Origin of the sequence: Winogradskyella pacifica (assembly GCF_003386275.1) — a bacterium.
GTDB lineage: Bacteria > Bacteroidota > Bacteroidia > Flavobacteriales > Flavobacteriaceae > Winogradskyella > Winogradskyella pacifica.
This window is the reverse complement of the sequence record NZ_QREI01000002.1, coordinates 576,714-634,384: the sequence shown is the minus strand read 5'-3', so window position 1 is coordinate 634,384 and position 57,671 is coordinate 576,714. Positions and strand designations below refer to the sequence as shown.

The following is a 57,671-nucleotide window of genomic DNA, read 5'->3' as shown; positions in this document are numbered from 1 at the left end:
AATAATGGAATTTATACCTCTAAAGAAGTTTATCATACCTTTAAAAAGGCAGGTTATAATGTACAGCATTTAGATAATACGACGACTAAGCAAGATCGTAAAGATATTTTAAAATGGTTTAAGCATACTCCAGATGCGGTATTGTCTTCTGTAAGTATCTTAACTACAGGTTTTGATGAACCGTCAGTAGAATCCATAATTTTGAATAGAGCAACACGTTCTTTAACTTTATACTTTCAAATGATTGGTCGTGGTAGCCGAATTTATAAGGATCGAAAATCGTTTCAAGTCATAGATCTAGGAAATAATGAAGCGCGTTTTGGACCTTGGAATCAACCCGTAGATTGGCAACACATTTTTAAGCATCCTGATTATTATTTAGAAAACATTGTAGATGATGATTTATTAGAGCGCGATTTTGTTTACACTATGCCAGATTCACTAAAAGTGAAATTTAAAAAATCGTACACCTTAAATTTTGATGTGAAGTCAGAGTATAAAGAAGTGATTAGTGAAGGTAAAAAATCTTTTACTGTAATTGAACGTTCTATTGCTCAACACTCGCAAATATGTATTGATAATAGTGAAGATGTTTATGATGCTAGAGAGTTAATTAAAGATCTTCAAGATGAAATTGCTTATCGAATAAAACAGTACTGTTATTGTATTATGAATAGTACACAAAACTATAAAGACTGGTTATTTGAAGAGTATAATAGAAAGTTAAGAATTAGCTTTAACGGGAAGTTTTAACTTTTTTTTGTAAAGATTTCTATTTTTATATCTTTAATTTGAAATAGGTACGGTTTTTGTAACTTACTACTCAAATATTTAAAACAAAAATATAATAGTGAAAACCATTAATATCATAGCATTTATCTTCTGCATTTTCTGCAGCACGACGGTTTTTGCCCAAGTTATTAAGGATAAAGAGAAGAAATCCATTCGTATTCCTGCAGAAGTATCTAAGAAGAAAATCGATTCTGCTTTAGTAAAAGTTAAGGTAGCACCAATTCTAGAAAAGGAAAATGAAAAGTCTAGTGGCAGCTCTAAGGAAGGTGAAGAAAAATTTGTAATTAGAGAAACCGAAAAACCATTTTCAATGACTGATGATGATGATGGTTTAAAAAGCCCGAGTGAAATTTATGAAAAGCGTTGGACAAAAGAAGCCGTTAAAGGTGGTATTATAAGAACAATGTCAGATCAATTTCTTGGGGAACATCGCGTAGATACTAAATTCGTAAATATAGTTTGTAGAGATCATCAATACCCTGATGGTGACCGCGTTCAGATTTTATTAAATGGTGCTGTTGTAAAAAGTAATTTATTACTGACCGGTAGTTATAGAAGGGTAGAAGTAAATTTAGTAGATGGTAAAAACACCGTCGATATTGTGGCTTTAAATCAAGGTGAATCTGGTCCAAATACCGCTGAATTTGTTGTATATGATGATAAAGGTAATATGATTTCTTCTAAAGAATGGAACCTTCTTACGGGTGTAAAAGCAACTATTATTTTCCAGAATGAAAAGGTGACTATTACAGAGAAAACAACAGCTCAAGAAACAGCAGAAGCTTCTAATAATTAATTGGTAAAATCTCTGCAGGTTTCATTACTCCTAATTTATAATCTCCAATCCTAACGCGCACTAAACGCAATGTTGGCAAACCTACTTTCGCTGTCATTTTTCGGACTTGTCTAAATTTACCTTCGGTAATTGTAATGGATAACCATGATGTTATTCCATGACGTTCATCACGTACAAAACGTTCTATAATATGTGATGTATCGGTTAGAATTTCAGCCTTACATGGTTTTGTTTTATACGCTTTTCCTTCAACAGAAATTTCAACACCTTTTCTTAATTCTGAAATTAGTTCTGGAGTAATTATACCATCAACCATAACGTGGTATTCTTTCTCAATAGCCGAACTCGTTATATAATTGCTAAACTTACCATCTGTAGTTAGTAATAGTAAACCTTCAGATTTTTCATCTAGCCTGCCAACAGCCATAATATCATTTGAGAGGTCGAATAATTCTCCTAAAAGTTTTTTAGATTTCCGCTTAGTCTGATGATTTACAAATTGACTTAAATATCCGTAAGGTTTGTATATTTTATAGTAGCTATGCGCTTTCATAATTACCAAAAAGTTATAAAGCATTTTACAAGTTTGGTCTCATTATATTTTAACCAAACCAATGGGGAACGTTTAGCTTCAACGTCCTCTTGAATTTTAATTTTAGCAGTTTCATAATCTTGCCAAGGGACATCATTATGGCAACCGACCAACCAATCTAATTTTTGAGGTATATAAAATTGTAAAGTATTAAAAGTTGAAATTTCTGAAAATGAGATATAAAAACCGCTAACACAAGCTTTGTTAAGCGGTTCTATAGCTATATCAGAATTCTTATAAGGTAAAAACAATTGTGCTTTAAAACATAGTTTTTGAGACACATCTGCGGTATTAATATTAAAGTCCTTAAGTTGAATACTGGTTACATCGTTAAAAAGAAGTGGGAATTGTTTAGACCTCAGCTTTTCTAATTTATAACACAGCGAATCATTTCGGTTAGGACCAATCCAGTAGGCGAGTGGCTCTTGATACTGATTTAAGGTGTCGTACAAATAGAATTTGTAAACCACTTCGAGATGGATGGGTTTATTCTCTTCAAAATAAAGCGCATCCAATTCTCCAATGGTTTTTCGTTCCTTTTGGATCTGTAAATTCTCTACAATCCATCTCACTGTAGTTTGTTGTCGTAGTTGATAAAAAACAAATTCCTCTACAAGCTTACCTAAGCGCTGATTTTTAAACTGAAAATCATCATTTATCAAATCAGATACTGAACTGAGTTCAACTTGATCGATACCAGATAAGCCAAGATCCTTAAAGAGAGCAGGGGTTTCTGTGTAGCCTTTATATCTTAAATGTGTGCTTCTATTCATTAGGGAATAAAAGTATAACTATTTTATACAAAGTTATCCTTGTCGTTCGTTTTATTGCTATCCATAGCATTGTTATGTGCTGTGTGTTTAATATTTGCACTATCTGCTTCAAAATACTTAAGGACTTCAGTTACTGCTGTAATATGTGCCGTTTTTTCACCATTTATAATAATTGCTCCTTGAAATGCTTTAGGGTTATTTTCTAAAATCGTAACATAATCATTGGCATCAAACTTAGAGTTGTTGTCTATGTCTTTAATTTTTGAAAAATCCAGAAAATTATCAATCCCAATATTGAGATCAGTTGCCAACTCTTGCCATTGGGTTGGAGTTGGCATTGTTTCATTAATATTAATCATTAAAATGTCTTTTCCTGAGGCTTTTAAATAGCCCTCAAGCTGTTTTCCAAAATCTGATTCATTGGCATATATACAGTTGATTTGATTTTTGTCTCTGCTAATTACTCCCATTATATCTCCCATTATTTAGTATGTTTTCATTTTATCTTTGCGCTTTTCCAATTGCTTCGATAATTCATTAACTGTTTTAGATACGGCATCATAAAAATTATCATAAGAGGATTCTGAGAATAATCTTGGTCCTGGTGCACTTAATCGTATGCCACATATTTTCCCTGTGTCATCGCTAGTGGTGTTTTCTGTTTTAAAAAATACATCAGCTCTAATAACAAAATCGTATCGTGTTACTAATGCTTCTAATTTCTCCTTTGCATGTGCTTCTAATCGATCGCTTGTTGCAACATCGTGATATTCAAATAATATTTCCATTTTATAGTTTTTAAAAGTTTATTACAAGGTATATATTGTTCTATTATAGATTTAGCTTAAATGGATTATTCATTGACGTAATCCCTCTTAGACTAGAATAACCATTTGCTTTTAATCTTTAAAATAGGCATTCACGCATCTTTAGATTTATAATTCAAAAACATTTTGAACAAAAAAAAACGCAAAATCAATATGAGATTTTGCGTTTTTAAATTTAGATTGAAAATGGGTGTTATCTAATTATTAGTTTCTGTATGCGTATATCTCCTGAAACCGTTTCTAAAGCTACAATATAGACACCTGTGCTAAGATGACTTACAGCTATTGATTGGTGTGTAGACCTTATATCGAGAGCATTCGTTAACATAATTCGTCCATGAATATCATAAAGTATAAATGATGTCTGTTCCTCTAATTGTCCTGTAACTTCAATGGTTCGTTGCGCTTGATTTGTTGAAATTTTTAAAGCCTCAAGCATCGAGTTATTTATACGTAACACGTCTGTTTCGAACCTAAGATAAAAACGGCCCGTACCAGATATGTCATCCGTTGCTGTAAATGTGTAGTTACCAGCGTTAAGCAGCGTAAATGTATTGTTAGAAGTATCCTCTAAATAAACATTAGTGGCTTCTGGAATATCCGTTTCAAAAACAGAAATTGTTATTTCTTGACCTTGATTGGCGTGAACACCTAATGCTATAATGCTATTATTTATTGCAGTGTCACCAAGAGCCTGAATCATAAATGGCACACCTGTATTGTCTTCTACCAAATGCGTATAGATTGAAAATTCGGAGATGTTGCTGTTATACAACGCGGCATCATAACCAGGATCTAAACCTGAGCTCGCATTGGTGTTAAAATAAATATCAGTAAAGTATTCTGAATCTGTAGCACTAGATTTTAGTTTTAAATAACCGACATGTGCAGAAGAAACTCCTCTGCCCAATATAAAGTCATCACTAGAACCACCGACACGCATTTCTGGCGTAAATTCGATAGAGCCGCCGCCAGATTTACTCTTTACGAAGAATCCTTGACCCGGTGCAATTAATTGTTGTGTCGTTAAATTGTTTAAAACGGTCCAACCATTTGATGCGTTTCCATCATAACCATAAATAGCTTGGTATGTGCCATCATTTAATTGGCTTTTATTATGGTTAAAGAACGTATCAAAATCTATATAAGAGGTATATGGATTACCTATTAAATTCCATCCGTTAAATGAAGATCCGGAAGTCGTAATAGTTCTATTTACAGCATCTGTTTCAACACCCCCATAAAAAGCTAGAGTAGTACCATACAATGCATCGTCTAAACTTTCTCTTGCAGCTCTATAACCAATTCCTAATTCTAAAATTGTAGCGACATTTGTATCTGTTTCGTATATACTATAGGTTCCGTTAATTTCATCGAATGGACCAAACAATTTCTGAGTCGTGTCATTTGGGTTTTCATATAAATTTTGGTTGTTATCTATTGCAAAATCACCAAAGGTCTGTCCACTGACAGGTGTAGCTATTAAATCGTTACCAGTAGTACTGTTATTCGCGTTAACATGTCGCTTATATGTAATATTACCTGTACTTGTACCTTCAACAATTAAACTTGAGAATTTATTAGAAATGGAATTTAAAATGACGTCTCCAATAATATTTAAATTACCAGTTATAGTTAAACTACCACCTTCAGATATGTCTATTTTACCAACAGCAGAGACCGTATAATCTGCATCGATAATTACAGTTTCGTCAATACCAATGATTAAGTCTACACAATTTTCGGGCGCTGTAAATACTGTTCCACCGCTTGAATAAACACTTTGATAACCATCCGTAAAATCTGCTTTAATTTCTATATCTTCACCATCAGCTATTAGTCCGGTTAAAGTAATAGTTTGTGGGCTTGTTGTAATAGGAAAACTTTGACCGTTTACTTCTAAAAATCCTGTAGTAGGAGGGTTGGTATAAGTTACAATTAAGTCTTGTGAGTAGGTATTATTAGATACATCACATGTAGTTTGTTGAATTCCTGCAACTACGCTTTCTATAATCGTTTTATTCCGATAAGGCAAAAACTGAAACAATGATGCCTTCGTCTGTGTATTAACATCATTGTAATAAGGGTTTGTAGGGTTGTTATCTCCTACACCTGAATTTCCGCCCCTTCCTCTTAGATGGCTACTATATAGGTCATTAATTCCATCGCTATATAAAACGACTTTAATAGCTTCTGCAAAAATAGGTGTTTGAGTAGGACCTCCCCATTTATAAATTCCAGATTTTATCCAACCTCCTTTACCTTGGTCTAAAGTTATCCAATTCCCTTCTCTTAAGTAACTAACACGCCACATTGTATTTGTTTGTGGTTGACTACTGTAAGAACCTCCAATAGTTATATAATTCACAAATTTTGGATTTGGCCATTCAACATTTAAAAAGAATCCATTCGCTTCATCAACAGTACCAGCATTAAACTGATATGGCCATCCATACTCTGCATATTGCGAATATGTTTTGTAAGCTTTAATCATTGGATCGTATAGGATGTCGTTTGGTGTACCTCTGCCTGCATCTGCGTTAGGACCAACAGATCCAGATACTATCGCTGATGGCAAAAGAGCCAAATTACTCATAGGATTTGGGTTATTGGTAATATCTGTTATATCGGTATCTAATTGATTTATCCATGCTTCAATTAAATCTACACCTGGTTCATCGATCTCGAACTTTGCCAATGGAGGCATCATAATCGATTGGTCTACACTATTAATTTTATGATATAATACCGATTTTGAAGCATCACCTGGGTAAATTATTTTTTCATCAGGATCAACCTCTAATGGAGTTAAGATACCTGTTGATAATATTCCTGTAGCTTCAAGACTATTATAATAACGTAAATCGAAACTAGTTCTTATCGGGTTATCTAGTCTATGACAATAAGCACAATTTAAGTCTAAATATGATCTTGCTCTTTCTTCTAACGAAGCTACCGGATCGTCAATTGATTTATTTGTTATTATATGTTCTGTATCGGTGTCAGTAACGGACTGGTCAATAACACCTAAATGGCTTAAAGTTACCAATTGGTTTCTTTCTAGTCCTGTTTCCTCGTAGGTATAGTCTGTATTTAAATACCTAGTTTTTAGCCCTAGATTACCTTTATTCACCTCATTATGACAGGCTCTACACTCTGTATTTGAAGGGAAATGCCACATTTGCGTTCTCGTTCCTCCTAAATTATCTGTAGATATAGTAACAGGCTCATTTAGACTTGTGGTTTGTAATACAGCATCTGTTTGTGCATCATTCCAATTATAAGTTAAAAAATACCAACCCCCATCTTTATTGACAATAGAAAATCTGGTTTCAATTTTTTTAGTAATTGACGGGTCATTGTCATCTACCTGTAAATCGAATTGTTTAATAATCACTGTTCCTGGTGGGAATTCCCAATCACTATATTCAGAATATTTTATTTGTTCGTCAGGGCCACTATGCACTCCATCATTATTAGGTACAGCAATCCAACGTCTTTTTAAAGCTCCATCAGACCAAAATGATTCGTATAACTCATAAGGAACAATCCCATCTATAACTTCTAAAGTAGATAAGTTAGAAAACACTCCCGTATTAGAAAGCAATTGAGGCATTGGCACATAACCATTATCGATACCTTCTATTAATTTATGAATATTTCTATTATTACCATGTCGAAGTAAATACAATTCGCCATCATTATCCTCACCAAATGAAATCACATTTTGTAAGATTGATACCTGTTCATAATCTCCAGAAATCGTATTTACAGTAAAAATTCCATTTCTAGTATAATCTGCACAGACGTATTTTCCATATATATCAGGAATAGCTGATCCTCTATAGACAAAACCTCCAGCTAAAGCCCTGGCATCATTTCTAGAAAACTCAGTTAAAGGTTTTTCGTGTGGCATACCGTCTAACATCGTAGCACAATTGGTATCACGAAACCCGAATCCTTCATATATTGGCCAACCATAATTAGCACCTTTTTTAAGTACATTAACCTCTTCATGTGAGCTTAATCCAACATCACCAATATAAAATTCTCCAGTAACACGGTCTTTCGTCATTCTAAAGGGATTCCTTAATCCGACACTATAATATTCTTCATAGCGAGAGCCATCTGGACTCAAAAAAGGATTGTCGTTTGGTATCCAATAATTAATCCCTGAGGATTCCCCAGCATAGCCCACATCTTGTTTTTTTCGAATGGGAGCATGACTTTTAGTTGGATCTTTATCTACATCAATTCTTAAAGCACCTCCATTTAAATTATCAGTTATATTTTGTGCTCTTCGCCAAGACGCTTGATCGCCTATAGTTAGATATAAAAAACCGTCATCACCAAAGTCCATACCACCACCATAGTGTGTTGTTCCATACATCCTGATATCAAAAAGATTTGTTCTAGAACCTATTATAAAAGATAAATCTGTAGGATTAACTTCAAAACGTTCTAATATTAATGAGTTCCCTTGGTATTCATTTCTATCTTCACTCCACGTACAACTTTGACCTGTGTGAGACCCCACTGGTGGACTATTTTGACCAGCACTATTTTTAGACGTATAATAAACGTAGATATAGTTTTTAGGATTTATAGCTGCATTAAAATCAGGATGTAAAGCTAATCCGAGAAATCCACCATCATGAACGATTCCCACATCACTTTTTAAATCCACCAAGAGGTTTTTGGTTAAGGTTGCTTCATCGTCATCAAACCAATAAATTTCACCATCTAGCTGCGCCAAAATAATTCGATTTTGGTTGGGTACGGTTTTAAAAACAATAGGAGAGTTAAATATTAAGTTAGGGTAAGCAATTCTATGGGATATGCTTAAATCAATATTAGCTTCGTCAGGAAACGCTAAATTTGCGTATGGCCCAATAGTTCCGTGGTCTTGTAATGTTAAACCAGGACCTTGTCCGCTGAAGTAAGGAAAGGCACCAAATAATAATAAAGATCCAAAAATTACTATAACAGATCTAATCTTAAACGATTTGGACCTGATGAAAAAAAGCACAGATCCAAACGTTTCCTTGTGGGAATAATTTTTCATTGTTAAGATAATATGATTAATAGCGTAATAAACGTACTAATTAATAATCTTAAAAATGAATAATTCCGATGTATGTGTTAGTTAATCGGTTAAAGCATAATTACAACATAATGAGGTGGTTATACTTATTAGGCGTAAATTAGAAAACAGGTGTTCTATAAAAAATAATTGGTAATCAGTTTATATAAAAGAAATTGAATCTATCTGTAATAACTCTGACTCGTTCCTTTTGTACATGCACAATTACTAGCACCTTGTAGAAAATCTAAACCAATAGTTACCATATGTGTTCCTGAATTAAAACCAGACAAATCATTTAACGTTAACTGATATGAATACGCAAAAAAGAATTGATTAAATGTAATACCAGCCATTGGACCTACATTTAAAGGCTTAAAGAATTGATCGTTAAGGAAGCGATATGACCCTCCAACAAAATAATAATCTCCTTTTCTATTGAACTTTCTATATTTAAAATTGATATCAGTACTAGATCGTCTATCGCTATCAAACATTTGATAAAAAACAGAAGGTTCAAATTCTACATCTTTATTGTTTGGACTTTTAATAACGACACCAGAGTATAATTGGTAATTTAGTAATCTACTTGGTTCTAATCCAAGAAATCCATCGGTATCTTTTTTTATAATGTTATTGGCATTAAAACTTAAGTAAAATGCTTTCCATCGGTATAATAAGCCAGCATCAAAATTGTTATTAGATACGCCTCGATCGTCTGTAACAGCCGGATCAACAATAGGTATTTCATAAGTGGTGTTGAAATTTTCTATATCTATTCTAAAATTGTTGATGTTATAAGATAATCCAAAGGATAAAAATTGTTTCGTCTTATAATCTAATGTCAAATGGTGCGCAAAAGAAAACTTAACTCCTTTCTGACGCGTATTTCCATTCTTATCGTTGTAAGCTGAGATACCAACTCCTGTACGGTTAGAAATTCTAAAATCAGCATAAACAGATTGATTATCTGGTGCATTTTTAATACCAACCCATTGCGTTAATCCATTTGCTCTAATTTTTAGATTATCTCCAATTCCGGCATAAGTAGGAGAAATTACAAAATCGTTATCTGCCAAATACTGTGTAAATACTGGTAGATTTAATTCTTGGCCATAACCGTTTGCGAAGACCAAAAAAAGAATATATAGTGCGAATTTTTTCATAATGTTATCTTTCTAATTTTATGTCTTTTATCTATATAATGTAAAATGTCCAACAAATTCTTTATCGTGTGTGGCGTCATTAGTTTGAACTACAAACCAATAATCACCAGAAGGTAATTCTCGACCTTTATATTTTCCATCCCAAACCTCACCAACATGGTATGTTGCTACTTTACGACCATAGCGGTCAAAAATATCGAAGGTTAGATTTGGATAATTCTCAGTACAACCTGGTGCCCAAGTATCAAATTCACCATCTCCATTTGGAGTAAACCAATTAGGAATACAGATTTCTTGAAACTCTAATTCTATTTGTAAGGAGGCATAACAACCACTACTATCCATTACTCTAATAGTATATAAGCCTGATTCAAAAATGAAGAATGAATTTTCATTTCCATAATCCTCATCGTTAATAGTGAATTGATAATCACCAGCACCTCCAGCAGCATTAATGATATATTCATTTAGTCCGCCCTCAGTAAGAGTTAAGGTTACGGGATCTGCCATTTCAATATCGAAGAATTCAGTTGTCTGAATACATCCATTTGTATGTCTAACATCTATAAAATGATCGATTCCTACTGGTACATTTATAAACGTATTACTCGATTGGTAAGGACCACCGTTTAATGAATAATCTAGTTGCGTAAGATCTTCAATAGAGGCATCCACTATTACTGTTACACGATTACCTTGTATATTGTTTTCACAAATACTTTCGATTATTATTTCTGGTAAAATGGTTACAGATTCTGGGAATGTAATATTCCATTCAGACTCACAACCAGCAGCATCTCTAACAAATACAATATGATCACCACCTTCTAAATTTGTGAAATCAAATTCAGTTTGGGCAGCACTTCCTGTTGTATAAACACCATCATAATCATCTAAACTCACGCTATAAGGAAGTGTTCCTCCTGAGATAGCAATACTAAATTCTCCATCTAAATTTCCTGAACATACTTCTGGGAAGAATGAACCTGGAACTATACTCAATACAACTTGCTCAGGCTCTGTGATGGTAACATCAAATCTTAAGTAACACCCTGACTCATCCATTACAATGATATCATAATCCCCAGGTGCTAAATTCTCAAAAGTATTAGTTTCAAAAAATTGGTTTGACTGTGGTGAGATAGCATACTTAATAACTCCTGTACCACCTGATGCAGTTACTTCAACCGAACCATTATTATTGCCGGCACAGCTTACATTATTTACAACCAGAGTCGCTTCAATTGGTGTCGCAGGCTCTGTAATACTTATTGGAGTAGACGTCACATCACAATCACCGCTTTCAACAAGAACAACATAATCACCAGCAAAAAGTTCTGTAAAAAAGCCAGGACTTGTTTGCGGAGCCGTAACAGTGTTTCCTAAATTATCTTGCAAAGTATAGGTGTAGTTTCCTAAGCCACCTGTTGCTGACGCTAAAATAGAACCGTTATTATCACCAAAACAATTAATAACTAAATTGGATGCTTCTAAAGTCACCTCTAAATCTGGTAAAGGATCAACTGTAATTTCATTAGACACGTTGGTCACACAACCGTTAGCATCTCTTACAAAATACGAGTACGTACCATCGGGAACCGAGAATGTTGTAGATGTTGTAAATGTTCCTATAATAGGTGCAAACGAAGCATTCTCACTATATGAATATAAGCCTGTTCCACCAGTTGCGCTTAATGTTAATGTAGATTCTGTTAAACAAGTTTGAGTTGTTGTTCTTACTAAACTAGCTTCGACTGGTGTAGGCTCAGTAATAACGATATTTGCAGATGAAAATTCACAATGGAAACCATCTGTAATTCTTACAAAGTAAGTTCCAGGACCTAAGTTTTCAAATATATTAGACGTTTGTGGACCAGAAACACTCGGTGTTGGTAAAACAGTGTTTAAGGTATACGTATAATTTGCGCCTTGTCCACCAGTTACATTGGTAATCGTTATGCTCGCATCTTGATCTCCAAAACAAGATAAAACTGTAGTGTTTGGAGTAAATGTTGCTGCGATTGGATCTGGTGTTTCTAATGTAATTGTTTCAGAAACAATACAACCACTTGCATCTCTAACGTTTACTGTATAAGTTCCGGCAGATAAACCTGTAAATGAACCATTGCTAGAATAAGCCACTGTCGCAGCGCCTGTTAATTCATATTCCAAATCTCCCCAACCACCAGTTGCGATTGCAGTTATCGTTCCTTCATTATCATTACAAGTTACATTTGAAGTTTCTGAGATATTTAATGAGATACCATTAGTTGGAGATGCAATAGTTACACTTGCTGTTGCAGAACATAGAGGAATATCTGTTTCAGTAATCTCTACTGTAAATGTTCCTGCACTCATACCTGTTACTATTTCTGGATTAGTAGAGGTGTTTGCATTTATAATTCCTGTTAATGATGTACCTAAGCTATCAAAGACTTCATAGGTATAAGTTCCGGTATAATTTGCGATGTTAATTTCGAATGATCCTGAATTATCTCCAAAACATGTAATGTCCGTTGGAGTTAATGTTACTATAGGAAGTATCGCTTCTGCAACAGAAACAGACACCTCTTCAGTACAAGACGTTACTGTGTCTGTAATTGTAATAGTATACATTCCTGAAGGTACTCCCGAAAACACATCTCCTGCAAAACTAATCGAAGCAGGATTAGGTAAAATACTATAAGTATAAGATCCAGATCCTCCAATAGTAGTCATTGTAATTTCACCATCATCATCATTACAAGTTGGTAAAGCTGTTACCTCTGGTATGATAGCTATTGGTGCAACAACATCTACTGAAACGGTGTTACCACAACCATTAACATCATTAATTCTTATAGTGTGTGTACCTGAATATAAATTTGAAAGTGTGAATGGAAATGTTTGTGTTTGAAACGCTCCGCCATTAATACTAATACTGTAAGGTGGTACACCAACAGTATCTAATGTTACATCGATTTCATAAGCACCTTCCGCTACTGTACATTGATTATTTAAACTTGCAGAAATAGCAGGAGTAGGATCTGTGTCTATCACTAAAACAGGACTTGTAACAATACAGTTATAAGCATCCTTCACATGAACATAATAGCTTCCGGCAGCGTTATTAAATGTACTTGAACTATTCCAAGCTGCATCTGTAACAAGTGGGGTAGTAGCAGTTGTTGTGATTTGATATTGATAAGGAGGTGTTCCGTTTGAAGCAATAGCGCTAATCACACCAGAATTAGGTTCACAATTTGCATTCTGATCCACTGAAGCTGCTAATTCTAATAGAAATGCAGATTCCGTAATATTAAATGGAACTGTTACAATACCACAACCTGCATTAGGTCCTGATGTTTCACGAATTGAAACAAAGTAATTACCAAATGGAAGTGGGCCAAATTCTAATATATTTAAAGAACCATTAGCAGGTAAAGCAGCAGAACCACTAATTCCTGTTGATGTTAAACTTAAAGTATTAAAGATTTCATAGGTGATAGAAACAGGACTTGCGTAAGAACTGTTTACGGTAAATGAAACATTACCATCTGCACTTCCTGTACAGGTAATATTGTTAGAACTAACCGCTGTTGCAGTTAATGTTGAGTTAGTAGGAATTGGAATTGTTGCTGGCTCATAATAACTACAGAATGTAGAGGCATCATAGACAATAAATGTATATACTACACCAGGTATTAAATTTGTAAATGTTGCAGACTCACTACCAGGAGCATCTTCACTTAACCACGTTCCAGCCGGATATACAGTACCAGCTCCTTCATAAATACTGAAGAAAAATGGTCCGGCACTAGTTAGAGTAGAGCCAATACTTACTTCTGCTTCACCACCTGTAGCACAATCGAATGATGGTAAAATATCAATATCTAAATCTGTTGGAGGTGATGCTACTAATACATCTTGAACTAAAATAGAACAACCATTAGCATCAACCACATTAATTTGGTAAAGTCCAAAATCAACCACATCAAAACTAACAGATGTTGAGCCCATATTATTAAATTCAGAATTAGAATACCCATTGGTACCTGTAACAAAATAGTTATAAGGAGGTGTTCCACCTGTTACAGAGTTTACAATTACTGATCCTTGAGAAACTCCGCCTGCACCACAAGTGATATCAATAGCATTATAATCTACAACTATAGGATCTGGTTGGTCTATAGTTACAGTTTCAGTTGCTGTACACAATTTTGCATCTGTAACAGTAACGGTATATATCCCTGCAGGTAAACTAGATGTTTGTGTACCGTAATCGTTTCCTGTACTATCAGTTACATTAATTACAAAAGGAGGTGTTCCTACAGACGTATCAATAGTAACATCAATAGCACCATTGGTATCTCCATTACATAAAATCTCTTGTGTTTGTACAACCAAACTTAAAGCAGGTAATGATATTGGAGTTACAGTAATTACTGAAGATTCAGCTGAACAACCATTTGCATCTGTAATTTGAAGTTGGTACGTTCCGGCAGTTGCTGCACTATAAGTAAACGGTGTTCCTGTTGTACCTAAATCGGTATAAGCTGCTCCATCTATAGATACTGAATAGGTATAAGGTGCGGCACCAGTAACAGTTCCTGTAAGTACCGCATCTGGTGATGCAGCACAATCTAAATCCTTTGTTAACACCACAGATAATGTTGGAGATGGAGTAGGAACAATAGTATGTGATTCACTATATACACAATCGTTTTCATCTTTTACTTGAAAAGTATAAGTTCCAGGTTCTAAACCTGAAAAATCAGTAGATGTTTGATAAGCAGTTACTGCAGAAGCAGGTGCTGTAATTTGATATTCTAATATGCCGACACCGCCAGTTGTTCCTGTAATAGAAATGGTAGCTGTATTAGAAGGACAAGCTACTGGGGAGTTACTAAACGTTAAATCGGTTGGTGGGTTTAATTCGTTAATTGTAATATCAGCCATTGCAGATGCACAACCCGTTACATCCATTACAATAACGGTATATGTTCCTGCTGATAAATTACTGAAATTAGCATTATTTTGAAATGTTACACCATCAATACTATAGGTGTATGGTGCTTGTCCGCCAGTAACTGCTGTAACCGTAATTGCACCGGTTGAAAGACAGGTGTAAGGTGCAGCTAATTCAACTGTACCAGTAATTGCTGCTGCTGAACCAATTGAAACTGTTTGTGGACTTGATTCACAAACATCGGTACCAGAAGTGTATTCTACTACGACTTCGTAATCTCCGATTGATAATCCTGTAAATACATTTGAATTCACAAATGTAACTCCGCCATCAATACTATAATTAATACTACTACCATTAGCATTGCTAACATTGATTGTTAATGCACCAGTGCCATCAGAACCAGCACACGCTATATCAGTTGTATTCACATTAAAATCTGGTCCGGAAATAGCATCAACATTTATAGTAACATCTGTACTACAGTTATTAGAATCTGTAACGACTACATTATAAACTCCTGTTGAACTCACTACAATTTGAGGTGTAGATTGAAAATCTGTAGCACCATTTACAAAGTAATAATAAGGAGGTGTTCCACCTACAGGATACACTGTAATCTCACCGTCAGAACAATTTAAAGGACTTGTTAAAGCTATAGTTGCTGTTAATATAGGTGGTTCTATAATGGTAATATCTTCAGTAAATATACAGCCATTCTCAGATTCAATAGTCGCTGTATACGTTCCAGGATTTAAATTTTGGAATGTATAATTATTATCAATAATAGGACCAACAGTATTTACTACAGTTGCACCTTGAGAAAGGGTAAATACATATTGCGGATCAGCATCATTAGCGGATAAATGTATACTTCCTTTATCTCCATAACAAAGAGGTTGGGTAATAGTTGTAGAACCAGTAAATTCTCTATCTCTAATTTGCACACTAGGAACAGTAAATACACAAGGGTTTGTTGTTAAGTCTATTTGTCTTACATAAACGGTATATGTTCCTGCCGTATCAATTGAGAATACATTACTGCTTTGGAAATTGGTTCCATCTATACTGTATTCATATCCAGAAGGCACATTATTTACGGTAATACTTCCGTTAGTTTCACATATAATGTCTGTTGAATTAACTGTTGGGTTTAATTCATTCTGATACACATTGAAATAAAACTGAACATTACATCCTCCAGGATAGTTTATTGTAATTCTATATTGTCCGGCTGTATCAACTAAAAATCCAGATTCACTAGGAACTGCATTCCATGTACAAGATGTATTTTCATTAGCACAATCTGAATTTGAAACGGCATCACAACTCGTTTCATCAAGCACTTCCCAAATAATCGAGGTAGAATCGGAAACGTTTGTTTGAATGATTCTTATATCATCAGCACCACATAAAAAGATATTAGGTAATAATTTTCCATCATTAGGACAAGTCACAACTTCATCGGCATAAGGAATTACAGGGTTGGTTGTATTAGAACCAAAAAGCTGTACATTAAATTGCTGAACAATAGATTGACATGGAGCCACTGCAGTATTATAAGAATAATAAGTACCCGTTTCTGTAACAGTGATAGACTGCGAATTTCCTATCACAGGAACTCCTGTAGGACTTGTAGACCACGCATAAGAATCGTAGCCATTAGCTGCTGTTAATTCTACACTATCTCCACAAAGAATTTCATCATACTCAAAAGTACAGTTAAGATCCGCTAAAAAGTTAGTAGCCTGAGGTGAAATTAAACACCCTGTATTGCTACTTAAACTTGGATCATCTGTAATAGTGAAATCAGGGTTTATAGTTCCTTGATACGTGGCATAAGCTTGATTATTAACAATATTTGAACAAGCATCTTCTAATTGTCCACAATCGTCTACAACTTGTACTTCAATTCTTATTTCATAAACAGGATCATTCTCCTCAACAAGTGAATTATCGATATCTAAAATAAGTTCTCTTGTTGCCGCATTATAGCTTTGAACTGTAACACCAGCTGGTAGAATTAAATCTGTTGGATGGTTATAAATAATGTTTACAGGTAGAATATCTCTTATTGAAAAGTTTGTAGCATCATCATTACCCGTATTCTGAAACCCAATAACATAATTTAAAGAGGATCCTAAACCTACTAATTGTCCACCAATATCATTTCCTAAGTCGTCTTCAACAATTTTTGTTAATACGATATTAGGAGCAATGATCTCAATCGCAAAGGCACTAAAATAATAATAGTAGATATCTAAATTACTACCTAAACTAATGTTTGCTGTGGTTGCATTGTTGGCAATTAGAGAGTTTCCTGGATTGGGGATATTTATAATACCAGCATCAAATCCTAAGGTGTTAGAACTATTTGGCGTTCTTGTGGTAAATAATTCGGAAGTATTTGTAAGTGGGTTAATATCGGATACAGAACTATTAAAAAAGTTGTTTCCAGGTCGAATTGTTGTACCAGCATTGTTAGTCGCACTGATAGTAGTTCCGTTTAATCTTAAATAATCTCCAGTATAACCTCTATCTCCTTCAATAGTACTAAATGCGAACTTTGCACGAACAGGACCGGTTGGTATGGTTGTAAAACCACTTACAGGAAAGGTTTCATTGATAGAACTTGTAATTTTAGTAAAACCATCAAAAGACGTAATATACTTACTAGGTAGAAGCGGATCTTCATAAACCACGAATAAAGACCACCCTGCAGATAGACCTTCAGAATTTGGTTTCGGACCGACTAAAGTTGAAATATTAGCAACAGCATATGTCCCTTCAGGATCTGGTAAAGCTGTAAGCTTATCTGTTACATCATGGTAATATGCATAAGTGTTAGATCGGTTATTATTAGAAGCGTTTTGATAGTAAATTTCAGTTCCCGTAATGTCTTCATAAGACCCTCCAGGGACTTTAAACTTAATATCGGACTTTGGTTCATCTCCATCAACAACCGCACTCCAATATAAACCCGCATAAACAATAACATAACAGCTATCATCGCCTGGCACATCTAAATCGGCACTACTAGAGTTAAATGTACTAGCATCACCATCGATATCTACATATACCGCAGCATTTACGCCGTCGTTTGTAGAGTTTCCATTGTAAGGATTAGAAACATGTAATCCCACATTACTATTTCCTATTAAAAGTATATCTCCTTTTATGGCTTGATCGTACCGTGGAGAAAATGGCACGAGGTTTTGTGCAGATATGTACTGTCCCAATATTAGAAACAAAACAATTACGACTATTCTAGAAAAAGTAGGTTTTTTCATGATAACTTATTTTAATTAATCACTTTATTTCTTGGGGCAAAGACGTAAGTGATAGTTGGCTTAACTATTATTAATTTTCTATTTTAACTATTGACATTTTTCCATTATATGGTCTATTTCCTTTAGCTTCTAAAGCTTTATTGGCACTTCCTATATCGTTAACTTTATCATAGTATATGTAATATTTACTAGTGTTAACATCATGGAAGAAATCAACATTGGTTTTTCCAGAAGCAATAACTTTGGTTATAAATTCATCTCTACTTTTCGTATCACTATGAACTGCTATTATAAGGTAGTAACCACTTTCAATATGTTTTATATTCTTTAATATCTTGATATTATTTCCTTGTGATTCTCCAAAATCAAAATCTTCAGCTTTTAAAGGAGTTTCAGCTAATGGTGTTGTTTCTCTTATGTTTTTCAACTTAGCTCTATCTTGAGTATATCTATCATCCTCACTATTAAAAGCAGCGCGCTTGATTCGTCTTCTTTTTTCAAATTCAGTAGCTACTTTAATAGCCTCTAATTTTGTTTCTAATTGTGTGTTGACTTCATTCGCTTTTAACTGCTCTGACTGTAATCTTTTAATTTCCTTTTTATAGAATAAGGTAACTTCATCTAGGGCAAATGAACCATTAGCAACACGTTCTTCATATAGTTTAGTTAATTCATCTATTTTTTCGCTACGAGATTCTATAACATTATCTAAATCTGTTTTAATTGCTCTAAGCGCATTGTTTTCTGCAGTTACACTTTTAAACGGTTTTGGTTGTACTGTAATTCCCTGATCGCTTAAATCATTTTCTTCTTTTAAGTCTTTAAGATCTTGGTCTTTGATCGCAATGATATCGTTAAATTGTTGTAATAAATCAGTTTGAATTGCCTTAGAGTCTTCAGTTGATTTTGCTAAAGTTTGCATTGATTTAGCAAGCGCATCTGTTGGATTAGAAATAGCATCTTCCTCAGCTTCTTGCTCTGCTAATAATGCAGCTTGTGCATCAGCTTCTTCTTTAGCCTTTTGCTCTGCTAATAATGCAGCTTGTGCATCAGCTTCTTCTTTAGCCTTTTGCTCCGCTAGTAATGCAGCTTGTGCTTCAGCTTCTTCTTTAGCCTTTTGTTCTGCTAATAGTGCAGCTTGTGCATCAGCTTCTTCTTTAGCCTTTTGCTCCGCTAGTAATGCAGCTTGTGCTTCAGCTTCTTCTTTAGCCTTTTGTTCTGCTAATAGTGCAGCTTGTGCATCAGCTTCTTCTTTAGCTTTCTGCTCTGCTAATAATGCAGCTTGTGCATCAGCTTCTTCTTTTGCTTTCTGCTCTGCTAATAATGCAGCTTGTGCATCAGCTTCTTCTTTGGCTTTCTGTTCTGCTAATGATGCAGCTTGTGCATCAGCTTCTTCTTTAGCTTTTTGTTCTGCCTGTAATCGTGCTCTAGTTTCTGCTCTTTCTGCCGCTTTTTTGTCTGCTTCAATTTTATCAGATTTAGCCTTTGCTTCAGCTAATTCTTTAGCTTTTTGTTCTTCTATTAATTTTGCTTCAGCTTCAGCTTCATTCTGTGCTGCTAATATTTCTGCTTGTTTGTCTGCTTCAATCTTAGCTTGCGCTTTTTTCTCTGCAGCCAATTTTGCTTGCGCATCTGCCTCGGCTTTTGCTTTAGCATCAGTAGTCTTTTTAGTACTAGCTATGCTTGGCTTGGTCTTTTTAACTACACGACGTTTCTTAGTTCCACCTGAAGATAAAATACTACTTACTTCATCCTCTCGACTGTAATCGTAATAATTGTTGTTTTTAAATCGGTAAGCTAATGTGATTTCGTGCGAAGGTCCATAATTACTTAAATCTCCAAATGCCGTTTCAAAATTATATTCTATCGCTATTTGTGTTGTAATATTAAGACCAAGTCCACCAGAAGCTCCATAAAGTGTATTATAACCAGCTTGTGCCCAAATCCCTTTAGGAACTGTTACCATCGCGACTGCAGAAATTATAGTTTCTTCTTTTTGAAAATCTGATCGTAATAAACCTGTAAACTTACTTTCATCAAAAAAGCCTCTACTATCCATATAACCAGTATACATGACATGTGCTTGAATACTTTGTTGCGGATTATCCTCAATAAGTGCTGAGGTCTGAAAATTATATAAAGCTAAGTTGTTAATCGCTAAACCAAAATCTAAAAATTCAGTTCCATAATTAATTCCTGGGTTAACTGTTAATAGAAAGTTTTCTGGTACGTTTTGTAACGATGGATCATCAAAATTAGTGATTACGTTTGCTGTGTTAACTCCACTTTTATAGGCTCCGATGTTAAGTCCAAAAGTTAAGTTGCTATCGTAACCTAATTGTGCATTATATGCAAAATTCAAAATACCACCAAAGGTGGTTAATACTCCATAATTTTGTTGAAACAAACCTAAACCAGCTCCAATATTTTCTCCAAAACGACCAGAATAACTAGCTAAATAGGTGAGTGGTGCGTTTTCAAATTGAACCCATTCTCTTTTATTGTAAATGCTGATATATTTAGTTTGTTCTCTAACAAAGCTAAATGTTGGGTTTATAGTATAACGATTAAAGGTTAATGAGTTTCGTGTTGGTATGGCAAGTGAAACCACTCCGTCATCTTCTTGAGCGTAGAAAGTCTGTATAGAACATATACATAATATAAGAAGTAAGAAATAGGCTTTCATATTATTTCACTACGGTTATTGAACCTTTTTTTGTTTTATTATCAGATGTTGTAATAATGTAATAATACACTTGGTTGATACTGGTTAATTTTAAATCGTTTTCAGGCCAATTGTTTTGATAGTCATTTGTTCTTAAAACAACTTTACCTTGATTAGACATAATAATGACTTCCGTATCTGTACCGCTAACATAAATTGCAGGTATGATCCAGGTATCATTAATACTATCTCCATTTGGGCTGATAAGATTTGGAATGTCTTCGACTTCAGGAAAAAGGTCAAGCTCCTCTTCAATAGAAAATAAATATTCAATTGAAGTTGTACAGCCTGTAGATTGCGTAATAACGACTCTATAATCACCAAAATTAGTAGCTTCAAATGACGCTCCTGTTGCGCTAGGAATTAAATTACCATCTAAGTACCATGTAAACTCAGGAGTTATAGCAGTAGTGGTAATAGTAACCATTAAAGAATCTTCTGATGACATTTCATTAAATTCTGGAACATTGATTGAGCTATCAAATAATTCGCTTATTAAATCAATTGAACCAGAAGCAGAACAGTCTCCTAAATCTACTTGTACCGAAAAGGTACCAGATTCATTAGTTTGATACATTTGACTCGTAGCATCTACTATTATATTTCCATCCTTATACCATTGGTATGAAACACCACTTATGGTACTTAAATTAGTGAAACCTTCTCCCGGACAATATGGATTTCCTAAACTTGACGCTATAGTAGCATTTGCTTCACCTGATACTGCTTCACTAATAGTTACACGATTAGAAAAAGAATCAGAAGTACAGCTTCCGTAATTTGTTCTCACAAAATATGTCCCTTCGGTATCAACTGATAATGTTGGTCCGTCAGCGACAAAAACAAAAGTTGTTGGTCCTGTTTCCTTATACCATTTAAATGTAAGGCTTGGATATAGTAGTGGAGAATCATTATTTTCATCACCAGGATTATCTATAGATAGTAAATAACTACCTCCTGCACAATAAGCACCAGTAGATACTAAGTTATTAATGGTAAATGGAGAGTCTTGAATTTTATAATAAGCAGCAAATGGAACCGATCTAGAGCTAGTTGCCACTGGAGCACTACTTTTAATACGGATACGATAATTTTCACCAGCCGTTGTTTCTGGAAGAGAAAACGACAAGGTCGCAGGAGAAGTGGTTACAGAACCTGCTTCTGTTGTGTGTATAATTGTTGAATTTGTAAAATCACCATCAGCATCAGACATCTCAATAGAAAATTGATTAGAGGCATTTAACACAGATTCTGGTGAAAAAATAAAAGTAGTATAATAGGTATTAAAAGACGCACTTGCACAAGCTTGACTAAATCCTAAATTTGGCGTACCAATTACTATTTGCGCATTAGCTCGTGTAGACACAAAAACGAGACATAGGCAAATTCCATATAAAAACGGGGTTAGGTAAGTAGGTTTAAGCATTGGTTAGGAGTTGTAGTTTTTTAATCTATAAGCTGTTTGGGGGTTTATCAGTGTCATAACATGTTTAAATTTTCATCTAAACATGTTATGAGTTAAAATTTTTTGTTTACAATAATTAGTAGTGAATTATCTTATTCATCCTCTTCGTCATCATCAAATAAATCATTTGATGCTATAATTTTATTAATTCGTAATCTAAAATCTGGATTTCTACTATTTTCAGAATCAATAAAAGTTTCATCATCTGGACCTTTAGAGTACACATTGTCAAAAGCTCTACTACCATACCAACTCTCTAAATCATCATTGTTAGTATTTCCTTTTTTGAAAATATTTCCTTTACAGTTATTAAAGTAAGAACGGGTAATTTTAATCTTATCTAAATTTTCACTGTTAATTTCAATTTTATCATCTAAAATTACAGCAGGCTTAAACCCAGAGATCACACTTTTATGAATGTTAAACGATGCATCTGGCCCAATAAAAATAGCTTCTTGCACCAAACCTATTTTAATATCATATTTTAAATCATTACTAACATTAACTAGCGTTAGGTTTTCTGCTTTTACAAAAGTTTCCTTTTGAGAAGAATCAGCGTTCTCTTTTAAATCATAAGAACTTACATACATACAGCGCGAGCCATCCGCACTTGAAATATAAGGCGACCTTACAGCCAATGCATTTTTAATATTACATTGTGTTCCGTAGTTAAAATTATAATCGTTTTTATTAGATCTATAAGAAACTGTTTTAGTTAAGTCAACTTCTCCGCCTAAAACATTAAAAGAGCTTCCTTCACAGTAACTAACCATAATGTTGCTTATTGCAGTTTTTAGTCCAACACCTGCAAGGGTAAGTCCACTAAAATTTCCAAATGCTTTGGTCTTTTTACCAGCGTATTCAATTCTAATATAATTTAATATACCAGAGTTACTGTCAGAATTGTCACCACCATAACTAATACTTTCTGTAGATGAAGGGTTTAGACCATAATTAAGAGATGCTACGCTTCCAAATGTATTAATAGGTGCATCACCTAATATAAATATCCCACCCCAATCTCCAGGCTTTTTATCTGTTCTGTTAGAAGTGAAAATAATTGGATCCGTTGGTTTACCTTCTGCTATAATTTTAGAGCCGTTAGCAATAACTAAAGCGCCTTTTGTTTTATAATCACCAAGTATAACTGTACCAGGCTCTATAGTTAAAGTTGTACTATCTGTAACAAAAACGTCACCTAATAATAAATAAGTGTTTCTTTTGGTTAATGTGGTGTTCTCAGTAATGTTTCCAGACAATATCTGAGTAGGTTCTTCATAGTTCGCTTTGTTAGGTTGAAAGTCTGTCCATGAATCTAGCCAATTGTTATAGCCAGTAATTCCCTTTTCTTGTTGGGCAAATAAATTACCAAACACTAAAAGAAAGAAAAGTGTAGTAAAAGTAATTTTTTTCATAGTAGGTAAATTTTGTATTGTAAGGGGTTTAATCAATTAAGTCCAAACATATAAATTTTATCTATGAAACACAAATTATATCGACAAAATACACACATTTAACTAAAATGTATTGTTAATACTACAAATACCGACTGTTTGTCGGGTATATTTACAATTATTAAGATAGTGTAAAAAAAGGCCAAATAAAAAACCTTGACACTTTACGGGTCAAGGCTTTTTTAAACACATAATAATTAAAAAACTAACTAATCCTTTTTATAATCTTCATAGGTATGTAATGCTTTTAACGTTGATTCATAAAAAAGAATAGCTGCAATTAAATCTGTGGTATCAGAATAGGGCAATATCTTTTTTTGGAACTCAATGGTACTATCAAAATAAGACGTAGAAGCATCAATATTATCTTCTAAGGCTTTTCTATTATCTTTTGTATCTGGGATTCCTAGGTTCTCCATGGTTACACCAGGTTTCGTAGCAAATGCTATATTTGGAAGAATATTTACAATAACTTCTATTCGTTCTATATAAAGAACTAGCAAGTCACCTTTTTTCATCTTTTTCAGATCTTCTCGACTGTGGTATTTTGAGATATTTACTTTACCACTAATGATGCTTTGAGACTCGTCTTTCTTCTGAGCAAAACTCATACTGATCATTAGAAAAAATAGAGCACAAAATAAAGTAGATTTGGTATTCATATTCACGCTTTTTAGTTAATCTTAGTGCCACAAATCTATACAATTTATTAAATAAAACAACTATAACACGGCAATTTTCGCAAAACATTTTCGCTTACGAAATACATATTTTAAGGTTAAACTGCGTCTTTGCTTGATTAAATGCGTATTTTATCGATGAAATACTTTGTGGTTTTTTGTTTCAATTTTCGACATAGAATGAATGAATTTTGATAAAAACTGATAATTTAAATATGAAAATAGAGATATAATTCAAGATTAGAAAACAATTCATTTTTAGTGAGAAAACTCCTAAATCTAACCATTAGGTTAAGTCATATTGCTTTTTATTTTTGATTTTTTTCAAGGGAATTATTTGATTGATTTAAGAATTAAAATTATCAACGAAAAATGACTGTTTTGTGTTCTTACTTTGCAATTAATAAGTAGTATTTCATCGGTAAATTTCGCTCATTTTTTCAGTTTATCGTAAAAATCAAGCATTGGTATGATTTTTAGATGATTACGAGATAAAAGCATCAATTTTGGTGAAACCCAAAAGCTTATCCTCATGAAAAACCTAATTGCTTTATTCTGTATTATATGCTTCAATAGCGCATTTCATATTGTTGCAGCACAAGAATTAAAATTGAATAGCCCTATATATGATCGTGCTATAAATCAAATGAGTAACACAGATACGATTCCCGATTTTAGATCTAAAACAAGTAAACTAAAGTTAACCGGGATTATATATCAAAGTGATGGTGTAACACCTGCAAAAGATGTTATCTTATTTATTGAACAACCAGACGAAGATGGTGATTTTGATTTGAGAAATACAGGTGATGCACGTTATGTTTTCCATAGAAGTTGGGTTAAAACAGATTCAGATGGCAGATACACATTATATACGTTTGTTCCTGGAGGAGATAGAAGATATAATCAAATGCAACAAATATTTCCGTTAGTTAAAGAGCCATCAAAACAAGAGTATCAAGTAGACTCATTTTTATTTGATGAAGACCCACTACTTACAAAAACATGCAGAAAGCGCATGGCTAAAAAAGGAGATACAAGTCGAATTCTTAAGTTAAAAACTGAAGATGGTATGTTTGTAGCGGAACGTAATATTACTTTAAAAGCTGATAAAACCTTAGCAAAATTATAAATTGAAACCCTAAAATATTACCTAAGCGTCCTAAAATTATTTAGGACGTTTTTTTTTGTTCCTATTTCGAATAAGTTTGATTTACATTCAACTTAGTGATAATAATTCCTATTTTTAGTCATACGAAATATAGATATAATGAGTAAACAGACGTTTCACTTAGGTCTTTCTTTAGCAGGTGCAGTATCTGCGGGTGCTTATACTGCCGGGTTTATGGATTATTTGCTCGAAGCACTTTCTGAATGGGAAAAAGCAAAACAAGAACAGGCGAATAATCCTAAGAGTAATATTCCAAATCATAGGGTTGTTATTGATGCGATTGGTGGTGCTTCAGCAGGAGGAATGGTAGGAATGATTTCTACACTTGCTCTTTATGCTGGAAATTGGAAACCTGTTAAAAAAGTTTCGAATGTAAAAACGGGTAATTATCTATATGATAGTTGGGTGTTTTTAGATGATGACTTAACCTCAAACAATGAAAAGAGTAGAGCTAAAGCTACATTCGAAAAAATGCTCGATACTTCAGATATTGATACAGACCATGGAGCTCCTTCACTTTTAAATTCTACTCCTATAGATGCAATTGCAGAGCGTGTTTTTGATGAATTACCAAAAGATGCTGGTTTGGATAAATTACCGAGCTTTATTTCTAAAGATTTAAGATTGTTAATTACACTTACAAGTCTAAGACCTTTAGATTATAAGGTGAAATTAAGTAGAATTAAATCGAAATTCTTAGATGAAACTCCGTCTCATCGTGTTAGTAGTCATGATGTGGTTGCACATTTTAAACTGAATTACGATAGTAAAACTGACAAAGAACACTATTTACCATTTCTTCCGCACAATCTAGATTCTAGAAATTTTTTAATCAAAGTCACAAAAGCGACAGGTGCCTTTCCTATTGGTTTAAAGCCGCGTTATTTTAATGATGAATTTGCTACTGAATACTTAAACAATAGTCTTAAAGTTCGCAAATCACTCCTAGAGGATATGGATGTTTTAATTGATGAAGAGGAGACTCCTAATTTTCAATTTACAGCTATAGACGGAGGTACAATAAATAATGAACCATTTGATGAAGTTTTAAGACATCTCATCAATACACATGGTGCACCAAATATAGAAAACCCAAAGTTTGGAACAGTACTTATTGATCCTTTTCCAAGTTTTTTCGATACTATCAAAACAGATAAAATTAATTATAAGATATCTAGCATTGTGGGCATACTTGGTGCTCTTGTACCAACCATTCTCAACCAAGCACGCAATAAACAAACAGATACTTATGGTGTTGGTCTATTTAAATTGATGTCATTTCCTAGAAAATTGAAGCCCGGAAAAATGGAAGTTAGAGATCATCCACCTTTAGCTACAGGAGCTTTAGAAGGTTTTGGAGGCTTTATTGATATTAAATTTAGACAGCATGATTTTTTCTTAGGTAGAGATAACGCTCGGAATTTCCTAAGAGGAATTCTCTTTTTAGAATGTGACCAAAATGATCCTGATAATTTGTTTTATGGTGTAAATGATGCTGCCATAGCTGAATTTAGACGGCTTGTAAAACAAGATGATGGAAGCGAAAAAGTGTATATGCCTATTATTCCAGATATTAGCAAGATTGAAGGAGATACCAATCCCACAAGTTACGAAGTGGAAGACTTCCCAAAGTTTGATTCTAAAGCTTTTAAAAAGCTTGAAAAACCAATTAAGAAAAGAATTAAAGCCATTTTAAAAGCAGAACTTAATGGACGAATTAGCAGTTGGATATTACGACCAATTGTTAGTGTTTTTAGAGGTGTTTTTGCTAGTAAAATCACAAAATGGGTTATGGAACAAGTTGAAGCTGATTTTAAACAACGGAAGATGTAGCTGAAATCTTCTTTAAATATCAGTTCATCAATTCAAAAGCTTGTTTTGCAATTTCTAATTCTTCATTCGTTGGGATAACCATAATTTTGGTTTTAGAAGTTTTAGTGTTTATTTCTCTGATAGCTTTAGATCTAATGTCGTTTTTATTGGCATCTAAATTAATTCCGAAATAATCCATGTCCTCACAGACTAATCCTCTAATAAGACTAGAGTTTTCGCCAATACCTGCTGTAAATACAATAGCATCTAAACCATTCATAGCTGCAGTATATGAGCCAATATATTTTTTAATTCTATAGGCATTCATTATTAAAGCTAATTTACAATCCTCATTGCCATTAGCAGCTTGTGCTTCAATATCTCTTAAGTCATTGTAACCTGTTAGACCGAGCATGCCACTTTCCTTGGTTAATAGTGTATTTACTTTATCTAAATCGTACCCCAAGCTATTCACCAAGTAAAACACAATCGCATGATCGATATCTCCACTTCTGGTCCCCATAATTAAACCGTTAGAAGGGGTAAACCCTAAACTATGATCTATACTTTTTCCATCTACAACGGCAGTCATACTGCAACCATTACCCAAATGAATGGTGATTATTTTAGACGTTTTTAGTTGTAAATAGTCAAGTGCTTTTTCTGTGACATATTTATGACTTGTACCATGAAAACCATAGACTTGAATTTGCGCTTCGGTAAAAAGCGCTTTAGGAATAGCATATCGTTTTGCTTTTTCTGGTAAGGTTTGAAAGAAAGCCGTATCAAAAATGGCAGCTTGTTTAGCATCCGGAAAAAGTTGCTCGGCGACAACAATCCCTTCAAGATTATTAGGGTTATGTAAAGGCGCTAACGAGCCAAACTTTTTAATATCTTGTTTTACAGCATCTGTAATCAATGTGGTATTCGAAAATGAATTCCCACCATGTACCACACGATGCCCAATAATTTCAATCTCGTTGGTGTTTTTTATCACCCCTTTTTCAGGATTTAATAATAGATCTACCACTTTTTGTAAACCGTCAGAATGATTTTCTATCTGTTCTATTTGCTTAATATCAACAAGATCTGTTTTATAATTAAGTATGGCATCTTTTTGACCGATTCGTTCTACCAATCCGGTACATAGTAATGTTTCGGAAGGCATTTGAATCAATTGAAATTTTATAGATGAGCTCCCTGAATTGATTATTAAAATATTCATACTAATTCCATGTTTTTAAATGCCTTGTGCTTGAATAACCGTTACGATTACGGTATTAAAAATATCGTCTGTTGTACAACCACGACTTAAATCATTAACAGGCTTGTTTAATCCTTGTATTATTGGTCCGATAGCTAGTGCTTTAGTTTCGCGTTGCACGGCTTTATAAGTGTTGTTTCCGGTATTAAGATCTGGAAAAATAAAGACGTTGGCTTGACCAGCAACTTCAGAATTAGGTAATTTTGATTTTCCGACATTTATATCAACAGCAGCATCATATTGAATAGGACCTTCTATTTTTAAATCGGGTCTCATACGTTTCACTATTTCTGTCGCTTTTCTTACTTTTTCGACATCTTCACCAACACCAGAAGCACCCGAAGAGTAGGAGAGCATCGCTATTTTTGGTTCAATACCAAATCCTATACTCGTGGTTGCAGAAGAGATTGCTATTTCAGCTAATTCCTCAGCGGTTGGGTTAGGATTAATAGCACAATCTCCATAAACCGACACACGATCTTCTAAGCACATAAAAAACACAGAAGATACGATAGACGTTTCTGGTTTGGTTTTAATAAATTGAAGTGCAGGCCTAATGGTGTGTTGTGTGGTGTGAATGGCTCCAGAAACCATACCATCTGCATCTCCATTGTGTACCATCATAGTCCCAAAATAAGAAACATCTTCCATTAAATCTTTAGCCATAGCTAAATTTACATTTTTGTGTTTTCTCAGCTCGTATAGCGTTTCTGCATATGCTTCAAACTTATCAGATTCAATAGGGTTTATAACGTTTACAAGATTTAAATCTAAACCAATATCGTGTGTAATAATTTTTTCTTCAATTTCTTTTCTATTTCCTAGTAAAGTGATGTCAACAGCACCTAACTCTATAAGTTGTTTTGTTGCCATTAGGATACGCTCATCTATCCCTTCTGGTAACACAATGTGTTTTTTGTTAGTTCGTGCTCTCTTTAATAAGTTATACTGAAACATACGGGGAGTAATGCCGTTGGTTTGAAACGTTATTAACCGTTCTAAGAGCTCATCGACTTTTACATGGTCTTCAAATTCTTTAATTGAGGTTCTAATCTTCTCTGTGTTTTCAGCATAGATTTGTGATTTAATTGTGCCGATTTGGTTAGCGACTGCAAATGTTCCTCCTTTGGCTGATAAAATAGGCACCACATCCGAAAGCCCTTCAATAAGTTTAATAATTGACTCTTCGGGTTTTAGGCCACCTGTAAGTACAATTCCAGAGATAGAAGGGTAGTTCTCAGAGATGTTGGCTTGTAAAGCGCCAAGAATAATATCGGCTCTATCACCAGGTGTAATCACTAAACCGTTCTCCTTAATATGCGTTAAATAATTATGCAGTTGCATAGCACCAACACTGAAATTCCCAGCCTGATTATTGATATGAGCCTCACCAAATAAAACTTCAGCATCAAGCGCGTCAACAATTTCTTTTATGGACGGATTGGCTAAAATGGGGTTAAGTGGAATGGCATTAACAACCACACCTACAGGCAGTTCCTTTTCTAATTCCGAAATCGTAAAAGCCTGATTGTAGGGTTCTACTTTATTAGCAATAACGGCCAAAACTTCAACACCTTTATCTCTAAAAGAATCGAAAGCCATATGTATATTACCCACAAGATCATTCATCGTTTTACCAACTCCGCTTGCAAGAATTATAGCAGGAACACCTAAATTTTTTGCGATTAAGATATTGATATCAAATTCTATGATGGCGCCTTCACCAACAAAACTACTACCTTCAACTAACACAAAATCGAAACGCTCTTCAATAGCTTTGTATTTATCAATTATTGTACTGATAATTTTATCATCTTTATCGTCGTTTTTCATTTTAATAACCTCACTTCTTGTAAAAGCATAGGCATCTTCAAATTTTAAATCGAGATTAAAATAAGTCGTTACTGTATTGATATGGTTGTCAATTTTACCTTCAACAAAATCATCTATAATAGGTCTGAAATAGCCAACTTTTGCTGCTTTACCAAGTAATAATTGCATTAAGCCTAATGAGATTATAGATTTGCCACTATTAGGCTCTGTAGTGGTTATATAAATTGCCTTATTCGTTGCTTTTTTATTCATTTTTATAGATCTATAAGTGTTGAACACAAGGTGTTAAAATAAAGTACAAATTTAAGGCTTCTAAGATATTAACTTATGAGATATGTCATGTTTTGGGATCGTTTTCATTAAAATGAACTGAACTTAGAAGTCAATAAGGATAAGCAAGCCGATGTAAGTAAACCGCTTCACGTTAGTTATTGGAATAGGCTCAATTATGTAAACTATATGATCCGCACGAATTATAATTAAAATAAATGCAATAAAACATTGTATGTTAAAAAAATGGCATCATCTTTGTTCTTTAATAAGTTATATAAATTAAATTACATTACAATGAGTAAAGGAACAGTAAAGTTTTTCAATGATGCCAAAGGATTTGGATTTATCACTGAAGAAGGAGTTGACAAAGATCATTTTGTACACATTTCTGGATTAATTGACGAAATTCGTGAAGGCGATGAAGTTGAATTTGATCTTGAAGACGGTAAAAAAGGATTAAACGCAGTAAACGTAAAAGTTATCTAATACATATACTTCAAAGTTTAATAAAAAAGCCCATCAGTTACGATGGGCTTTTTTTATAGTATTAATTTATGATTAGAGTTAACTAATCTTTAATTCTAATGGGTTTTAATTGAATTAGTCCAACAGCATCTAATATTTTTATGATGACGTAAGTTAGATCTATTTCATACCATTTTACACCAAAATTAGCTCTACTTGCATATTTATGATGATTGTTATGATAACCTTCACCCATCATTAAGAAGTCAAATCGGAATAAATTTTTACTTGTATTCTTCATTTTAAAATTCACATAACCATAAATGTGACCAAACCAATTGATAATAACTCCATGTATTGGTGCCATTAAAAAGGTAATAGGCAATAATAACCATTGCCACCAAGCCGTCGCAAAAAAGGCAAAGAATAAAATATACAATGAAATCCATAGTAATCTAGAAAAACGAGAACTAGCAAAACTATCAAATGCCTTCCACTGTGGTACATTTTTTGTAAAGCGCTCATCTACTTCAATACGTTGTTTATTAATATCTTGATAGATGGTTTTTGTCTTCCACATCATTGCAAATACATTAGAATCATATGAAGGAGAGTGCGGATCTTTTTCTGTATCAGTGTAGGCATGGTGCATTCTGTGCATTATACCATAACCATAAGCACTTAAATAACTAGAACCTTGAAAAACCCAAGTTAAAATAAAGGTTATACGTTCCATGGTTTTAGACATTGTAAAAACTTGGTGTGCTGCATAACGATGCAAAAAGAAGGATTGAAAAAATAGACCCCCATACCAAAGTATTAAAACGAAAAGAATTATAATCATAGTTGTTTTTTTGCAAAGATAACGACACAATACGTGCCAAACAATGAATCTAAATCAATAAAATATATATTCTTTATGTCATAAATACGCTAAACAACTAAATTTAAGGCAGATAACTAAACGCGTTTTCTAATTCTACTTAAGGCCTGTGCAGTGACACCAATGTATGAACTGATATATTTAAGAGGAATTATTTTAAGTAGCTCTGGACGTTCCTTAAATAGTTTTAAATACCGTTCTTCAGCAGTTAGATTCAATAAGTTTTGTTCGCGACTAGATTTTAACAAAAAAAGACGCTCTGCTGTTAATCGTCCAACTAAATTTCCGATTTGTGTATTTTTATAAACCTCTTGTAAATCAGAATAGGTCATGCGTAATAACGTTGTCTCCGTAAGCGCTTGTAATTGATATGCCGAAGGTGTTTGTGTTAAGAACGAATCATAAGCACTAACAAATTGATCTTTAAAACTAAAGCCAAAGGTGATTTCTTTATTTGGATTTTCCTTAGGAATAAATAAACGGACAACACCAGACTCAATAAAAGAAATATGATTCTCAATCTCATTTACCTGTAAAAAAACAGCCTTCTTCTTTATCACATGGCGTTGCAATTTGGACGTAAAAAAGTCCCAATCTGCTTGCGATATTGCTGCTATTTGATCTAAGTATGCTTTTATTTGTTCCAAGTAATGTGAGGCTAAGTATTGAGCTTGTAAAGATATAAATTCAAACATTCATTAAAATGAAAAATTAGAAGAAAACAACTATATATTAAGACTTTCTTACTAAATCTATTATTTATACTATTTTTGCAATTAATTAATGAAAGTGATTATAATAATATGATATTGCTTTTGAAATCTATAAATAAAAATTTAAGACAGAACGATGATTAGAAATTTCATAAATAAATTATTTAATCTTAACAAAGAAAGCGAGACAAAAGAAGGTGTCGTTAAGTTTTTTAATGCAAAAAAAGGATTTGGATTTATAACGCTCGACGATTCTAAAGAAGAGATCTTTGTTCATACTACTAATGTTGTAGGTAAAATAAGAGAGAAAAATAAAGTTACTTTTAATATCGAAAAAGGTAAAAAGGGTTTGATAGCTACTAATGTTCGTGTTGTAAAATAATTACGAACCAATTATATTCTACATAACCATCTTAATTGATGGTTTTTTTGTTGCATAATTTACAGAACGCTTCTCATTTTAAACTTTGAATGAGAATTGTTGAGACTTTATAGTGCTTACAGGCTATTTTTGTTAATTCAACTTTAATTTTGTAACGTCTTTTTTTATTCTAATACCAAGAACGGTATTCTTACCTTTGCAAAAATATTTTTTTTATGTCCAAACGTTTTTCCGATTTAGGAATTAATGAACAGCTACAAAATGGTTTAGCTGATTTACAAATTTCAGTTCCAACCGATATTCAAGAAAAAACAATTCCTGTGGTATTGCAACAAACTGATGATGTGGTTGCTTTAGCCAAAACAGGAACTGGTAAAACTGCGGCATTCGGACTACCATTAATACAACTCATCAATGTAGATGATTCTAATATTCAAGCTGTAATTTTAGCTCCAACAAGAGAATTAGGTCAGCAAATTAGTGCTAACTTAGAATCGTTTGCAAAGTATATACCTGAAATCTCTATAGCTACAGTCTGTGGGGGAGTGCCTATAAAACCACAAATCGAACGTTTACAAAGTAATACTCATATCGTTGTAGCAACGCCAGGTCGTTTAGCAGATTTAGTAAAACGAAATGCCGTTGACATCTCTAAGATTTCTTATTTCATTTTAGATGAAGCCGATGAAATGGTTAGTGCTCTAAAAGACGGACTCGATGCTATTATAAAAGAAATCCCCAAAAAGAGACGTACGTTATTGTTTACAGCGACGATGCCAGGGACCATAAAACAACTGGTTCAAAATTACATGTCTAAACATGTGGTGCATATAGAAGCCGATATGGCAACTGTTGGGCATCAAGGTATAGATCATCAGTTTGTGGTGGTTGAGCCTATAGAGAAATTAGATGTTTTATTGCATTTCTTAAACTCTAAAGCAGGACAACGTGGTATTATTTTCTGTAAAACGAAAGCTGCTGTCAATAAATTAGCTAAAAACTTAGCCATTAATAAATTCTCTTCTGGTGCCATTCACGGTAGTTTATCGCAAGGTATTCGCGATCGGATTATGGGACAATTTAGAGAAGGCCATATTGATATTTTAGTAGCCACAGATTTAGCGTCTCGTGGATTAGATATTAAAGATGTGGAATATGTGATTAATTATCACTTACCAGACACTTACGATGCTTACGTACATAGAAGTGGTAGAACAGCTAGAGCAGGAGCAAAGGGGCTAGCGTTAACTATTTTACAGCAAGAAGAAGTTATTGATATTGCTGATTTTGAAGATGAATTAGGTATTTCATTTAAGGAATACAAAAAAGCAGATGCGCAAAGTATTGAAGAAAACAAAGCCTTATTATGGGCTAAGAAAATATTTAAGACCAAACCTAATCGCACCATTTCTGAGCAGTTAAGAAAAGACGTCAGAACCGTATTTCATCATTTAACAAAAGAAGAGTTAATTGAGAAAGTATTAGCGAATCAATTGGCACAAACAACTTTAGGAGTCCAGAAATCAGAGGATTCTAAACCTAAGAAAAAGAAAAAATAGTTATGGCGAATAATATTAAAGCACAACAAGATATTCTTGAGAAATTAAACATTTACGCGCTTAATGCAATGCAAGAGTCCGCTTTAGCAGCAATTGAAGCTAACGATAAAACAATATTATTATCACCAACAGGAACAGGAAAAACATTAGCCTTTTTATTACCGCTTTTAGAAACCTTAGATCCAGAATGTGAAGAAGTACAAGCCTTAATTATCGTACCCTCTAGAGAATTAGCCATTCAAATTGAAACGGTTGTTCGTAATATGGGATCGGGTTATAAAGCCAATGCTATTTATGGAGGTCGTGCTATTTCAAAAGATAAAATAGAATTAAAACATACACCTGCCATTTTAATTGGAACACCAGGACGTTTGGCAGATCATTTTGAACAAGCTCGTTTTACCACCAAATTCATCAAAACCTTAGTTATTGATGAGTTTGATATTTCAATTGAAGTAGGAGCAGGTGGGGAAATGAAAAATATAATGAGTTATTTGGCTAATGTAAATAAGCGTATTTTAACTTCTGCGACAGAAGGAGCATCGATTCCTAAGTATTTGAAAATGGACGGAGCCAAGACCTTAAACTTTCTATCTGAAAGGCCAAGTTCTAAGCTCGAAATTAAAACCGTCATTTCACCTTCAGCTAATAAACACAATACTTTAGTCGATTTATTACATCATGTTGGTAGTGATCCTGGGATTGTATTTTGTAATAAAAAAGAACGCCTTGAAGATTTAAGTCGTTTTTTAGAGAAAAAGAATATTGCACACACTTGTTTTTACAGTGGTATGGAACAGCATGATCGCGAACGTGCATTAATAAAATTACGAAACGGAAGTGTATCTGTACTTGTTGCAAGTGATTTAGCCGCACGTGGTATTGATATTCCAGAGATGAATTATATTATTCATTATGAAATGCCCGAAGCTGTTCAAGAATACACACATCGAAATGGTAGAACGGCCAGAGTAAATTCTAAAGGAACAGCGTATTTAATAAAAGGAGAGCGCGAAGTGTTTCCTGATTTTGTAGGGAAATCTCAAACCATCCGAGTTAATGCTGCCAAAGAAATAAAACCTCCATTTTGGACGACCTTATTTATTTCTGGTGGTCGAAAAGATAAAATCTCTAAAGGTGATATTGCGGGTCTATTCTTTAAACAAGGGAACATCTCTAAAGATCAGCTTGGTGTTATAGAATTGAAACAAGACTGTGCTTTTGTTGCCGTGCCTGTTAGCATTGCCGATGATTTAGTCGACAACTTAAACAATACACGACTAAAGAAAAAGAAAGTACGCGTTAGTATTATCTAAGATTTAACTAAAGGACCTAAAACCTCCCAAACTGTATTAGCTACTATTTTATGACCTTCAACCGTTGGATGAATTCCATCATTCTGGTTGAGGGCTTTAATACCTCCAACATCTTTCAATATAAAAGGAACAAATTCTAAGTCATTTTTTTCTGCTAAATCTGAAAAAATTTGTTTGAATCCCGTCGTGTAATCTTGTCCCATATTGGGTGGCAACTGCATGCCTGCAAGGATAATTGTGGTGTCTGGACTTTTCTTTTTTACACTATCGATAATATCTTGTAGATTTGCTCTTGTTTCTGAAAGTGGTACACCTCGCAAACCATCATTAGCACCTAATTCTAATAAAAAGATATCGATGCTTTGATTTAAAATCCAATCGATTCGTCCTTTACCACCAGCTGTGGTTTCACCACTTAATCCTGAGTTAATAACCGTATAATTTAAGTCTAACGCATCTATTTTCTGTTGTAAAACACTCGGAAATGCATCATTAGTATCATCTAGTCCATAACCAGCAGTGATACTATCTCCAAAGCACAAAATGGTTTTTGTATTAGAATCTGTCGCGACTGTTTCTTCTGTTTGTATTTCAGACAGGGTTTCTGTCGTTTTCTCTGTTTTATTATCACCGCAAGAAACCAATAAAAAGGCTGTTATAAAATAACAAAACTTTAAGAGTTTAGAAGCTGTTGAGATTGGCAAATTTAAAAGCAAATGAGTATTTTGAGCCTTCGACATAAATGGTCTTATAAATTAAAATTAGTATGCCAAATATATTAAAGATTAATGGCCTAGAAAAGACATATTCTAGCGGTAACAAACAATTAACAGTCTTACAAAACATTTCATTCAACGTAGAGAAAGGACAAACTTTTTCTATTGTTGGACCCTCCGGAAGCGGGAAAACGACCTTATTAGGCTTATGTGCTGGTTTAGACCAACCCAATTCTGGTACCATAGAACTTTGTGGACAAGACTTAAATACCCTAAATGAAGACCAACGCGCTCAATTGCGAAATAAAAATGTGGGCTTTATATTTCAGAATTTTCAATTATTACCAACACTTACAGCGCTTGAAAATGTGAGTGTGCCTTTAGAGTTACAAGGTTCTAAGGATGCTGTTAAAAATAGTTTGGCTTTATTAGAAAAGGTAGGTTTAGCAGATCGTGTACATCATTATCCATCACAACTGTCTGGTGGAGAACAGCAACGAGTGGCTTTAGCGAGAGCCTTTGCTAATGCGCCATCTATTTTATTTGCTGACGAACCAACAGGAAATTTAGACGAGGAAACTGGCGAAAAAGTAATTCAATTATTATTTGATTTAAATAAAGAAGCCGGAACCACTTTGGTGATTATTACACACGATTTGGATTTAGCCTACCGAACGCAACAAATATTACGACTTAAAGGTGGTAAAATTTTAACCAACGAACGTACAGCGGTACAGTAATAATCCATTTATAGATGAGTAAAAATACCACCTGGTTGTTTAAAATGGCATGGAGAGATGCTAAAGCGAGCCGTGTACGATTATTGTTATTTATGGCATCCATTATATTGGGTATCGCTGCAGTCGTATCCATTCAATTATTTAGTAATAATCTGAAAGATAATATAAAGCTTCAATCGAAAGCCTTAATGGGTGCGGATTATACGATAGATACTCGGCAAGAACCAACGGAACGCGCACAAATAATTATAGATTCCCTACAACCCGATGCTAAAGAAATCAACTTTGTATCGATGATTGCTTTTCCTAAGAATGGAGGCACTAAATTGGTTAAGGTGCGTGGTTTAGATGGCGCCTTTCCTTTTTATGGAAGCATTGACACAGAACCAAGCTCTGCTGCAGATACTTATCAAGATTTAGGTGGAGCATTAGTTGATGCCACTTTAATGCTTCAATTTGATGTAAAACCGGGTGATTCTATTAAAGTAGGAGCCATAACACTACCTATTTTAGGATCTTTAAAAGCGATTCCTGGCAGCACAGCCATTTCAACATCTGTAGCACCTCCGATTATTATGCCTTATGCTTTAATGGAAGCGACAGGACTCATACAGTTTGGGAGTCGTAAAGAATATCAGTTTTTCTATAAAACGGCTGAAACTTTTAACTTAGAAGCGTTTGAAAAAATTATAGATCCTCAGTTAAAAAAGGAGGAAGCAGATTTAGACACGCATACAAGTACCAGTGAACGTTTAGGAAAACGCTATGATAACGTTGGTAAATTCCTAAATCTAGCCGCTTTTATTGCCTTATTATTGGGATGTATTGGAATTGCGAGCTCTGTTCATATTTATATTAAAGAGAAATTAAGTGCTATCGCAGTTTTAAAATGCATGGGAGCCTCACGCATGCAAAGCTTCTTGATTTTCTTAATTCAAATCGCTGGTATTGGTATCGTTGGTGGATTAATTGGAGCACTAATTGGTATTGGTATCCAAGAATTGTTTCCCTATTTATTAAAAGACTTTTTACCATTTTCGGTTGAAATTTCAATTTCTGCACAACCCATACTTATTGGTGTTTTTCTAGGATTATTTATGTCCGTTTTATTTGCCCTATTACCCTTACTTAGAACGTGGTATGTCTCGCCATTAGAAGTATTGCGCGTGGATGAAAAAGGAGCTCAAGAACCCTTTAAAGTTCGTGTGGCAGTGATTGCCGCAGTTTTAATTTTTCTATTCTTGTTTTCATTTTGGTTATTAGGCGATGCGCTGTATGCCTTAGGGTTTATGCTAGCCACTTTAGTTGCTTTTGCGGTGTTAACAGGGGTTGCCTTGCTATTTATTAAGGGGATTAAAACTTATTTCCCAAAACGATGGGGTTTTGCCGCACGCCAAAGTTTACTCAATTTATTCAGACCCAATAACCAAACCGTTGTTTTAGTGGTTGCTATTGGTTTGGGAACCTGCTTAATTAGCACTTTGTATTTTACGAAAGATATTCTATTAGCAAAAACCGAAGTAGGGCAGAGCTCTAGTAATGCTAATATTATCATTTTAGATGTGCAATCGGATCAGCAAGACACTGTTGAAGCGCGTATTAAAGCGAAAGATTTACCTGTTGTAAATAGCATTCCGATTGTGACGATGCGTATTCATAAAATAAAAGGTCGCTTAGCAAATGACTTACGCCAAGACTCTACCAAACAAATGCGGAATTGGATATTAAATCATGAATTTAGAAGCACGTATCGCGATGCCATGATAGATTCTGAAGAACTCTTGGAAGGTGAATGGACATCGCACACCACTCCTAATGCACCTATACTAGTTTCTATAGCAGACAACCTTGTGGAAGACGGTATAGATATTGGTGATAACATTACGTTTAATGTGCAAGGTGTTCTTATGGAAACTACAGTGGGTAGTATACGGAAAGTAGACTGGAGACAATTACAGCCTAATTTTAATTTTGTATTTCCTGTTGGAGCACTTGAGCAAGCACCACAATTTCGTGTTATTTCTACAAATGCAGCTGATGAAGCTAGTTCTGCGGCATTACAACGCGATTTAGTGGCCGAATTCCCTAATGTGTCCATTATAGATTTACGTCAGGTGTATACTATCGTAGAAGATATTCTAGACAAAGTGTCTTGGGTTATTAATTTTATGGCGTTCTTCAGTATAATCACTGGTATTATTGTATTAATAGGTTCTGTTCGAACGAGCAAGTACCAGCGTATAAAAGAGAGTGTTTTGTTGCGAACCCTTGGCGCTAAAAATGCACAGATTCTAAAAATTTCAGCTTTAGAATACTTGTTTTTAGGATTGTTAGGTAGTTTAGTCGGTATTCTATTAGCCTTAATTAGTAGTCTTTGTTTGGCATTATTAGTATTTAATGAACCTTTTGCTCCGTCAATGATTCCTTTTTTAGTGATTTTACCAGGTATAACAGTGTTAGTAATGGCTATTGGCTTAAGTAATATACGATCGGTATTAAGTAGTTCTCCTTTAGCTGTATTGCGAAAAGAAGCCTAGTATATGTTGAACGGTAAATTGTAGCTTAAATCGATACATTATATAATGATGTAAGAATTTTCAATAGCGAACCCGCTTATCACCCGCTTATGACCCGCTTATGACCCGCTTAAGATACGCTTATGACCCGAGTGTGCGCATGGGGGATTTATTTTAAGGATTCGCTTTGAAAAAGTATCTGTCATAGGTCCTTAAAAAATAAGTATATTTAGACCTGTCTAACTTATTGATAATTAATGCTTAAGTATTATACGTCATTCTTGTTTTTTTTCGCCGTAGTAATTTTTCCATTGTGGTCACAAACTACCACGCTTACTAGTGATACCTATTTTAAACAGTACGAACAGATTACTGATTCCATGGCATCTGTGTTTCCTGAAAATGATATAAAAACGTATCGACGCGTCTCGTTTTCTGATGCTGAAATGCAGCGCTATTTATCACTTCATTTTAAACGTTTAGATCTCTTAAATCATATTGAAGGGCATGCAAAATTCGTTTTAGACAGTTATTTGCATTCTGGAAATTGGTTTAGAGAAGTGGGTTTCCCGAAGGAATCTATAAAATCATATCTTGACTTTTTTAAGTATTATGAAGCTCATGAAACTGAACTAAGCCTAACAGAACGCAACAAATTTATGGAGATGCGTAGTTATGCTCGAAGTATACTTGCTGAAAATTATGCTAAGCTAGGTTTATTAGATAGCGCCGCAATTCAGCACAAAGTGAATATATCGTTTTCTAAGAACCTGAATTATATTTACCATCCATCATCCATAAATAATTATGGACTCTTTTTTTATTGGCACAAGAAAGACCTTGATTCTGCCATGTATTTCTTTAAACGTGCTTATGCACTTACAACGTCTAAATTCCCTAAGCACACTTTAAATGGAAGTATACGCGATAATATTGCTGATATTTATACCGACCAAGAGGATTATGAAAAAGCCCAGGCCTTATATCAGCAAAATTTTGATTTTTTTAAAACAGCCATTAACGAAGAAACGTTAGAAAATGACATTCCACGGTTAATTAGTGCCGGATCGCAATTGGTGATGACCAATACACATTTAAACAAACTAGAGGCAGCACAGCGCACTTTGAATTTCTTAGACAGCATCATAAAGCTTCAAGAAAGCAAGAATAATCTGAGCTCTAGTTCTAAATTAGAATATTTAAGAGCTAAAGAAGTACTCTTGCGTGCTAAAACTAATATTCCAGCGGCATATACAACTGTTAAGCAAATTGAACATATTTCGGACAGTCTTCAAACGATATTGAATCATGCTGACAAAAAATGGCAAGAGGAATTGAATGATATTACGATAGATAAAATTGAATTAAATTTTAAAATCGACCGGATTCAAAAGGAAAACATGATTAAAAACCAACGTGCTAAACTTTGGTTTATAGGACTTTTGTCTTCGATTTTTATAATTGTCTTAGTTTCACTAATTATTAGTAGACGACAACACCTTATAAATGCTAAGAACAAACAGTTATTAGCCGAACAACTACTTGAAAACTCTGCCTTAAAGGTAGAACAGCTTAATTCTGAGATTAAATCTAAGGAACGCGATTTGTCTGATTTTGCCATTAAACTCACGCAAGATCAGGATTGGGCTAAGTCGCTCGCCGACCAATTAGAAGTTATAAAAGAAGCAAATTCTGAAGCGCGTCCGGAATTAATTAATGAACTCGATTTAGCCATTTCAAATAAAATAAGCGTTGATAGCGATACGCAAGAATTTTTTGAGCGCTTAGATAAACTGAGCGATGCGTTTTACAGTAAATTAACAAAGCGCTATCCAAATTTAAGCAAAAACGAGATTAGACTGTGCTCGTTAATTCGATTAAAAATTGAAAGTCGAAGTATTGCTACCCTTCAAAATATCACCTTAGCGTCCTTAAACACCAGTCGTTATCGCCTAAGAAAAAAACTTCAACTCTCTGAAGAAACGGATTTGGATTTCTTTATTCAAAATCTATAAGTCTTTTATTATTAGGCAATTATAATTCAAATTACAAAGCTGTCTATTAAATGTCTATCGCCTGTACATCAGTGGTCTATATCGATTATGCGGTTGTGCCTTACTTAACTTTTACTTTAGCAGTGTTCTATTTATACAACGTGTTTATTTAGAATAATGCTATTACCACTTTAATTATTAAGTACCACTCTAAAACCGTATCACTTATGAAAACATGTCTTCTTGGTTTAATTTTTTTAGGACTTGCCAACCTTAGTTCAGCGCAAAATGATTTAGCAATGGAAACGTCTCAGTTTAACGACAAGGACTATACACCGCGTTCCATTTCTGTTCTCAACGAACAGTATTTAAATTTAGAACTTACAGCAGCGCAACCTTTAGCGGTTTCTATTAAGAAATTACAAAAAGTAGCTGCCGATTTTGATGTCTCAAAAGATCCTGTTTATAGTAAGAACAAGTCTATGACGTATACTGTTAATTTTCAATCTAACGACAATTCTATCACTGCCATTTATGATACTAAAGGTGTTATTTTGAGTTCTGAAGAATACTACGAAGATGTACGAATTCCATTAACAATAAGCAGTCAACTAGCAAAAGATTATCCGGGATGGGCGTTTCTTAATAGCAGCTGCACTGTTAATTATGAGCATACTAATGGAGCAGAGATTACTTACGTTATAACCCTAAAGAAGGAAAATAAATCGAAATCTATTTCCCTAACGCTATAGATATCTTATTTTTCTGAATGGAGAACAGCGCTTTTATGGTGCTGTTTTCTTTTGTAATAGAGATTTTATGTCAGTTTGAGTGTTTTGAGTGCGCGAAAAACGTATCGAGAACACCAACAATCAAAAACCATCAACCAAAAACTAACCAACTACAAATCCAACAAACGCGATCTCAAAATCTTCTGAATATCCATATTGTTTTTCTGAGGAATCAGGAACGTGTCTAAATCATCAATGTGGTTTATAGTCTCTTCTTTATCAACAAAACCATAACCTAAATAGTCGCCATTTTTCACCATAACGAAGGCTTCCTCATTATCATTTCTGCCTTTTTCTCTTACAATGATGTCACTCTTTTGATCCGACATATCATGAATAGCCTCAAGAACCCTATTATTGTAATCTTCCACAGTTTCTTCATCTTTACAAATCCCTTTACAGTTTTTGATGCTAAAATGCGAACATTCTGAAACCGATTCTTGTAAATGACAGTATTTAGGACATAAGTTATGCTTCTCACACATCTTTTCTAAATAGGCACGCACTTCTCTTATGCTAAATAGTGTAACGATAGGATTAGGCACTAAACGGCCTTTATTGCTTGCTAAATGCAGAATTCCTTTTCGGTCTTCATACGAGAATATGGCAAAGGACTGTATGGTACGTTTCGCGACTTTATTGTGCACGGGGAAATGATGTTTAATGGCAGCATCTTCCATTAGCAATGCAATTAATTCGCTACCTGAGCATTCAAAATCGATATCGCGCGTTTCTCTCACCATATCTTGCGCCTTCTTTGTTTTACTGTAAAAATGGCTGAGTACTCTTTTTTTAATGTTTATGGCTTTACCGACATAAATGACGGTTCCTTTTTTATCCTTAAAATAATAGATGCCTGCGGTATCTGGCAAGGCTTCAAACGTTTCTTTGGGTAGGTTAGGAGGTAAGGTGGCTTCTTTAGAATTCTTGTTTAAAAATTCCTTAAAAACATCTGAAGCTTCAGGTTGTTGTAATAGTAATTCAAATAAAACAGTGGTGGCTTCGGCATCGCCTCTGGCTCTGTGTCTGCCCACCAAATTAATCTCTAAAGCACTACATAATTTCCCTAAACTGTAAGACCGATGTCCTGGTAATAAGCGTCGTGATAAACGAACGGTACAGAGTTTCTTTCTGTTGAATTCTAAACCAATTCTACTGAATTCTCCACTAATCACTTTATAATCGAAATTAACATTATGCGCCACAAATATGGCTCCTTCAGTAATGTTTATAATATCGTCTGCAACCTCTGCAAATCGCGGAGCGTCAGCAACCATATGGTCATCGATCCCGGTGAGGGCTGTAATATGTTGTGGAATATAAGTTTCCGGATTTATTAGTGATGTAAACTCGTCTATTACGGTATCTCCGTTAAATTTAAAAATTGAAATCTCAGTCATGCGATTGCTTTGTCCTGTGGTTTCAACATCAATAATGGTGTAAATCATGCTTTTTTACCTTCTTTTATTTTTTGCATCAATTTATTAATGGATTGTGCTAATGGGTGTTTAAGACTTGCTGTAAATTTACAGTAGTAGATCAAAGTGATTTACTTTATTAACTTAAAAATACAGAAATTATGTCTAAACCATGGCAAGATAAAGCAAAAGGCAATTGGAATATTGCTAAAGGAAAATTAAAACAAAAATGGGGAGAACTTACTGACGATGATCTAGATTACCAAGAAGGTAAAGAAGATGAAGTTGTTGGCCGAATTCAGAAGAAAACAGGTGAAACAAAAGAAAACGTCAATAGTTTCTTAAACGATTTAAAGTTCTAAAACTTCCTCGTTTTAAAACAACAGAAAATCCTGATTAACTCAGGATTTTCTGCGCTCCAGACCACACCTTATTCGGTACCACCTAAATTATATTTAAGCTGTAATGCAACAAGGATATTGGTTTTGTCTCGATTTTCTAAAGTTTAAATCCCTTCACTTATTCAATTTGCTGATTTTATAGGAGTTATCACATTTTCTTATAGCTCCCCTTTAACACAAGTTTAACCTCAATTTACCGAGAATCTGTATGCGATTCACTACATTAATATTAGTTGAAATATAACAACCTATAATTAATAATTTTAACCAAACCCCTTCCTATGAAACTCCAAATTAAGTTTAATTATCATAAATATCTATCACTATTTTAGTGTGGCTTTGAATTCAATATCACGGACTCCATTAAAATAGTACTTAAAATTTAATCATTTTAAAACATATAGGATCATGAGAATTCAATTTAATACAACGCAACTTAACTCTAATAAAACCATACATATTAGCGAAAAAGATACGGCTTATCTTACGGCATTATTTGAATGTAGATTAGAGAATTATGAAATACATATTGCAGAAATAGACGTTCATTTATCTAATGAAAACAATAAACAAGAAGGGGATCACAGCAATAGGTGTTTATTAAGCACTAATATTGTAGGGCGACCGTTTCAACCAATTAGTTTTGAAGCTGATAATGACAATATTGTACTTGCGATATTACATGCAATTGATAAACTTACGGTTTCACTGATGGCATGCATCAAAGCAGGAGAGGATGCGTTACGCAATAATGAACGTGTTTTTTGTATTCGATAAGAAGTTATATCTATCATTACACAAACATAACATTATAGCAATTAGCTCATTAATCCTTTTAATTGTACAGCTGCAAATATCGATTTATTCTTTAGAAGCAGTTGTATTGCTCAACCCAAAGTAAACCCGACGAAGTTCGTTGTGAAACTTTGGGTTTTCTCTAAAGCAAAAGCTTTGCGATATCTTCCCAAGTAGCCACTCGGTTGTAGCCTGTATCATTCACATTATGAGGAGAATTAAACAATAATGTATCTCCTTGAAACTTCTCTAAGTTATACGACCTGTCATCAATAAGAACATCTCCATTTAAGATAAACTTATCTCCACACATAATACGGTGTTGCCACGTAATAAAAGGCATATGCTCATCTAACCACTCGCTCTTTTCTAATAAGGAATTTGGAAACTGCGTTGCTGCCGTAGCAATATAAACTTCATGTCTATTATACAACGCTTCCATGACCAATATACTATCTTTAATAGGTTTTAAATCTCTAAAAAAGCCAGGTTGTAACGCGTGTTGCATAATACTTTCTTGATGTACTTTTGGGACATTATGCCATATTTCGCCCGAAGAAATTTGCGACATGCGTAAGTCTTGCTGGTGCTCTTTATTATATAATTCTATGTGTTTGCCGTAAGTGTCGGCTAACACGTCGTCCATGTCTACAAATATTGTCATTGGGTTGTTTTTTTGCGAAGGTCTAAATAATAGTGGGAAATGACAAGTAGAGAGGTTTTATTTAATGGTTAATTAATGTTTTGGAGGTTCTATAATTTTTTTTTGGTTTGAATGGACTACGATTTTAATTAACCATATTTTTATTTTTAATCTTTTGACGTTTACGGTATTCCGTAAAAAATTACTTATTAAAATTCAGTATATTTATTGTTTTAATACTTACAAAATTTGAATAACACCATAACCGATTTTTCCGCTAAAGAACCTGCATTAGGATATTTTTATCAATTTTTATATTCACTTTTGAGATTAATTAAATCTAAAAACATTGAAGCATCTGTTCGTATCGAATGCTTGGATGATGTTGAAATAATTGACGATTCATTAGATTTAGTTCAAACAAAATTACATATCAAATCTATTGCAAACCTTAGTGATTCAAGTCCAGATTTTTGGAAATCTATTAGAGTTTGGGTTGATAATATAAATGAGAATAGAATAGACATAGATAAAACGATGTTTACCTTAGTTACAACAGCTAATATTTCTGAATCCAGTTTTCTAAATTATTTCAATGTAGCAAAAAATGGAAATGAAACATTATTTACTGAATCTGAGATACTCGATAAAATAATTTATGTTGCTATTAATTCCAATAGCACAACTAATAAAAAGAGTTATGATTTATTTTTAAATCTTTCGGATGATATTCAAAAAAAATTAATCAATAATATTACTATAATTGACGCTTCTTTAAGTGTTAATGACTTAATAACAGAAATTAAACACGAATTAAGACTATCTGTTTTTACTGATAAGCTCAATCTTCTTACGGATCGAGTAATTGGTAATTGGATGGTATTTGGCGTAAAACATCTAACAGAACTTATTCCTGAAATAACTTATAAACAGCTTCATTCTACAATTTTAGATATTTCGAATTCTTTTAAAGAAGATAATTTACCAAATGATTTTCTTGATGAAATTAAGATTACAGATGAAGAAGCTGAGTTGTTAGGCACCAAAATATTTATAAAACAATTAGAGTTAATCTCATTAAAAACGGCATCAAGATTGGTTAAAAATGCAATTAGTGATTTTAGACGAGCATATGAACAGAGGTCAAGATGGATTAGAGAGCAATTAATAAATATTAATGAAGAGGAAGCATATGAAAAAGAGTTAGTTGAAAAATGGAATACTTTATTTGCTCTTTTAGAGGATGAATGTGATGGTATTAGTAATGATGAAAAATTAATAGAGTTGAGTAAAGTGTTTTATAAAGCATTTTTTGTAGAAAAAGTGCCTAGGATTTTTATAAAGAAAAATTTTACTAGTGAGTATTTAATAAGAGGTAGTTATCATATACTATCAGATAAAAAAATAATAGGATGGCATCCAAAATTTGAAGAATTATTATGATTAAAGAATGGGGAGACCGTACAGCCATACTTGCAAATTTACTGAATCCAGCATTTTGTGGTGAAATTTTGAGAAGATTTATAAAGGCTTATAATGATAAATCAGAAAAGCAAACTACTTTTCTTCTCTGTTTTATAGTATTACCAATTGTTTTGCATAAAGAAACTAGAGAGCAACTGCCAAATACTACAAGTAACCATTTACTAACTTGGATAGATAGTAAAGATGCTCTATTTATTGATTTTCCAAATAGAGTTAAGGATATGAAACCATACACGAAAGAAGCATTAATGTTTCTGCTAAACCAAAAAGCAATTATTTTTAATGATAAAGCTTTGATAGAAACTACCAAATTTAAAAAGAAAAAATTTAAAGGTGAAGGCATAGAGGAAGCAGAAGAAATATTAAGAAAAGCTGAATTTTTAGGTAAGTGGTTAACGAAAGCTGAAGATATTAAAACATTGTATTCTTTTTTAAGAATAACACCATAAACGATTTCGAAAATGCAAATAAAAAAAATTATTCTTTATAGTAAAAATAAAAAGGATGAACCAAGGGTCATAAACTTCAATACTGGAGCATTAAATATTATAACAGGAGAGTCGAAATCAGGGAAGTCGGCCCTAGTTGGAATCATCGAATATTGTTTAGGATCAAAAAATTGTAATATTTATGATGGGGTTATTAGAGATAAAACTAACTTTTTTGCTATTGTAATAACTTTTGGAGATGAAAATGTATTTATATCTAGACTGAATCCTGATGTAAAAAACAAATTGACAATTAATGAAATCTATATAGAAAGAAGCTACACTGACAGAAATTTACCTTTAGTTGAAAATTTTCAACCTAATTTTAATACTTCTCTTTTAAAAAGTTTTCTTTCAGAAAAACTGAATATAAATGAAAATATACATATTCCAGATTCATTATCTAGAGATCCATTAGAGGCAAATTTTAGACACGCTCGTATCTTTAGTTTTCAACCACAGTTTGTTATAGCACAACCTAATCAACTCTTTTATAAGCAAGATGATTCTTTTGTAAAAATGGCAATTAAGGATACTTTGCCTTATTTTTTAGGTGCAATTAATGCTGATAGTTTACAAATAGAACGCGAAATAACTAAGAAAAAAAGATTATTAAATCAATTAACAAGAGAAAAGAGAGAAGAAGAAAAATTAAAAGAAGATGGTGTTAGTAAAGCTTATTCTCTTATTGAAGAAGCCAAAGAGATTGGTCTTTTAGAAAAAAACACAAATCCAAAATCTGTTAAAGAAGCTTACGGAATTCTTTTATGTGTAAAGGACTGGGAGTATAAGGAAATAGATTTTAAAGGAGATGATTCAGGTCTTAAAAAACTAATAGAAGAGAGGTTGTTAGTCAAGCATAAACTGGGTAAGATAGAAGATGATATTAATGCTGTTAAGCATTATATGAAAACCGCAAGTAAGTATTCTAATGAGATTAGGCAACAAGAAATTAGATTAGAATCTATTGGTTTTTTTAATGATAAAGAAGATTCTGTTGATATAAATACTTGTCCTTTATGTGATAATCATATAGAGGTTTCTAATCCTACAATCGAGAATATTAAATCGAATCTTCTTGAAATTAGAAATGATTTAAAAAACACAACACAAGAGAGTCCAAGGGTACAAACATATTTGGACAACTTAGATGATTCCCAAATTCAACTTCAGAATCAATTAGAAATAGTAGAAAGAGGAATAACGGCATTATACAATCAAAAAGACAAAGCTCGTACCTTAAGAGATTTAAATATCAGACGAGGGCGTGTAATAGGAAGGGTTAGTTTATTTCTAGAGAATATTAACTTAGAAGAAACTAAATCGCAACTAGAAAAACATATTAAAGTACTTCAAGATGATATAGACGATCTATTAATGAAAGTTGATAAAGAATCTAATGAAGATAAATTGAATTCTATATTAAATAGAATTAATCTTCAAATGACAGAATGGTCAAATCTAATTGATGTGGAATATCAAGGAAATCCAATACGTTTCGATATTAAAAACCTTGATTTAATTGTGGATACTGAAGATAAACCTATATCATTAAGCAGAGGGATTGGCAGTGGTGCTAATTGGGTTGCATATCATTTACTTTTATTAATGGCATTGCATAAAACTTTTGTAAATAAGGATAGACCAGTTCCAAGGTTTTTATTTATAGATCAACCAACACAGGTTTATTATCCGCCTGAAAATAATCCTAATATAGTAGAGATTGATTCAGAAGGTTCTTCTGATGATAAGGCAGTAAAATTAATGTTTGATTTTATGTATAAAGTAGCAAAAGAATTAAGTCCTAATTTTCAAATAATAGTAATGGATCATGCATTATTAAATAATAATGAGTTTAAGGAGAGTGTTATAGAAGTATGGAGAGGAGGAACGAAATTAATACCTCAAGAGTGGATTTCGGAATCTAATTTATAAACTGAGTATCTTAAAGTTTTATTCATTTCATAATTTTTTAATTGGGTTCAATAGGTTCTCGATACATCCCGACAAAAATATCATGAGACTTGAGCTGACGTATTTTTAATATTTTTTTATACGTTCATTTTGCCTTGATGCAAAACGAACCAAAAAATCAAAACGATTTATTAGGAAATCGCTGAAGCGCCATTCGCCAATACATTAGTAATTCAAGGTTTTTATAAGACCTGTATTTTCAATACTTGATTGTGTAAATTAACTTTATTCTTAGCTCATTATTTCTGAAAATCGTTGCTTCCGACCGTGTCGGAATTTGGGTTTTGATTGTTTACTTATATTTTGGATTTCTTTCTTTATTTCTTTATTTCTTTCTTGGGATGCTTTGTTTGATTTGTAAGTTATTAATACGTCCCAATGATTCCTATCTGCATTCAGATGTATTTCTGTAAAATGTTGCGCTCTTCGATCAATAATGAAACTCATCATAAAAACAGTTCATGTTATAAAAGCAAAAAGCTCATAAATAAAGTATTTACAAGCTTTTCACAATGTTTACCAAAATGAGGGTTTTGGCTCACATATATTTTAGTTCGCCGAAGCCCCAGAATCCGATATGGTTTGCAGGGCTTGAGAAATCATTTCTAATGTGTCGTTATTTTCAGTTATACCATGTCTTTCTCCTATATAAAATGGATTATTATATATTATATTCACATCACCATCACTATTTTCATAAATCAACATTTTTTGGGGTAAGTCTAAAGCGATAGTTCTTGATTCTGACATTAACGGTGTTCCTAATGCCGGGTTTCCAAAAATTATTAACTTCGAAGGTAATAAATCCATAGCAACACTTTGTGCGTTAGCTTGGTGATCTAACTCTGCGATAACTGACACGGCGTCTAAACTGTTTAAGGTATCTAAAATTAGATTATAGGTTGTATTGAAGTCGTTCGTACTCGTCACAGAAATAATTCCGTCGTTTAATATGGGACTAGAGGAATTTATAACAACATCTTTTTCTGTTGCGCTATTTACAATGTTAACAAGTGCATTGGCTATCATATCTGTTGTTGAAACATCACTCAAACTATGTCTGTTAACTAAGTAGTCTACTGAATTGTATGCCACAATGGTATCTCCATTTTCATCAGTAAACACGGTAATGCGTTGTGGTAAATCTAATCCGGCAGAACTATTATTTTGCATTAGTGGAGTTCCTAGTGTCGGATTTCCAAAATATACGGTACGTGTAAAATCTAATTCTAAACCGACGTTCTGAGCATTTTCAGAATGATTAACTTCTGCAATAATACCAATGCTCTCATTACTATTTAACTGAGATATAATGTTGTCGTAAATATCGGAAGGAGACGCATCGGTTTCTACGTATCCAATACCTTCCGTATTTGGAGTATTATTATTTTGATTACTATTAACGTCATCCTTGCAGGCCGAAACTAATAGTAACGTGCTAAATAAGATGGAACTAAATTTAAATGTATTCATAATGATATGGTCTATTTTGTTATGATCTAAGTTTTTGTTGCAGAGATGCTAGGCTATTTTACGTGTACGATTAACAGTTAGTCTTTTCCAGAACCTTTACTTAATCTGCCAAATTTATCACCACATATTTTAGCGTCTACTTCCTTCTTATTTCTAATCAATCTTTCTATGTTAGTTCACATTAAAATTGATTCAAACTTAAGGGTTAAAACTTATAGCTCTTGACTTATAACAATAAAGTATTGATGCGTTTAGGAAAGGTTAAATCTATCTTAATTGCTGTTTATCCGCTAAATTGGTGTTTGAAAATCGTAACTTTATACTTCAAATTAATACGTAAAAAATACGATGGATATACAACCTTTATTAACACCCTATCATAAAAATATCACTTTAAAAAACCGTATTGTTATGGCACCTATGACGCGTAGTCGTGCGGATAACAAGGAAAAAGTCGCTACAGACGATTTACAAGGTTTGTATTACGAACAGCGTGCTTCGGCAGGTTTAATTATTACAGAAGGTTCTCAGGTTTCTAAGGAAGCTGTGGGCTATATTAATACTCCTGGCATTCACTCTAAAGCGCAAGTGGAAGGGTGGAAAACGGTGACCAAACGTGTCCACGATAAAGGAGGTACTATATTTATTCAGTTATGGCATGTTGGCCGTATTTCGCATCCCGATTTTCATGATGGTGAATTGCCAGTATCGGCGTCTGCGATTAATCCCAAAGCGCAGTCTTATACTCCAAACGGATTTAAGGAAACCGTAACTCCAAAAGCGATGACGGCTGGAGATATTAAACGTACCGTTAACGATTTTAAAAATGCGGCTGCGAACGCTGTGGAAGCGGGTTTTGATGGTATTGAATTGCATTCGTCTAATGGGTATTTATTTCAGCAGTTTTTTAATGGCTGTTCTAACACCAGAACAGATGACTATGGCGGCAGTATTGAAAACAGAACACGTTTCTTTTTTGAAGTTCTAGACGCTATGAAAACCGTGATTCCACAAGAAAAAATTGGAGTGCGTTTTAATCCGTCGTTACATGGCTTATTTGGCATTACGGTAGATGAAGAAACCATTCCGACGTTTGAATATATTATTAAAAAACTGAATGATTATAATTTGGCTTATGTGCATTTGTCCGAACCGTTTACCGATGTTTCTGATGTACCGTTTGCTGTAACTGATATTGCTAAGCATTTTCGTCCGTTGTATAATGGAACGCTGATGGTTAACACTAATTTTGATCAGGATAAAGGGAATGAAATCCTTGTTGATGGTGATGCGGATTTAGTGGCTTATGGTAAGCCTTTTGTTTCTAATCCGGATTTAGTGGAGCGTTTTGAACAGGATTTAGAATTAGCGGAATGGGATAAGGATACGTTTTATACTCCTGGAAAAAAGGGGTATACGGATTATCCGTTTGCTTCTGAGTAATTTTGGTTGGTTTTAATATTAGAATTGGCATTGTAGAGCTTTTGTTTTGCGATGCCTTTTTATTTGTTCATTTTAGTTCACTAGGTTTCTATTTTATTAAATCGGTGTTCATGAATACTATCGCATTTGCCTGGATGCAAACTGCGCAGCACATCATGTGTTCCATAAAATAAGCATAGGCGAATAAACGAACCAAAAAATATTAAGAATTAGTTATTGTTTAATTCGTGAATGTTATTGTAGCGTTTTTGGAGTTTTATATGTTCATTTTGCCTTGATGCAAAACGAACCAAAAGATCAAAACGATTTGTTAGGAAATCGCTGAAGCGCCATTCGCTAATGCATTAATATTTTAAGGTTTTTATTAGACCTATATTTTCAATACTTGATACTGTAAATTAACTTTGTGTTTTGCTCATTATTTCTGAAAATCGTTGGTTCCGACGCTTTCGGAATTTAGGAGTTGATTATTTACTTGCTGTTTGTATTTTTCTTACTTCTCTTAACTCTTAACTCTTAACTCTTAACTCTTAACTATTCACTCTTAACTATTCACTCTTAACTATTCACTCTTAACTATTCACTCTTAACTATTCACTATTCACTAATCACATAGCTATAATAAAAAAATCAAAACCCAAAATAGCATTAATGAATTTAGCTATTACAATGGATTTTGATTGTTTATGCTTTTTAAGACCACTACCTAATTAAGATTTCGCTAACTATTTCTTATTGGTATTTTCAATATCTAGCTCAAGGTTTTCATTATGATCGCTTCCTAAGCTGTAATGTTGATTTTCTTCATCAGGCTTTCTATTATTAGATAATGGTTTTGAATTTTTACTACCAGGAATATCTAAATCTTTTGCGGCGAAATCGGGTTCGGTTTCACGGTTTTTTAAGAGTTCGTCATCACCATTGTCTTGTCTTAAGTTTCCAGATTTGTCTCCTAGAATCTTTTCGTCTTCTTTTGTAATATCTGAATTGTATTGTGCTTTTTTGTCTTCGCTTTTCATAACTTTTAATTTTAAAGATGTACTCAAATTTAAGAAATATGAAGTGGAGGTATTGACTTAAACAATTAAAACCTTAATGGTTTTGAACAGGACAGATGGCTCATCATAATGCAATGTAGTGGGTTAAAAAATACTCATTTCAGAATGTGTCGTAACCGTTTCTAGTAATTTCATGCCTTTAAAAGAGTTGCCGTTAGGATTTAATTTTGGACTCCAAACGGCAATCGTAAAGTTATTAGGGTATAAGGCTACAATACCACCACCAACACCACTTTTTCCTGGCAATCCTACTTTAAATGCAAATTCACCTGACTCGTCATAGAATCCACAAGTGAGCATTAAAGCATTGATTCGTTTTGCCTGACTGCTAGTTATGATCCGCTTACCATCGCTTAATTTCCTACCTCCGTTGGCTAAAAACGAAAAGGTATGTGACACTTGTTCACAATTCATTTCTAAAGAACACATATCGAAATAAAAATCTAACACTTCGGCTGGATCGTTTTTAATATTACCCAACGATTTTATAAAGTTACATAAGGCTACATTTCGGTAACCCGTCGCTTTTTCAGAATCAGCGATGTCATCAGAATAGTTTAGATCTGGAATATCACTTAAATCTCTAACAAATTCAAGAAACTCCTCACGTGCATTTTCTAAATGTGTGATTAAGATGTCGCAAATAACAATAGCTCCAGAATTAATAAACGGATTACGAGGAATGCCTTTATAAGTTTCTAGCAAAAGAAGCGAATCGAATTTTGTACCAGAAGGCTCAACGTCAATACGCGTCCAAATACGCTCTCCTAGAAATTTAACAGCTAACGAAAGTGACAAGACTTTAGCAATACTCTGAATTGAAAATTTCTCTAAGTGGTCTCCAATTCCGAAGTTATTACCATCTATTTTAGTGATGTGCACTCCAAACTTATCTGGATTTACATTTGCTAATTCGGGTATGTAAGTCGCTAGTTTTCCGTGATTTTTAATCGGCTTAACGAACTTGTATGCGTTTTCTATAATTTGAGTGTAATCTGAATTCATTCGGTTTAATCGTTTAAAAAATTATAGCAAGTTAAGTTTTAAATTGGTATTACTAAACCCGTTTTTTATCACTACTTTATAGTTTTTACAATTTAATGAAGCAGAACAACCAAGAGTCTGATTCAGTTGTCTTAATGTTAAATACTCCTTTTTAATTAGAATATAAAATTAGAAAAACTCCAATCATAATTCCTGCTAAAGGCACTAATTTTTTGCGCTTATTCTGTTCTTTAAAGACTAAACCACCAACGACTACGGCAATTAATATCTGACTTCGCTTAATAGCTGACAATAGCATTATTAAGGCATCAGGATCTTGCAAGGCTTTAAAATAGAAGTAATCTGCGGCTTGCAATAAAATACCGACGGCGATAATGGACCAACGGAATTTAAAGGCTTTTCGTTTTTCGGCATGGGGAAACCATGTGATGCTTAGGATGACGAGTAGAATCAATATGGTGTAAAGGCAAAACCAGAATTGTAGGGTTTGTGGATTAAGACTTAGATTTTGGATTAAAAATTTATCGTACAAACCACTGGAAGCACCTAAAAACGTCGCTCCAATGATAGCGAAGATCCATTTGTTGCGCTTAAAATTTATACCTTCTCTTTTACCGATTTTAGAGTAAAGCATTACTGAGAAAATGATGAGGAAAAAGCCAATCCACTGCAAAGGACTAGGTTGTTCTTGGTAAATTAAAATCGCACCAATAAAGGTAAAAAACGGTCCTGCAGAACGAATAGGTGTGACAATCGTAATCGGCAAGTGCTTTAACGCTTGGTAAGCTAATATCCAAGAACTCGCCATAATCGCTGATTTTATAACGATAAAACCATGGATTTGCCACGAAATCTTTTGAAAGTTATAACCGTGCTCAAGCGCGTAATCTGGATAAAAGATAGACAACCCATAAAACGCAGCGACAAATAAAAAGCCACTAGATACCGTACCTAAAAGGACAGGAAACACTTCGTTGCCTTGTACAGCATGTTTTTTACATAAGTTGTGTAATCCTAAAAAAAGAGCGGCTAATAAGCCTAAATACATCCACATACTGGACTATATATTTAAGTAGTTAATTGAAGGAAAGAAGTAAGATTTATTTACTCAAACGTGTGACGAATCTCACCCGTTGCTGATGCTTTTAATAAAAGATTGAACTGTTTTATGCTGTCAAAATTTTCAGTGATAGCATCAGATACCGCAACGCCCGAAATACCAGTTTCTAAAATCGCGGTCACATCATCTGTAGTGATATCTCCAAAACCGATAATTGGTTTTTCTGTTATTAAAGCATTACTGATAGCCGTATAGCCATCTAGACCTAAAGCTATAGTTGAACCATCATTAGTTGGTGATCTAAAAGGTTCTAAAATAATATAATCGCTATTTTTGGCGATTAATGATTCGCAATCTTCCAAAGTATTTGCTGTACCACCAATAATTTGCCAGCTGTATAAATCTGGTCTAACTACCGTAGGGCAGATGTCTGATTTTTCTAAATGCACACCTTCCGCCTTAACGTCTTTAGCTATTTTATAATTAGAATTAATGATTAATCGTGTTTGAAAATGAAAGGTAATCTCTCGAGCTGCTTTAGCTATTTCCAAATATTTAGCATCCGAAACATCCGTAAGATGTAATTGCACTAATTCCGCACCAGATGTACATGCCTTTTGAATGTTTTCTAAATGCGCTTCAGGAGTATTTCCTTGAGATATGTAATGTAGTTTAGATATAATCATGTAGTGGTGTCTTAATATTAGGCCTTCTCTTTAAATGCGGCGCAAAAATACAAATGTTTGGTGGTGTAGGTCATTAATATCGAATAGAAATAGAAAGCTTCTGAGATGCTTAAGACTCTGAAGCTTAATTAAACAGACAAACAGACCTATGCAAACAAATAAAAAAGCCTGCAAACATTACGTTATACAGGCTTTCCGCTATTAATCAACTAGGGTAATTATTTCAATGTTTCTAATAACTTTTCAGCTACTAATTCTGATGATGCCGGGTTTTGACCTGTAATAAGATTGCCATCTTGTACAGCATATGGTGCCCATTTATCTCCATTAGAGTAGAACGCTCCATTTTCAATCAACATATCTTCAAGTAACAATGGCACAACTTCGGTTAAACCAACTGCTGCTTCTTCTAAATTTGAAAAACCGGTCACTTTTTTTCCTTTTACTAAGGCTGTTCCATCTTCATTTTTAACGTCTTTTAAAACTGCTGGTGCATGACAAACAAAAGCGATAGGTTTATTTTGGCGATCGAATTTTTCAATCAATGCTACTGAATTTGCATCATTAGTTAAATCCCATAAAGGACCGTGACCACCTGGATAAAATACAGCATCAAAATCATCTGGATTCATATCTGCTAATACTTTAGTATTTGCAATTTTATCTTTTGCATCAGCATCCTTGTTATAACGGTCAGTAGCTTCTGTTGCCGCATCTGGCGAA

42 protein-coding genes (2 of these 42 cut by a window edge) are annotated in these 57,671 nt (G+C 33.7%); 18 read left to right on the top strand and 24 right to left on the bottom strand.

Going from position 1 to position 57,671, the window contains the following annotated elements; translation table 11 throughout:
* Window positions 1-753, top strand: partial view of a DEAD/DEAH box helicase gene (locus DFQ09_RS06985; protein ID WP_115808926.1) — the 3' end only. The gene continues 762 nt to the left of window position 1, outside the view; the window shows 753 of its 1,515 coding nt (coding positions 763-1,515); its start codon lies off the left edge, out of view; the stop codon is at window positions 751-753.
* 97 nt (window positions 754-850) lie between these two features.
* On the top strand, window positions 851-1,588 hold the full coding sequence (locus DFQ09_RS06980) for a hypothetical protein (protein WP_115808925.1): 738 nt from the start codon (window positions 851-853) through the stop codon (window positions 1,586-1,588).
* On the opposite strand, the gene DFQ09_RS06975 is transcribed toward DFQ09_RS06980, so the two are convergent.
* The 11 genes from DFQ09_RS06975 to DFQ09_RS06925 form a co-directional block, all read right to left on the bottom strand.
* The gene (locus tag DFQ09_RS06975; RefSeq protein ID WP_245940319.1) at window positions 1,578-2,165 is read right to left on the bottom strand and encodes a pseudouridine synthase; all 588 of its coding nucleotides are present in this window, start codon (window positions 2,163-2,165) and stop codon (window positions 1,578-1,580) included. The two genes, DFQ09_RS06980 and DFQ09_RS06975, sit on opposite strands and share 11 nt — an antisense overlap.
* On the bottom strand, window positions 2,144-2,953 hold the full coding sequence (locus DFQ09_RS06970) for a DUF1853 family protein (protein ID WP_115808924.1): 810 nt from the start codon (window positions 2,951-2,953) through the stop codon (window positions 2,144-2,146). Before DFQ09_RS06970 ends, DFQ09_RS06975 begins: the two co-directional genes overlap by 22 nt.
* Before the next feature lie 23 nt (window positions 2,954-2,976).
* On the bottom strand, window positions 2,977-3,435 hold the full coding sequence (locus tag DFQ09_RS06965) for an arsenate reductase family protein (protein ID WP_115808923.1): 459 nt from the start codon (window positions 3,433-3,435) through the stop codon (window positions 2,977-2,979).
* A gap of 3 nt (window positions 3,436-3,438) precedes the next feature.
* Complete coding sequence (hpf, locus tag DFQ09_RS06960; protein WP_115808922.1) at window positions 3,439-3,741, bottom strand: ribosome hibernation-promoting factor, HPF/YfiA family; 303 nt, start codon at window positions 3,739-3,741, stop codon at window positions 3,439-3,441.
* 232 nt (window positions 3,742-3,973) lie between these two features.
* On the bottom strand, window positions 3,974-8,845 hold the full coding sequence (locus tag DFQ09_RS06955; RefSeq protein WP_115808921.1) for a PQQ-dependent sugar dehydrogenase: 4,872 nt from the start codon (window positions 8,843-8,845) through the stop codon (window positions 3,974-3,976).
* 200 nt (window positions 8,846-9,045) lie between these two features.
* Window positions 9,046-10,029, bottom strand: coding sequence for a PorP/SprF family type IX secretion system membrane protein (locus DFQ09_RS06950; protein ID WP_115808920.1), 984 nt, complete (start codon window positions 10,027-10,029; stop codon window positions 9,046-9,048).
* 27 nt (window positions 10,030-10,056) lie between these two features.
* On the bottom strand, window positions 10,057-18,267 hold the full coding sequence (locus DFQ09_RS06945) for a T9SS type B sorting domain-containing protein (protein ID WP_115808919.1): 8,211 nt from the start codon (window positions 18,265-18,267) through the stop codon (window positions 10,057-10,059).
* A 70-nt stretch (window positions 18,268-18,337) separates the two neighbouring features.
* A complete protein-coding gene (locus DFQ09_RS06940) occupies window positions 18,338-20,953 on the bottom strand; it encodes a PorP/SprF family type IX secretion system membrane protein (protein WP_115808918.1) in 2,616 nt (871 codons plus the stop codon).
* Between the two features lies 1 nt (window position 20,954).
* Window positions 20,955-22,418 carry a T9SS type B sorting domain-containing protein gene (locus tag DFQ09_RS06935; RefSeq protein WP_115808917.1) on the bottom strand — a complete coding sequence of 488 codons (1,464 nt, stop codon included), beginning with the start codon at window positions 22,416-22,418 and terminating at the stop codon, window positions 20,955-20,957.
* Between the two features lie 131 nt (window positions 22,419-22,549).
* Complete coding sequence (locus tag DFQ09_RS06930; protein ID WP_115808916.1) at window positions 22,550-23,872, bottom strand: hypothetical protein; 1,323 nt, start codon at window positions 23,870-23,872, stop codon at window positions 22,550-22,552.
* A 248-nt stretch (window positions 23,873-24,120) separates the two neighbouring features.
* Window positions 24,121-24,573, bottom strand: a complete 453-nt coding sequence (locus DFQ09_RS06925) for a hypothetical protein (protein WP_115808915.1) — start codon at window positions 24,571-24,573, stop codon at window positions 24,121-24,123.
* A 550-nt stretch (window positions 24,574-25,123) separates the two neighbouring features.
* Here DFQ09_RS06925 and DFQ09_RS06920 point away from each other — a divergent pair.
* Both DFQ09_RS06920 and DFQ09_RS06915 read left to right on the top strand, forming a co-directional pair.
* Window positions 25,124-25,723: a peptidase associated/transthyretin-like domain-containing protein gene (locus DFQ09_RS06920; RefSeq protein ID WP_115808914.1), complete on the top strand. Its 600-nt coding sequence runs from the start codon at window positions 25,124-25,126 to the stop codon at window positions 25,721-25,723.
* A 138-nt stretch (window positions 25,724-25,861) separates the two neighbouring features.
* The gene (locus DFQ09_RS06915; RefSeq protein ID WP_115808913.1) at window positions 25,862-27,595 is read left to right on the top strand and encodes a patatin-like phospholipase family protein; all 1,734 of its coding nucleotides are present in this window, start codon (window positions 25,862-25,864) and stop codon (window positions 27,593-27,595) included.
* 19 nt (window positions 27,596-27,614) lie between these two features.
* On the opposite strand, the gene DFQ09_RS06910 is transcribed toward DFQ09_RS06915, so the two are convergent.
* Both DFQ09_RS06910 and pta read right to left on the bottom strand, forming a co-directional pair.
* Window positions 27,615-28,799, bottom strand: coding sequence for an acetate/propionate family kinase (locus DFQ09_RS06910; protein ID WP_115808912.1), 1,185 nt, complete (start codon window positions 28,797-28,799; stop codon window positions 27,615-27,617).
* 15 nt (window positions 28,800-28,814) lie between these two features.
* Window positions 28,815-30,923, bottom strand: coding sequence for a phosphate acetyltransferase (pta, locus tag DFQ09_RS06905; RefSeq protein ID WP_115808911.1), 2,109 nt, complete (start codon window positions 30,921-30,923; stop codon window positions 28,815-28,817).
* 315 nt (window positions 30,924-31,238) lie between these two features.
* Between pta and DFQ09_RS06900 the strand changes: the two genes are divergently transcribed.
* Entirely contained in the window at window positions 31,239-31,430 is a 192-nt protein-coding gene (locus DFQ09_RS06900) for a cold-shock protein (RefSeq protein WP_020897234.1), read from the top strand.
* 82 nt (window positions 31,431-31,512) lie between these two features.
* On the opposite strand, the gene DFQ09_RS06895 is transcribed toward DFQ09_RS06900, so the two are convergent.
* Together DFQ09_RS06895 and DFQ09_RS06890 are read right to left on the bottom strand one after the other, a co-directional pair.
* Window positions 31,513-32,253, bottom strand: a complete 741-nt coding sequence (locus DFQ09_RS06895) for an acyl-CoA desaturase (protein ID WP_115808910.1) — start codon at window positions 32,251-32,253, stop codon at window positions 31,513-31,515.
* A gap of 116 nt (window positions 32,254-32,369) precedes the next feature.
* Entirely contained in the window at window positions 32,370-32,939 is a 570-nt protein-coding gene (locus DFQ09_RS06890; RefSeq protein WP_115808988.1) for a Crp/Fnr family transcriptional regulator, read from the bottom strand.
* A gap of 202 nt (window positions 32,940-33,141) precedes the next feature.
* Here DFQ09_RS06890 and DFQ09_RS06885 point away from each other — a divergent pair, with 202 nt between their 5' ends.
* The 3 genes from DFQ09_RS06885 (at window position 33,142) to DFQ09_RS06875 (ending at window position 36,262) form a co-directional block, all read left to right on the top strand.
* Window positions 33,142-33,387, top strand: coding sequence for a cold-shock protein (locus tag DFQ09_RS06885; protein ID WP_115808909.1), 246 nt, complete (start codon window positions 33,142-33,144; stop codon window positions 33,385-33,387).
* Window positions 33,388-33,602: 215 nt separating this feature from the next.
* A complete protein-coding gene (locus DFQ09_RS06880) occupies window positions 33,603-34,946 on the top strand; it encodes a DEAD/DEAH box helicase (RefSeq protein WP_115808908.1) in 1,344 nt (447 codons plus the stop codon).
* A gap of 2 nt (window positions 34,947-34,948) precedes the next feature.
* Complete coding sequence (locus DFQ09_RS06875; protein ID WP_115808907.1) at window positions 34,949-36,262, top strand: DEAD/DEAH box helicase; 1,314 nt, start codon at window positions 34,949-34,951, stop codon at window positions 36,260-36,262.
* Here DFQ09_RS06875 and DFQ09_RS06870 read toward each other — a convergent pair.
* On the bottom strand, window positions 36,259-37,002 hold the full coding sequence (locus tag DFQ09_RS06870) for an arylesterase (protein WP_115808906.1): 744 nt from the start codon (window positions 37,000-37,002) through the stop codon (window positions 36,259-36,261). The genes DFQ09_RS06875 and DFQ09_RS06870 overlap by 4 nt on opposite strands.
* Before the next feature lie 26 nt (window positions 37,003-37,028).
* On the opposite strand from DFQ09_RS06870, the gene DFQ09_RS06865 reads away from it, so the two are divergent.
* The 4 genes from DFQ09_RS06865 (at window position 37,029) to DFQ09_RS06850 (ending at window position 42,980) form a co-directional block, all read left to right on the top strand.
* Window positions 37,029-37,718: an ABC transporter ATP-binding protein gene (locus DFQ09_RS06865; RefSeq protein ID WP_115808905.1), complete on the top strand. Its 690-nt coding sequence runs from the start codon at window positions 37,029-37,031 to the stop codon at window positions 37,716-37,718.
* 44 nt (window positions 37,719-37,762) lie between these two features.
* The gene (locus DFQ09_RS06860) at window positions 37,763-40,255 is read left to right on the top strand and encodes an ABC transporter permease (RefSeq protein WP_115808987.1); all 2,493 of its coding nucleotides are present in this window, start codon (window positions 37,763-37,765) and stop codon (window positions 40,253-40,255) included.
* 236 nt (window positions 40,256-40,491) lie between these two features.
* Window positions 40,492-42,249 carry a transcriptional regulator gene (locus DFQ09_RS06855; protein ID WP_115808904.1) on the top strand — a complete coding sequence of 586 codons (1,758 nt, stop codon included), beginning with the start codon at window positions 40,492-40,494 and terminating at the stop codon, window positions 42,247-42,249.
* A gap of 206 nt (window positions 42,250-42,455) precedes the next feature.
* Entirely contained in the window at window positions 42,456-42,980 is a 525-nt protein-coding gene (locus tag DFQ09_RS06850) for a hypothetical protein (protein ID WP_115808903.1), read from the top strand.
* A gap of 149 nt (window positions 42,981-43,129) precedes the next feature.
* On the opposite strand, the gene DFQ09_RS06845 is transcribed toward DFQ09_RS06850, so the two are convergent.
* Window positions 43,130-44,467 (bottom strand): exonuclease domain-containing protein, encoded by a 1,338-nt coding sequence (locus tag DFQ09_RS06845; RefSeq protein WP_115808902.1) that lies wholly within the window; start codon window positions 44,465-44,467, stop codon window positions 43,130-43,132.
* A 131-nt stretch (window positions 44,468-44,598) separates the two neighbouring features.
* Here DFQ09_RS06845 and DFQ09_RS06840 point away from each other — a divergent pair, with 131 nt between their 5' ends.
* Together DFQ09_RS06840 and DFQ09_RS06835 are read left to right on the top strand one after the other, a co-directional pair.
* Complete coding sequence (locus DFQ09_RS06840) at window positions 44,599-44,799, top strand: CsbD family protein (protein ID WP_092467835.1); 201 nt, start codon at window positions 44,599-44,601, stop codon at window positions 44,797-44,799.
* 447 nt (window positions 44,800-45,246) lie between these two features.
* On the top strand, window positions 45,247-45,615 hold the full coding sequence (locus DFQ09_RS06835) for a hypothetical protein (protein WP_115808901.1): 369 nt from the start codon (window positions 45,247-45,249) through the stop codon (window positions 45,613-45,615).
* 160 nt (window positions 45,616-45,775) lie between these two features.
* Here the strand turns inward: DFQ09_RS06835 and DFQ09_RS06830 are convergent, their stop codons facing one another.
* Window positions 45,776-46,297: a 5' nucleotidase, NT5C type gene (locus DFQ09_RS06830; protein WP_115808900.1), complete on the bottom strand. Its 522-nt coding sequence runs from the start codon at window positions 46,295-46,297 to the stop codon at window positions 45,776-45,778.
* 228 nt (window positions 46,298-46,525) lie between these two features.
* On the opposite strand from DFQ09_RS06830, the gene DFQ09_RS06825 reads away from it, so the two are divergent.
* From DFQ09_RS06825 to DFQ09_RS06815, 3 genes are read left to right on the top strand one after another with little or no spacing between them, the layout of a single operon-like run.
* The gene (locus DFQ09_RS06825; RefSeq protein ID WP_115808899.1) at window positions 46,526-47,719 is read left to right on the top strand and encodes an ABC-three component system protein; all 1,194 of its coding nucleotides are present in this window, start codon (window positions 46,526-46,528) and stop codon (window positions 47,717-47,719) included.
* Window positions 47,716-48,210 carry a three component ABC system middle component gene (locus DFQ09_RS06820; RefSeq protein WP_115808898.1) on the top strand — a complete coding sequence of 165 codons (495 nt, stop codon included), beginning with the start codon at window positions 47,716-47,718 and terminating at the stop codon, window positions 48,208-48,210. The genes DFQ09_RS06825 and DFQ09_RS06820 overlap by 4 nt, the downstream gene beginning before the upstream one ends.
* A gap of 12 nt (window positions 48,211-48,222) precedes the next feature.
* The gene (locus DFQ09_RS06815) at window positions 48,223-50,184 is read left to right on the top strand and encodes a DUF3732 domain-containing protein (RefSeq protein WP_115808897.1); all 1,962 of its coding nucleotides are present in this window, start codon (window positions 48,223-48,225) and stop codon (window positions 50,182-50,184) included.
* Between the two features lie 588 nt (window positions 50,185-50,772).
* Here the strand turns inward: DFQ09_RS06815 and DFQ09_RS06805 are convergent.
* Window positions 50,773-51,696, bottom strand: coding sequence for a DUF302 domain-containing protein (locus tag DFQ09_RS06805; protein WP_115808895.1), 924 nt, complete (start codon window positions 51,694-51,696; stop codon window positions 50,773-50,775).
* A 348-nt stretch (window positions 51,697-52,044) separates the two neighbouring features.
* Here DFQ09_RS06805 and DFQ09_RS06800 point away from each other — a divergent pair, with 348 nt between their 5' ends.
* Window positions 52,045-53,139: an alkene reductase gene (locus DFQ09_RS06800; RefSeq protein WP_115808894.1), complete on the top strand. Its 1,095-nt coding sequence runs from the start codon at window positions 52,045-52,047 to the stop codon at window positions 53,137-53,139.
* A gap of 725 nt (window positions 53,140-53,864) precedes the next feature.
* Here the strand turns inward: DFQ09_RS06800 and DFQ09_RS06795 are convergent.
* The 5 genes from DFQ09_RS06795 to DFQ09_RS06775 all read right to left on the bottom strand — a co-directional run.
* On the bottom strand, window positions 53,865-54,158 hold the full coding sequence (locus tag DFQ09_RS06795; RefSeq protein ID WP_115808893.1) for a hypothetical protein: 294 nt from the start codon (window positions 54,156-54,158) through the stop codon (window positions 53,865-53,867).
* A gap of 123 nt (window positions 54,159-54,281) precedes the next feature.
* Window positions 54,282-55,202, bottom strand: a complete 921-nt coding sequence (locus tag DFQ09_RS06790) for a glutaminase (protein WP_115808892.1) — start codon at window positions 55,200-55,202, stop codon at window positions 54,282-54,284.
* A 151-nt stretch (window positions 55,203-55,353) separates the two neighbouring features.
* Window positions 55,354-56,256 carry an EamA family transporter gene (locus DFQ09_RS06785; RefSeq protein ID WP_115808891.1) on the bottom strand — a complete coding sequence of 301 codons (903 nt, stop codon included), beginning with the start codon at window positions 56,254-56,256 and terminating at the stop codon, window positions 55,354-55,356.
* A 50-nt stretch (window positions 56,257-56,306) separates the two neighbouring features.
* A complete protein-coding gene (locus DFQ09_RS06780) occupies window positions 56,307-56,948 on the bottom strand; it encodes a thiamine phosphate synthase (protein WP_115808890.1) in 642 nt (213 codons plus the stop codon).
* A gap of 218 nt (window positions 56,949-57,166) precedes the next feature.
* A protein-coding gene (locus DFQ09_RS06775; protein WP_181897153.1) for a type 1 glutamine amidotransferase domain-containing protein crosses the window boundary here: on the bottom strand, window positions 57,167-57,671 show its 3' portion. Its footprint extends 293 nt past the window's final position; the window shows 505 of its 798 coding nt (coding positions 294-798); its start codon lies off the right edge, out of view; its stop codon occupies window positions 57,167-57,169.

Coding starts and splice junctions, on each gene's coding strand:
- DFQ09_RS06865 (WP_115808905.1), top strand. CDS start 37,029: ATGCCAAATATATTAAAGATTAATGGCCTAGAAAAGACATATTCTAGC.
- DFQ09_RS06845 (WP_115808902.1), bottom strand. CDS start 44,467: ATGATTTACACCATTATTGATGTTGAAACCACAGGACAAAGCAATCGC.
- DFQ09_RS06795 (WP_115808893.1), bottom strand. CDS start 54,158: ATGAAAAGCGAAGACAAAAAAGCACAATACAATTCAGATATTACAAAA.
- DFQ09_RS06970 (WP_115808924.1), bottom strand. CDS start 2,953: ATGAATAGAAGCACACATTTAAGATATAAAGGCTACACAGAAACCCCT.
- DFQ09_RS06820 (WP_115808898.1), top strand. CDS start 47,716: ATGATTAAAGAATGGGGAGACCGTACAGCCATACTTGCAAATTTACTG.
- DFQ09_RS06945 (WP_115808919.1), bottom strand. CDS start 18,267: ATGAAAAAACCTACTTTTTCTAGAATAGTCGTAATTGTTTTGTTTCTA.
- DFQ09_RS06780 (WP_115808890.1), bottom strand. CDS start 56,948: ATGATTATATCTAAACTACATTACATATCTCAAGGAAATACTCCTGAA.
- DFQ09_RS06965 (WP_115808923.1), bottom strand. CDS start 3,435: ATGGGAGATATAATGGGAGTAATTAGCAGAGACAAAAATCAAATCAAC.
- DFQ09_RS06950 (WP_115808920.1), bottom strand. CDS start 10,029: ATGAAAAAATTCGCACTATATATTCTTTTTTTGGTCTTCGCAAACGGT.
- pta (WP_115808911.1), bottom strand. CDS start 30,923: ATGAATAAAAAAGCAACGAATAAGGCAATTTATATAACCACTACAGAG.
- DFQ09_RS06925 (WP_115808915.1), bottom strand. CDS start 24,573: ATGAATACCAAATCTACTTTATTTTGTGCTCTATTTTTTCTAATGATC.
- DFQ09_RS06835 (WP_115808901.1), top strand. CDS start 45,247: ATGAGAATTCAATTTAATACAACGCAACTTAACTCTAATAAAACCATA.
- DFQ09_RS06790 (WP_115808892.1), bottom strand. CDS start 55,202: ATGAATTCAGATTACACTCAAATTATAGAAAACGCATACAAGTTCGTT.
- DFQ09_RS06900 (WP_020897234.1), top strand. CDS start 31,239: ATGAGTAAAGGAACAGTAAAGTTTTTCAATGATGCCAAAGGATTTGGA.
- DFQ09_RS06955 (WP_115808921.1), bottom strand. CDS start 8,845: ATGAAAAATTATTCCCACAAGGAAACGTTTGGATCTGTGCTTTTTTTC.
- DFQ09_RS06840 (WP_092467835.1), top strand. CDS start 44,599: ATGTCTAAACCATGGCAAGATAAAGCAAAAGGCAATTGGAATATTGCT.
- DFQ09_RS06940 (WP_115808918.1), bottom strand. CDS start 20,953: ATGAAAGCCTATTTCTTACTTCTTATATTATGTATATGTTCTATACAG.
- DFQ09_RS06880 (WP_115808908.1), top strand. CDS start 33,603: ATGTCCAAACGTTTTTCCGATTTAGGAATTAATGAACAGCTACAAAAT.
- DFQ09_RS06785 (WP_115808891.1), bottom strand. CDS start 56,256: ATGTGGATGTATTTAGGCTTATTAGCCGCTCTTTTTTTAGGATTACAC.
- DFQ09_RS06850 (WP_115808903.1), top strand. CDS start 42,456: ATGAAAACATGTCTTCTTGGTTTAATTTTTTTAGGACTTGCCAACCTT.
- DFQ09_RS06815 (WP_115808897.1), top strand. CDS start 48,223: ATGCAAATAAAAAAAATTATTCTTTATAGTAAAAATAAAAAGGATGAA.
- DFQ09_RS06830 (WP_115808900.1), bottom strand. CDS start 46,297: ATGACAATATTTGTAGACATGGACGACGTGTTAGCCGACACTTACGGC.
- DFQ09_RS06895 (WP_115808910.1), bottom strand. CDS start 32,253: ATGATTATAATTCTTTTCGTTTTAATACTTTGGTATGGGGGTCTATTT.
- DFQ09_RS06915 (WP_115808913.1), top strand. CDS start 25,862: ATGAGTAAACAGACGTTTCACTTAGGTCTTTCTTTAGCAGGTGCAGTA.
- hpf (WP_115808922.1), bottom strand. CDS start 3,741: ATGGAAATATTATTTGAATATCACGATGTTGCAACAAGCGATCGATTA.
- DFQ09_RS06885 (WP_115808909.1), top strand. CDS start 33,142: ATGATTAGAAATTTCATAAATAAATTATTTAATCTTAACAAAGAAAGC.
- DFQ09_RS06975 (WP_245940319.1), bottom strand. CDS start 2,165: ATGCTTTATAACTTTTTGGTAATTATGAAAGCGCATAGCTACTATAAA.
- DFQ09_RS06800 (WP_115808894.1), top strand. CDS start 52,045: ATGGATATACAACCTTTATTAACACCCTATCATAAAAATATCACTTTA.
- DFQ09_RS06855 (WP_115808904.1), top strand. CDS start 40,492: ATGCTTAAGTATTATACGTCATTCTTGTTTTTTTTCGCCGTAGTAATT.
- DFQ09_RS06860 (WP_115808987.1), top strand. CDS start 37,763: ATGGCATGGAGAGATGCTAAAGCGAGCCGTGTACGATTATTGTTATTT.
- DFQ09_RS06920 (WP_115808914.1), top strand. CDS start 25,124: ATGAAAAACCTAATTGCTTTATTCTGTATTATATGCTTCAATAGCGCA.
- DFQ09_RS06805 (WP_115808895.1), bottom strand. CDS start 51,696: ATGAATACATTTAAATTTAGTTCCATCTTATTTAGCACGTTACTATTA.
- DFQ09_RS06935 (WP_115808917.1), bottom strand. CDS start 22,418: ATGCTTAAACCTACTTACCTAACCCCGTTTTTATATGGAATTTGCCTA.
- DFQ09_RS06910 (WP_115808912.1), bottom strand. CDS start 28,799: ATGAATATTTTAATAATCAATTCAGGGAGCTCATCTATAAAATTTCAA.
- DFQ09_RS06930 (WP_115808916.1), bottom strand. CDS start 23,872: ATGAAAAAAATTACTTTTACTACACTTTTCTTTCTTTTAGTGTTTGGT.
- DFQ09_RS06875 (WP_115808907.1), top strand. CDS start 34,949: ATGGCGAATAATATTAAAGCACAACAAGATATTCTTGAGAAATTAAAC.
- DFQ09_RS06870 (WP_115808906.1), bottom strand. CDS start 37,002: ATGTCGAAGGCTCAAAATACTCATTTGCTTTTAAATTTGCCAATCTCA.